The organism is Corallococcus exiguus (assembly GCF_009909105.1).
GTDB classification, from domain to species: domain Bacteria; phylum Myxococcota; class Myxococcia; order Myxococcales; family Myxococcaceae; genus Corallococcus; species Corallococcus exiguus.
In genome coordinates this window covers 512,646-569,810 of record NZ_JAAAPK010000003.1, presented here as the reverse complement: position 1 = coordinate 569,810, position 57,165 = coordinate 512,646, and the positions used below count along the sequence as shown (strand labels likewise).

The window sequence follows — 57,165 nt, the reverse complement described above, 5'->3', positions numbered from 1 at the left end:
TGAGCACGCGGGAACCTCGGGACGAGAGGATGGAAAGTTCGGGCAAGGTATAGCCCTCCCCGTGTCCCAGGTCAGTGACAGAAGCGTGCGGCGTCCTCGCCGAGACAGAGGCCCCGGCGGCCGTCCGGTTCAGCCCTCGCCAGCGGCCTTGGCGGTGGCGCCCCTCGCGCGCTGCAGCACGGCGTGCAGCTGCGCGATGAGGTAGGGCGGCTTCACCGGCTTGACCAGGTACGCGTCAGGCTGGGGCTGCCCGGGCTCCAGGTCCGTACGCGGCGGGTAGCCGCTGACGAACATCACCGGCAGGTGCGCCAGGGAGGGCTCCGCGCGCACGCGGCGGCACAGCTCGTAGCCGTCGATGCCCTCCATGTTCACGTCCGACAGGAGCACGTCCGGCGGCTGCGCCAGCGCGTGCGCGAGCCCCGTCTCTCCATCCGCGGCCACCGTGCAGTCGAACTCACCTGACAAGAGCAGCCTCAGCGTCTCTCGCATGGTCCAGGAGTTCTCCACGATGAGGACCTTGGGCTTCACGGTGCATCGACTCCTGGGGAGGCAACGACGAACGGCAAGGGGGAACGGCGCGCACAGCATCCCCCCGCCGTGCGCACCGGGCAAGAGGTCCCCCTTCACCCGTGAGAATTCCCGAAAGCCTTCACCTCACGGGTTTGCCGCCAACGCCGCTAACCCTCGGGCGGCGGATTCACGAGCCCCCGCCGGGAAACCTCGGAGTCCGGCTCCTCGTCGCCCCGCGCCTCGCGCTCGGGCACCTCTTGGTCCTGCCATTCCGCGCCGCGCTCCACCTCCGCTTCCCAGCGCGTCTCCTCCAGCGGGCCCGGGTTCTCGTCCTCGCGGGTCGCGGCCTGGGAGCGTTCGCGGGCCAGCTCGGCGGCGCCGCGGTCCAGCGCGTCCTCCATCTGTCCCCGGTTGCGCGGTTGGAAGTTCTTGGACCCCTTGTCCGAAGCCATGGTGTCGCCTCCGACGGGAAGGTGGGATGCACCGGGACGACGGGGCAATGACGGCGCGTGTGCACGCCGCCTGCCTGGCCGTCCAGGTGCGGGAAGGGCGATGTGCGCCGTCCCGCCGCGTCAGCGCGGTGCGGAAGTCGGCCGTCGGGCCAGCGGCTGCGTGTCCTCTCGCGACAGGCGTTGGACCTCTGGCGCCACGTCCCCGGTGGGCGCGGCGATGCTGCACCGCGCGCCGCCATGCACCAGGCCCACCACGCGCAGTTGCTCGTCCACCAGCGGCGCGCCGGAGTCCCCCGGCACGCCGTGCATCGTGGTGAAGAGCGCGTTGGGCACGTCCGGCAGCGAAGGGCAGCGGCCCCAGCGCTCCACCATCACCCGCTGCGGTTCACCGGGCCGGTCGTGGCGTCCGGTGAAGACGAGCATCGCGCCAGGGATGGGCGGCCCTTCTGCCACCTCCAGCGGCGCCACCGGTGCCTTCGCCTCCAGCTCCAGCACCGCCATGTCCCGGCCGCGATCCACGAACACGTAGCGGCCATGGAGCTGCCGGCCGTCCTCGAAGTTCGTCCGCTCCTCGCCCGCGTCCGGTGCGACGCAGTGGGCCGCGGTGAGGACATGGCGGCCCTGGCCCACCACCACGCCCGCGCAGTGTCCGTCGCCCAGCGTCACCGTCGCGGCTTCAGCCTTCTCCAACCCTTGCGTTTCGCCCGGGCCGGACTGGCCGCAGGCCATCCAGGCGCTCACGGCCGCGAGTGCCACCGTGGCGCCGCCCCACTTCCATGCACGCATGCCGCTTCCCCCTCCCCCCCCGGGCGACGGGCCCAGGGGTTCGAAGGAACGGTGTGCACGCGTGCGGGCGTGTCGTGGGAGCGGGTGGGGAAGTGGCTCCCCAGCAGGCGTCCGGGCGCGATTCCGTGTCTTCTTCCAGCGAGGCGGTGAAATAGAGAATGGCAGCAGAGCGTGCACCTGCTCGGATGTCCCGGAGGCGGTGTCACTGAAACGTGCTATTCCTCGCTACGTCTGGATTCTGGAATCCAGATCCTGGCCTCGAAACGGCCAGCCCTTTGGCTCGTGAGCGACGACGAGAAGACAACGGTATTGGATGAACGCACCCGCCCTCCGAGCACCTGGGGGGATCGGGCGCGTACGCCCATTACGTTGCCGGGCTCGGGCATCGGAGAGCGGCGCTCGCTGATTCCGGGCGTCGTCGTCACTGGGCGCTACCGCGTGGAGTCGCTGCTGGGCGAAGGCGGCATGGGCCGCATCTGGCTGGCGGACGACCTGCAGGAGCGCCGGCGCGTGGCGCTCAAGGAGATGCATGTCCCCGCGGAGCTGTCCGCGGCGAAGGTGGAGGAGCTGGTGCTGCTGTTCCGGCACGAGTTCTTCGCCATGAAGAAGCTCCAGCACCCGTCCACGCTCAAGGTCTTCGACTGGGGCATGACGGAGGCCGGCAACCGCTTCATCACCATGGAGGTGGTGGGCGGCAAGGACCTGAGCACGCTGGTGCGGGACGCGCCGCTGGACACGCGCACGCTGTATCGCGTGTTGATCCAGATGGCGCAGGTGCTGGCGTTCATCCACTCGCGCCTGTACGTGCACTGCGACATCAAGGCCAGCAACGTGCGCATCACCGAGTCCGGCGCGGTGAAGCTGATGGACTTCGGCGTGATGCACCAGCTGGGCACGCCCAGCCCCGGCAAGCTGAAGGGCACGCTGGAGTACCTGGCGCCGGAGTGGCAGCGCGGCGCGAGCATCGACGGGCGCGCGGACCTGTACTCGCTGGGCGTGATGGCCTGGTACCTGGCCACTCGCAAGCTGCCCTTCAAGCGCAACAGCCCCGCGGTGCTGCTGGCGGATCACCTGACGCGTCCGCCGCCGCGCCCCTCCACGCTCTGCCCGGTGGATCCGCAGCTGGAGGAGATCATCCTCCTCCTGATGGCGAAGGACCCGCGCGAGCGCTTCCAGGACGCGGGCGAGCTGCTGGAGGCGCTCTGCCACGCCAGCGGCGAGCCCGTCCCCGAGGAGCCGCTGTCCGCGCGCGCCAGCTACCTGCACGTGCCGGAGGTGGTGGGGCGCGAGGCGGAGCTGGAAGGGCTGATGAACGGCCTGGCGGAGGCGGACTGGGGCCAGTCGCGCGCGATGCTGGTGGGCGGCCCCGCGGGCGTGGGCAAGACGCGGCTGCTCCAGGAGTTCGAGCTCCAGGCGAAGCTGGCGGAGCTGCCCTTCGGCCGGGGCCAGTGCCGCGCGGAAGGGCTGTCCCCGCTGGCGCCGGTGGCGCAGGCCCTGCGCTGCCTGGTGCCGCAAACGCCCTCGGACTTGATGGAGCGGGTGAAGGCTCCGCTCGCGCGCCTCTTGTCGCCGGAGGTGCTGGAGGGCGACCAGGACGAACAGCTGCCGCGCGACGGCTCCGCGGAGAAGGCCGCCTTCTTCGAGGCGCTGACGGAGTGGACCCACACGCTCGGCGGGCGGCAGTCCTTCGTGCTCTGCTTCGAGGACCTGCAGTGGGCGGACAGCGCGTCGCTGGAGGCGCTCAACGTCCTCATCCGCGCGCTGCACGGCACGCGCGGCGTGGTGGTGGGCACGTTCCGCTCGCAGGAGCTGTCGCGCCTGAGCCTCGCGTTCCAGACGGTGGACGAGAAGCTCACGTCCCGCATGGACCTGGAGCCCCTGTCCGCCGAGCACGTGGCGAAGTTGGTGGGGCTGGTGCTGCCGGGGCTGGACGTGCCGGAGGGCTTCGTGCAGCGGCTGCACGAGACCACCGGCGGCAACGCCTTCTTCGCCACCGAATGCCTGCGCATGCTGGTGGAGGCGGGCGCGCTCAAGCGCGTGGGCGGGCGCTGGGAAGCGGAAGAAGGGCTGGGCACGCGGAGGCTTCCCGCGAGCATCCAGGAGGCGGTGCTGGTGCGCCTGGCCAACGCGCCGCCGGAGCAGGTGTCGCTGTTGCGCAAGCTGGCGCCCGCGGGCCGGATGCTGGACCTGCCGCTGTTGCGCGCGCTGTCCGGCCTGCCGGAGGCGGAGCTGTTCGCCGTGCTGGACGGCATCGTGGAGCGGCAGTTCCTCCAGGACGTGGAGGGCCGCTACGTCTTCACGCACGACACCGTGCACCAGGCCGTCTACGACAGCACGCCGGAGGCGGAGCGCCGGACGTACCACGGCCAGGTGGCGCGGGTGCTCCAGGCGCTGCCCTCGGGGCGCTCGGGCGTGGTGCGCGCGGTGGGCTGGCACTTCGCTCGCTCGGACGCGCCCGCGGAGGCCATCCAGCCGCTGCTGGAGGCGGGACAGGCCGCCATCGAGGCGGAGGCGCTGCTGGAGGCCACGCTGCTGCTGAAGGAAGCGGCGGGGCTCCTGGAGTCCGCGCCGGACTACCCGGGCCGCTCGGAGCAGCTCTTGCGCACGTGGGTGTCGCTGGTGGAGGTGGGCTACTCCAGCGACCCGCCGACGTCTGTGGCGTACGCGGAGCGGCTCTTCGCGCACTGGGCGGCCACGGTGGACGTGGAGGCCGGACGGCGCGAGGCGCTCTCCCGGCTGGAGTCCGCGCGCGTGGCCACGCCCGCGGAGCGCGAGGAGCTGCTCATCCCGCTCTTCCGCGAGGTGTCGGCGGACGGGCGGATGACGCCGGTGGACGTCTTCTGGAAGCGCTCCGAGCTTCAAATCCTCCAGGGCATGGCGCTGGCCATCCTGGGGCGCACGGATGAGTTGGAGGCGCTCATCGCGGGCGTGGCCGCCGAGCACCCGGAGGACTCGCCGTACCGGGCGGGGCTGTCCGTGGCGCGCTCGACGCTGTGCGCGTACACCGGCCACTGGGCGGGCGGGGTGGCCGAGCAGCGCAAGCAGGTGCAGCGGCTGCACGCGTTCCGCGACGCGGTGGGGCGTCCGCCCCGGCGGCTGGCGTGGGCGCTGGGCATGGGTGGTTACCTGCTCAACGTGAACCTGGCCCTGCGCGGCGAGCCGCTGGACGAAGCGCTGCTGAAGGACGGGCTGCACCTGGCGGAAGCGCAGGGCTTCACCGACGTGCGCGCCTACCACCTCTTCGCGCAGGTGGCGCGCGCGGCCTTCACCGGCGACGGCGCCGCGTTCGCGTCCGCGCTCGCGCAGAAGATGGAGCTCGTCCGGCGGCTAGGCAGTCCGCGGTTGATGGAGCGCAACCTGGCCCTCTTCACGCCGCCGTACTACCTGGAGCGAGGCGAGCACGAGCTCGTCGCCGCGGTGGTGTCGCGCGGCGAGGCGCTCTCACTCGTGCTGCCCGAGGACCGCTGGCTGCGCGCGCACGTGCAGGTGTACCAGGCGTGCCGCGACGTGCTCTTCGAGGACGCGGCCGCCGCGCGCGAGTCGCTGCCCCGCGCCCTGGAGGCCGCTCAGAAGGGCGGCCTGCGCATGGAGACGCTGGTGCGCGTGTACCAGTCGCGCTTCGAGAGGGAGCAGGGTCGGCTGCCCGCCGCGCTCGCCGCCGCCGAGGCCGCGTTGGAGCGCGCGCTGGACCCGCGCTTCGCCAACCCCTGGGATGAAATCCTGGCCCGCCGCGCCCTGGCGCCGCTGGTGTCCCAGGAGGAGGGGGACGCGCACCTGCGCCACGCGCGCCTGCTGGCGGAGTCCACCGGCAACGTGCTCCAGATGGGCCTCGTGTACATGCAGCACGCGGAGCGGCACGGCACGCCGGAAGAGGCGATGCGGGAGCTGGAGATCGCCGAGCGGGCCTTCACCACCGCCCGGGCCACGCACCTGCAACAGCTTGCCCAGTCGCTGCGCGGCCCGCTGTCGCGCCAGCACGAGGACGTGAAGCAGAGCGCCTGACGGCCGGGTCGTGCTTAGGATGGGCACATGGCCTCCTCCCCCCTGCGCTTCTGCCTGGACTACCTGTCCCCGTACGCCTACCTCGCCTGGCTGCGCATGCCCGCCATCGCGGAGCGTCACGGCCGGGTGCTGGAGCCCGTGCCGGTGCTGCTCGCGGGGCTGCTCAACGCCGTGGGCTCCGTGGGCCCGGCGGAGATTCCCGCCAAGCGCGTCTACGTCTTCAAGCAGACGTTCCGCATCGCGCATGAGCAGGGCGCGCCCTTCACCCTGCCGCCCTCGCACCCCTTCAACCCGCTGTTGTCCCTGCGCGTGACGGCGGCGGTGGACGACGTGGCGGAGCGCACGCGGCTCACCACCGCGCTCTACTCGGCCGCGTGGGGGCAGGGCCGGGGCATCGAGACGCCAGAGCAGGTGGGCGCGGTGCTGACGGACGCGGGCTTCGACGCGCGGGCGCTGCTCGAGCGAGCCCAGTTGCCGGAGGTGAAGGACCGCCTGCGCAAGAACACGGAGGCCGCGCTCGCCCAGGGCGCCTTCGGCGTGCCGTCCGTGCTGGTGGACGACGAGATGTTCTGGGGCGTGGACTCGCTGGGCCACCTGGAGCGCTTCCTGGAGGGCCGCGACCCGCTCACCCCCGCGGAGCTGGCGAAGTGGCAGCACCTGCCCGCCACCGCGGACCGGCGCCAGGGCGGAAAGCCGCGCCCGTGAACGTGCTCGGGCAGCTGGGAGTGGCTGTCGCCGGCCTGGTGCTGGCGGGCGTACTCCTGTTCCTCAACTTCTGGCGCGCGCTGCTCTACCTCTTCCCCCACTCCGTCCGGGTGGAGCCGGAGGCCCCCGCGGACCAGATGGACCTGCCGGATTCCTTGAGCCCCCTGGCGGGCCAGCTCCAGGCGCTGGGCTTCACGCCGGTGGGCAGCCACGAGGAGAAGCCGCTCCTCCAGAAGGCCACCCGCTCCTACGACTGGGCGCACCCGGGCGAGCGCGTCTTCGCCACCCTCCACGAGGGGGGAGACCTGCTGCCCCGGCTCTACCTGCTCACCCCCCTGGCCTCCGGGGGCTTCGTGGTGACGGCCAGCTACCGCCGCCCCGCGCTGGACGTGCCCGGCTACCGCTCCGGGTCGCTGGAGGACGCCGCACCGGAGCGCCTGTTGCGCGCGCATGTGCGACGGCTCGAGGGGTTGGAAGCGGCGGGTCCGGAGGGCTTCACCTGGGAGGGGCGGGTCCAGGCGGCCAGGGCCTGGTACCAGGGCCTGGGGCGCAAGGAAATCCGCCGCCAGAACCTCCAGGGACTGTTGTGGACGGCCATCGCGCTTGCCATCGTCGCCAGCGCCTTCCTGGGACGGCGCGCGGGCTGACGGCCCCCTGGACGCTATTCCGCGTCACGTCGTGCGTGCACCGCGCGCCCCGGAAGAGTAGGGAGACGAGCACCATGAAGAGCGTGTCCAAGAACGAGGAAATCTACTTCCTGTCCGGCAAGCGCACCCCGTTCGGTACCTACGGCGGCAGCCTCAAGGACCTGAGCGCCACCGACCTGGCCGTGGAGTCCGCGAAGGCGGCCCTGGCCCAGGCGGGCGTCTCCCCGGAGCTCATCGAGCATGTCGTCTACGGCAACGTCGTCCAGACGAGCTCGGACGCCATCTACCTGCCGCGCCACGTGGGCCTGCGCACGGGCGTGCCTGTGCCGGTGCCCGCGCTGGGCGTCAACCGGCTGTGCGGCTCCGGCTTCCAGGCCTTCGTCACGGCCGCGGAGATGATGCTGACGGGCGGCGCGGAGGCCGTCCTCGCGGGCGGCACGGAGTCCATGAGCCAGGCGCCCCACGTCATCCGCGGCGCGCGCTGGGGCATCCCCCTGGGCAAGGGCGGCCTGGAGGACATGCTCTGGACGGCCCTGACGGACAGCTACACCGGCCAGCCCATGGCGCTCACCGCCGAGCAGCTGGCGGTGGACTACGGCCTCACCCAGGACGACGTGGACCAGTACGCCGTCCTCACCCAGAAGCGCTTCGCCGCGGCGCAGGAGGCGGGCCGGCTGGCGGATGAAATCGCGCCGGTGACGATCAAGGGCAAGAAGGGCGACACGGTGGTTTCCAAGGACGAGCACAACCGTCCGGAGACCACGGTGGAGGGGCTGCGCAAGCTGCCCAAGGTGTTCAAGAAGGACGGCGTGGTGCACGCGGGCGCGGCCAGCGGCATCTGCGACGGCGCGGGCTCCATGGTCATGGCCACGCGCGGGTTCGTGGAGAAGCACGGCCTCAAGCCCGTGGCGCGGCTCGTCAACTGGGGCGTGTCCGGCTGCGACCCGAAAATCATGGGCATTGGCCCCGCGCCGGCCATCCGCAACCTGCTCCAGCGCGCGGACGCGAAGCTGACGGACGTGGACCTCTTCGAGGTCAACGAGGCCTTCGCGCCCCAGTACCTGGCGGTGGAGAAGGAGCTGGGCCTGCCACGCGACGCCACCAACGTCAACGGCGGCGCCATCGCCGTGGGCCACCCGCTGGGCGCCTCCGGGGCCCGCATCACCATGACGCTGGCGTACGAGCTGAAGCGCCGGGGCGCCCGCTATGGTATCGGGTCCGCCTGCATCGGTGGCGGCCAGGGCATCGCGGTGCTGGTCGAGGCGCTCTAGGAGCGCACGTGGCGACGGGGTACGGGGCAGACGACATCCGGACGGGACGTGGTGAGATGAGCAACGAGGTGGACGCGAAGACGGCCCGCGAGCGGGCCAAGGCCATCGCCGAGCAGCGCCGTGCCGAGCGCCGCAACCGCAAGCGCCGCTGCGTGGTGTGCGGTGTGGAGGAGAGCGACAAGACGCCCCTGACGGCCCACCCGGAGGGCATCGGTCCCGCCTGCAAGGATGAAGTCACCTGCCAGGCCCGGCGCGCCGCCGCCGGTCGCTGAACCCGCGGGGGCCCTGCGCCCACGCCCCCCGCCGCACTGTCGGCGAGTGGACGATGGGTGGGCCCCACTCCCCGGTGGGCTCCCCAAGGGGTGGGAGGCGGCTCCCAGGCCGGATTGTCGGGCCCGTTTCTTGATGGCGCCCCCGACTCGGGGTAAACATTTGTAATCTCTGGTGACACGAGGGTGGAATGGCCGTTATCAGCTTCACGGGAGTCAAGGTGTTCTCCACCACGCTCGCGCGCGATCGCGAGAACATGGGTGAGAACATCACCAAGTGGCTGAAGGAGAACTCCGCCGTGGAGATCGTGGACAAGATCGTCACGCAGTCCTCGGACAAGGAGTTTCACTGTCTGACCATCACGCTCTTCTACCGCCACAAGGTCTAGCGGCCCGGCAGGTACAGCGAAGGCGTGGGATGCGAGGGCGCTTCTCCCTGGTGACACCAGGGTGGGGCGCCCTTCATCGTTTCTGGATTTGGGGTTGCGGACCGGGCGGGGTTCCACCACCTTTGGGCCTCTATGCGACCCATGCGGGGCTTCAATCGAGGCGGCGGCGGTTTCGGCGACATGTTCCCGAGCCTGGATTCGATGGCCGCCAAGCTGGCGATAGCGTTCGTGGGCATCTCCGCCCTGTTCCTGGCGACCTCACGCGGGCAGGGCGGGCTGCTGCTGCTCAACCCGGCGGACGTGATTCTGCGCTTCCGAGTCTGGGAGCTGGTCACCTACGCCTTCGTGGCCACGGGCCCGCTGGGCATCCTCTTCGGCGGCCTCATCATCTGGTCCATCGGTGGCTTCCTGGAGTCCACCTGGGGCGGCAAGCGGCTCTTGCTGGTCGCGGTGGGCATCCCGTTCGTCGCGGGCCTCATCACCACGGCGCTGGCCCTGGTGATGCCCATGAGCATCTACGCGGGCGGCTCCGTGATGACGGCGGTGCTGTGGGTGGCGTACGGGCTCGTCATCGGCAAGGGGCAGGCGAACTTCTGGGGCATCCCGCTGACGGGCAACTGGTTCGCGGCCATTGGCGCGGGCTTCACGGTGCTGAACATGCTGACCGCGGGCTCCTGGCGCGCGGTGGCGCCGGAGATCTTCGGCCTGGTGCTGGTGTTCGTCTACGTGCGCGGCGCGAGCCCCAAGCGGCTGATGCTCCAGTTGCAGCACTGGCGCCTGCAGCGGCAGCTGCGCGACCGCTCCAAGCACCTGCGCGTGGTGGACCGCAACCGCCCGTCGGACCGCGACCAGTTCCTCAACTGAAGGCCTGAAGGCCGCGCGCCTTCAGTGCGCGGCCTCCGGGTGGCCGTACTGCTTGAGCTTCCGGTAGAGCGTGGCCACGCCGATGTCCAACTGCTCCGCGGTGCGTGAGCGGTTGCCGCCGTTCTGCGCCAGCACCGCGAGGATGTATTCCTTCTCCATGTCCTCCAGCCGGCGCGGGTTGCCGGTGGGGACAAGGCTGGGCGGCGCGGCGCGCACCTCTTCCGGCAAGTCGTCGCGCTCCATTCGCGGGCCTTCGCTCAGCGCCACCGCACGCTCGACGGCGTTGCCCAGCTCGCGCACGTTGCCCGGCCAGGTGTAGCGCAGCAGTTGATCCGCCGCGTCCGGGGCCAGGCCATTCACGCGGCGGCCCAGCCTCTCGCCGGTCTCCGCCAGCAGCAGCCGCGCCAGGGGGAGGATGTCCTCACGGCGTTCGCGCAGGGGCGGGATGCGCAGCTCGATGACGCGCAGACGGTAGAAGAGGTCCTGGCGGAAGCGGCCCAGGCGGACCTCCTCGGCCAGCTCGCGGTTGGTGGCCGCCACCACGCGCACGTCCACCTTGCGGCTGGTATTCTCCCCCACGCGGCGCACCTCGCGCTCCTGGAGGGCGCGCAGGAGCTTGGCCTGCATGGCGGGAGGCACCTCGCCCACTTCGTCCAGGAAGAGGGTGCCGCCGTGCGCCGCCTCGAAGAGGCCGGGCCGGTCGTGCGTGGCGCCGGTGAAGGCGCCCTTCGCGTGGCCGAACAGCTCGCTCTCCAGGAGGCTCTCCGTCACCGCGGCGCAGTTCACGGCGATGAAGGCCTTGTGCGCGCGGCCGGACTCGTCGTGGATGAGCCGGGCGATTCTCTCCTTGCCCACGCCGCTCTCGCCGGTGACGAGCACCGTGGTGTCCACCTTGGCGGACCTGCGCGCCAGGTTGAGCACGCGCTGCATGGACTCCGAGCGCGCCACCATGCCCGTCGGGTCCTCCGTCACGCCGGACACGCGCGCCAGCGACTGACGCTTCGCGCGCAGCTTGCGCTCCGCCTGCCGCAGCGCCTCCGTCACCTGCCCGAGCACGCCCTCCATGCACTGCGTTTCATAGAAGCGCAGGAACTCCGTGCACTCGGTGCTCCACTCCGCCTCCGGGCGGCCCACGATGTGGCAGAACGCGTCGCCCTTGCCCACGCACTTGAGCTCCGCGCAGTAGATGGGCTTGTTGTTGCAGTAGCTCAGGTAGCCGGACGCGAAGCCGGTGAGGCTCCAGCACACGGGCTCCTCCGCCTGGCCCAGGTGGAGCAGGTGCTGCTCGGCCTCATAGGAGTCGCTCCACTGCGCTTCCGCGAAGGGCTCCGGTCCGTCCTTGTCCGTGCGCTCGATGCGCTCCACGCGCACCTGGCCCATCAGCGTGTGCAGCCGGCCACCCGAGCGGCGCCACTCCGCTTCATCCGTCCACGGCACCGCGGTCTTCATCGCCTCCGCCGTGCGCCAGCCGTGCGCGTAGCCCAGCCGCGTGAAGATGCCGCGCGCGGCCGTCATCCCCAGCATCCCGATGAGCTCCTTGCGCAGGAGGCCCAGCGCCACCGGATCCATCAACAGCGCCCGCTGCCCGGCGAAGCGGATGACTCCGCCCTTCGGCTCGAGCGCCAGGAGCTCCTTCAAGTCCAAACCTTCCAGACCCGCCACGACGTCTCTCCCAGGTGTTTCAGTCTGAGGTGCATCTCTATCAATCTGAGAGTCGTTTCACAGCACTGGAATTGGATGTCGAGTAATTATCAGTGGTTGCCGTGTCGGCTGCGTTGGTCCTGGGGTTGCAGTACAAGCCGCCACGATGCCTACCGGGGTGGACAGACGCGAGGTGCTGCAGGGCGTGGCGGCCGCCGGGGTGGCGGGAGTGATGGGGCCTGGTCCCTCGGTCGTCCGGCAGGTGGCGCCGGCGCTGTTCGTCTCGCACGGCTCGCCGATGACGGCGCTGGACGCGGACGAATATCCCCAGGCGCTCAAGCGCTTTGGTGACGGCGCGGGCGCGGTGAAGGCGCTGGTGGTGGTGTCCGCGCACTGGGAGACGGACGCGCGCGTGCACGTCACGGCGATGGCCGCTCCGCCGCTCGTCTACGACTTCTACGGCTTCCCGGAGGAGATGTACCGGCTGCGCTACGCGCCGCCCGGCGCCCCTGCGCTGGCCGAGGACGTGGTGGCGCGACTGGCCGCGGCGGGTGTGCCCGCGGTGGCGGATGGCGAGCGCGGTCTGGATCACGGCGTCTGGGTGCCTCTTCGGCATGCGTTCCCGGAGGCGCGCGTGCCCGTGTTGCAGGTGGCGCTGCCGGCGGACGCGACGCCCGCGCAGGTGGCGCGCATGGGCGAGGCGCTGCGTCCTTTGCGCTCGGAGGGCGTGCTGCTCATGGGCAGCGGCGGGGTGGTTCACAACCTGCGCCGGGTGAATTTCAGATCCAAGCTGGCGTCCGTTGAACCATGGGCCGCCGAGTTCGACGCGTGGGTCGCCGGAAAACTTGCCGCACGTGACTTCCTTGGGCTTCAGTCATGGATGGATGCACCGAATGCGCGGGTCGCGCATCCATCCGCCGAGCATTGGTTGCCCATTTATTTCGTCCTCGGAGCTGCCCTCCCCGAGGACCGCATCACCCCGGTGTTCGAGGGCTTCCATCACGGAACCTTGTCCATGCGCAGCTTCGCGCTGCGCGCCTGAACCTCGCAGTCCGCAACCTCAAGGAGTCCACACCATGAAGATGTCGCTCAAGTCCGTCATCACGCTGGTCGCCGTCGCCGCCCCCTCGTTTGCCTTCGCGTCCGCGTGGGAGATCGACTCGTCGCACTCCAGCGCGCAGTTCGCCGTGAAGCACATGATGGTGTCCAACGTGCGTGGCACGTTCAGCAACGTGAAGGGCAACGTCAACCTGGATGACAAGGACATCACCAAGTCCACCATCGAGGCGACCCTCGACGCGACCACCATCAACACCAATGAGCCCAAGCGCGACGAGCACCTGAAGAGCCCTGACTTCTTCGACACGGCGAAGTTCCCCACCATCACCTTCAAGTCCACGAAGGTGGCGAAGGCCGGCAAGGACAAGCTGAACGTCACGGGCGACCTGACGATGCACGGCGTGACCAAGCCCGTGACGCTGGCCGTGGAAGGCCCGACGGCGGAGACGAAGGACGCCTGGGGCAACGTGCGCCGCGGCGCCGTGGCGACCACGAAGATCAAGCGCAGCGACTTCGGCCTGACCTGGAACAAGGCGCTGGAGGCTGGCGGCGTGGCGGTGGGTGACGAGGTGACCATCACCCTGGACCTGGAGACCACGAAGAAGCCGGACGCGGCGGCGGCCCCGACGGCCACGGACAAGAAGTAGTCTTCGTCCCGGTCTTGAAATGAAGAGAGGGGCCTCGGGTGACCGGGGCCCCTCTTTTTTGTGCGCGGTGGGGGCGGGCGGTGCCGCCCCCGGGGGTGACGCTCAGCCCTCGGCGACGGCCTGCACGCTGGCGCGGTAGATGAAGATGCGCGCGGTGTTGGTGCGGGTGTCGGCGGGGACGACGAAGAAGCCCGGGGTGGGGCCCTTGAAGTCCTGGGAGAAGCCGGCCACCTGGCGGCCGTCGTTGAAGGTGACGCGGATCTTCGAGCCCTCCGCCTGCGGCTGACGCGCGCCCGCGGCGAGCATGAAGAAGATGGCCTTCACGCGCTTGCCGGGGATGCGCTCCGGGGCGAAGCCGCTCTGCTGCTCCAGGGAGATGGTGTCCTCCAGGAGGTCCGCGTCGCGGATGGTGCCGCGCTTCACCTGTCCTTCGACGGTGTGGATGATGACGCGGTGTTCGCCTTCCACGAAGGAGTTGGCGGCGGACGTGAAGCCGGCCACCGGCGCTTCGAAGAGCGAGTCGTCCGCGGGGCGCAGGTGGTTGATGGCCACGGCCGCGGCCATGGCCGGCGCCGAGGGGGCCACGGGCGACGGGCTCCGGAGCGTCGGGCTCGCGGGGGCGGCGGGAGTCAGCCGGGCCACGGGCAGAGAGGGCGCGGGCGGCGGAGGGATGGCCGCGACGGGCAGGGCGGGGACCTCCTCGACGAGCTCGATGTCGGCCACGGGCTCGGACTCCACCTCCTCGACGTCGAGGGCGGGGGTGGCGTCGAGCTCCGCGTCCACGTCCACGGCGGGCTCTTCCCAGCCGGCGGACGGGGTGGGGGCGGTGATGTCGGTGAGGGAGACCTCTTCCTCGGCGACGGGCTCGCTCCACTCGGCGGCGGGGGCCGCGGGGGCCTGCCAGGCGGACGCAGCGGGGGCGGCGTCGGCCATCCACTCGGGCTGGGCCTCCTGGGGCTCGGCCCAGGAGGAGCGCGCGGCGGGGGCCTGGGGGGCACCCCATGCAGGGGCGGCTTCCTCGACCGGGGCGTCCCAGGGCTGCTGGGCGTCGGTGGACGGCTGGGCCCAGGCGGAGTTCGCGGAGGCGTCCTCGGTGGCGGCCCACTCCGACTGCGCGGCGGTGTCCGTGGCGGCCCACGGCTGATCCGCGCCCGGGGTCACGGCCTCCGTGGTCGCCCATTCGGGCTGCGCTTCAATGGGGGCTTCTTCAGCCGCGGCCCATTCAGGCTGCGCGACGACCGGCGTGGCGGCTTCCGTCGTGGCCCACTCCGGCTGCGCTTCGATGGGTGCCTCTTCGGCCGCGGCCCACTCCGGCTGCGCTTCGATGGGTGCCTCTTCAGCGGCCCACTCGGACTGCGCGGCGACAGGTGCGGAGGCTTCCGTCGTGGCCCATTCGGGCTGCGCTTCGATGGGTGCCTCTTCGGCCGCGGCCCACTCCGGCTGTACGGCGACGGGGGCGGCTTCCTCGGTGGCCCATTCGGGCTGCGCTTCGATGGGAGCTTCTTCGGCGGCGGCCCACTCCGGCTGCGCAGCGACAGGCGCAGCTTCTTCGGTGGCCCATTCGGGCTGCGCTTCGATGGGGGCTTCTTCTTCGGCGGCCCATTCGGATTGCGCGGCGACGGGCGCGGAGGTTTCCTCGGTGGCCCATTCGGGCTGCGCTTCGATGGGCGCGGCTTCTTCAGTGGCAGCCCACTCCGGCTGTGCGGAGACAGGAGCAGCGGCTTCCGTGCTCGCCCATTCGGACTGCGCGGCGACGGGCGCGGCTTCTTCCGTGGTCGCCCACTCGGGCTGCGCTTCGATGGGAGCTTCTTCCGCGGCGGCCCATTCGGGCTGCGCAGCGACGGGCGTGGCGGCTTCTTCCGTGGCCCACTCGGGCTGCGCTTCGATGGGCGCCTCTTCGGCGGCGGCCCATTCGGGCTGCGCAGCGACGGGCGTGGCGGCTTCTTCCGTGGCCCACTCGGGCTGCGCTTCGATGGGAGCTTCTTCGGCGGCGGCCCACTCCGGCTGCGCTTCGATGGGTGCCTCTTCGGCGGCGGCCCACTCCGGCTGCGCGGCGACGGGCGCGGCGGCTTCTTCCGTGGCCCATTCAGGCAGCGTCGCTACGGGCGCTGCTTCCTCGGTGGCCCACTCGGGCTGCGCTTCGATGGGGGCTGCCTCTTCGGTCGCGGCCCACTCCGACTGCGGTGCCGTGGGCTCGGCAGCTTCCGCTGCCTCCCACTCCGACTGCGCAGCGACCGGAGCGGCGTCGGCGGTGGCCCACTCCGGCTGGGCCTCGATTGGCGCAGCCTCCGGGGTGTTGTCGGTCGTCGCCCACTCCGGCTGCGCGGCGGCAGGCGTCGCGTCCGTGGTGGCCCACTCGGACTGCGCTGATACAGGCGCGGTCTCTTCCGTGGCCCATTCGGGCTGCGCTTCGATGGGGGCCTCTTCAGCCGTCGCCCACTCGGACTGCGCGGCGACGGGCGCGGTCTCCTCAGCAGCGGCCCACTCGGGCTGGGCCTCGATGGGAGCCTCTTCGGCGGCCCATTCCGGCTGCGCAGCGATGGGCGCGGCCTCCTCGGCTCCCCACTGCGGCTGCGTGGGAACGGTGGAGGTGCCTTCGGTGGGGGTCCATTCCGGCTGCGCGGCGACGGGCGCGGCTTCTTCCGTGGCCCACTCGGGCTGCGCTTCGATGGGCGCCTCTTCGGCGGCGGCCCATTCGGGCTGCGCGGCGACGGGCGCGGCTTCTTCCGTGGCCCACTCCGGCTGCGCTTCGATGGGGGCCTCTTCAGCGGCGGCCCACTCCGGCTGCGCTTCGACGGGCGCGGCTTCTTCCGTGGCCCACTCCGGCTGCGCCTCGATGGGGGCGGCTTCTTCCGTGGCGTTCCAGTCGGACGCCTGTGCCGGCTGCGCGGCGTCGGCCTCCGGCGTGGCCCATTCGGACTGGGCCTCGATCAGCGGAGCCTCTTCGGACGGGGGCGTCCATCCGCCCTGGGCATCCGCGACGGGCGCGGCCGTGGATGCGACCCACGCGGATTCGGCGGCCGGGGCATCCCACGCAGGCGCGGTGGGCTGTTCGGTCGATGCGGTGCCGGACCACGCCTGCGTCGAACCGGCTTCCTCCGCCGTGTCAGCGGAGGCGGCCCATTCAGGCTGGAGCTCGATGGGGGCGGCGGACTCCACGGCATCGGCGGCCCACTCGGGCTGGAGCTCGATGGCGGCGGACGCGTCCTGCAATCCCACGGTATCGGTGGCGTCCGAGGGCGCTCCCTCGGTGGACCACGACTGCGCATCCTGTCCCGAGGTGTCCCACGCCGAAGACTCTCCGGACTGCGCTTCGGCAAGCGACTCGGAGGCGGTGGCCAGCGGTACGGCGTCGTCGGCACTGCCGCTCAGCTCGCCCCACTGTTCCGATGCAGGGGCCACTTCGGCCGAGGGCTCGACATCGTCCGAGCCGAGCTCCAGCGTGTCGGCTTCGATGTCCGGACCGACCGGGATGCTGCGGATCCGCAGCGACGGAATGCCCGGCTCATTCGCGAACGGGGAGGGCGGCGGAGTGAGCTGCTGCTCCTCTTCGGCCCCCAGGTCGGCTACGTCGAAGGTCTGGGCCTCCACACCGGCCGCGACCGCCGAGGCCGCGCCGTCGTAGGACCCATCCGCGGCGCCTTCGTGAGCGACATCGTTGGCGTCGAGCGCGATTTCTTCGGCGGGCGTCTCCGCGCCAGCCTGCCACGTCTCGGCGGCGACACCCGACGGATCATTGGCCTGCCACTCCGTCGCGACGTCATCCGTGCCGAGCGTGATCTCCTCGGCGGAGGTCTGCACCGGCGCCGCGTTGTCGGCCTGCCACTCCGTCGCGACATCACTCGTGGCGCTGCCCGACTGCCAATCCGTGGCGACCTCGCTCGACTCGAGCGCGATCTCCTCGGCGGGCGTCCCGGTGGCGACGGCGCTGTCCGCCGTCCACTCCGTCGCCGCATGACCGGAGGCCAGCGCGCTCTCGTCGGTGGATGCGGCCGTGTCGGCCTGCCAGTCCGTGGCGACGTCGCTCGTGCCGAGCGCGATCTCCTCGGCAGGAGCTTCCGTCGCGTCGGCCTGCCACTCCGTGGCGACGTCATTCGTGCTCAGCGCGTCCGCAGCCGGAGCTTCACCCGCCGCCTGCCAATCCGTGGCGACGTCATTCGTGCCGAGCGAGATCTCCTCCGCCGCGGCCTCGCCGCCGGTCTGCCAGTCCGTGGCGACGACATCGTTCGTGCCGAGCGCGATCGCATCGGCCGCCGGAGTCTCACCCTCCGCCTGCCAGTCCGTGGCGACGTCGCTCGTGCTGAGCGGGATCTCCTCCGCCTCCGCGGTCGCCTGCCACGCAGCCTCGACCTCGGTCGTGCCGGTCGCCGAGGCTGCTCCACCGGACTGCCAGGCCTCCGCGCTGGCCGTCTCCGGCTGCCACTCCGTGGCGACATCGCCCGCATCCAGGGCGATCTCCTCCGCGGGCACTTCCGTGGCGCCGTCGGTCCACGCCTCCGCGATGTCACCCGCGCCGAGCGCGATCTCTCCACCGTGCTCCGGCGCCTCGGCGACAGGGGCCGCGTCCGTCCCCCACGCTTCCGCCGTCTCCGTGGCGACCGCCTGGGCCTCCTCCACGGCGGCTTCCACCGGCGCGGCGGGCTCCGCCGTCGCGACGTCGCTCCAGTCCCAATCCGAAGCCGTACCTTCGGCCGGCGCCGCCGGCTCCACCGCGAGCGGCGCGGTATCGAGCGCGCTGGCCCGGGACTCCTCGGACTCCACCGCCAGCGGCGCCGCGTCCCACGCCGCATCCACGGGCGAGAGGTCTTCGGCCAGCACCGCCTCGGCGACGGGCTCGGCCTCCAGCAGCTCCGCCTCTCCGACCGCGTGCTCCGCGGAGGCCAGCGCCTCCGCCATCGGATCCAGCCCGGACGCCGCCGGGGCCTGGGCCTCCGACTCGACCTCCATCGACAAGTCCGCGAACGAATCCTCCAGCGAGGGCTCCGGCTCGGCGGCGGCCACCGGGGGCGGCGTCTCCGTCGACAGCCCGGAGAAGTCCTCCTCGGCGCTCGTGTCCCACGTCGCCTCCGCCGCGGCAGGCGAGGTCGCCACGGGCGCCTGCGGCATCCACGGCGCGGGTTCACTCAGCGAGGGGATGTCGATGTCGTCCGTGCTGAGGTTCAGGCTGTCCGGTTCGGTGGGCGCCTGAGGGGCATAGGCCTGCGGATCCACCGGAGCCGCGTAGCCCGCCGCCGCGTTCGGGTCATACGCCGCGTTCGGGTCGTAACCCTGCTGCGCCCAGGCCGCCGCCGCGTTCGGATCATAGGCGGCGGCGTTCGGATCATAGGCCGCCGCGTTCGGGTCGTAGCCGGCGGGGTAGGCGTACCACTGGCCATCCTCGCCGTAGTAACCCTGGGCGTTCGGGTCGTAGCCAGCGGGGTAGGCGTACCACTGGCCGTCCTCGCCGTAGTACCCCTGGGCGTTCGGGTCGTAGCCAGCGGGGTAGGCGTACCACTGGCCGTCTTCGCCGTAGTACCCCTGGGGCTGCTGCTGCTCGGGCTGGGCCCACGCCTGGGCCGCCGCCGCGGTGTCCGCCGCGTCCTGGATGCCCAAAAGGCCGCGCAACTCGACCCAGCGAGCTTCCTCGACAGCGGACAGACTTCCCAGCTTCCGCTTCTCATCCAGGAAGCGGAACTCTCTCATCGCGGCGCGCGTATCGGACATCCGTCACCTTGCTGCGCCAGCGTCTTGGGGGGACCGCCGCAGCGAAAATCTTGGAGGGTCGCGAGTGTAGGGGACTCCCGCCAGGGGGTAAACCAATCCGCCACGCCCGACCGGCCGCTACCTCCCCGAGAGGGCGGTACGCACCGCCTGGTCCAGGCCGGCGAAGTCCTTCTCGTAGGTGGCCTTCAGGGCCTCCTGGAAGGAGTCGGCCTGGCCCGCCTTCTGGATGAAGTCCAGCAGTTTGTCCTGGCCCCCCAGCCGCACCAGCTCCCGCACCGCCATGGCGGATGTTCCGTAGGCGACTTCGGGCTGGGACATGGAGATGGGCGCCTGCTGGTCCATGTCCGAAAGCTTCGGCAGCCGCCCCTGCTTCGCCTGGGAGCGCATCACGTCGCGCAGGTAGCGCGGGGGGCCGTCCAGCCCCAGGTAGCGCCACTCGATGTATTCGGCCAGGCCCTCGTTGAACCAGCGGGGCAGGGCGCCGCCGCCGCGCGGGCAGATTTCGTCCACCGCCGCGTGCACGTACTCGTGGACCAGCGTGGCCTTCGTCGCCTGCGTCAGCTCCGCCGCGTCGTTCATGCGGATGGCGTCCTCGGAGTACAGGCCGGCCACCGCGGTCGCGTACCGGGCGCCCATGTGCGTGGCGAACTCGTCGCGCGTGTAGAGCACCACGTTCAGCTGCCGCTCGCGGGCCTTCCCCAGCGTGCGCTGGGTGAACTCATAGGCCTCGTCGAGCGCGGACACGACCTTGCCCTCGTACTCCGCGCGCTGGCCGAAGTCCCGGTCGCTGTTGAAGTAGCGGATGGCGAAGCGGCTGTTCTGGCGCACGCGCATGCCGTCCTTGCCCACGCCGGACTCGTAGCTCAGTCCCGCCGAACGGATCTCTCCGCCCGCGGTCGCCCTCGCCTGGCGCGTGTCCCCCGGGGAGGGCTCGCCGTTCATCCGCTGCTCCAGGCGCTCCGCCTCGCGCCGCGCGGCCCCTTCCTCCGACACCTGCGAGCGCGCCTGCGCCATCAGCTTCTTCGCCTCCGCGGCCTCCTTCGACTTCGCGGGCACCTGCTGCAGCGTGGTCAGCGCCCCCGCCGAGTCCTTGTCCTGCAATTGCAATTTGCCCAGTTCCAGCGCGAACGCGCCGTCCTTGGGGAAGTTCGCCAGGCCCTTCTTCAGCGCCTCCTCCGCGGCGGCCCGCTGATCCGTCTTCAGCGCGGAGCGCGCCAGGCAGCGCAGGCCGCCCGCCGTCTCCTGGAAGGCCACGGCGCGCTCGCCCAGCGAGTACGCCATCACCGCGTCCTCCGGGAGCAGCGCCTCGCAGCCCTTGAGCAGCGGGCCCGCCACGGACGGCCGCTGCGCCTCCGGGTAGGAGGCGGGGTCCGCGGCGGCGAACGCGAGGTACAGCTCCTCCCACTCCTTGTGGGCGGCCAGCTCCTTCGCCTTCTGCGCGGGAGGAGCGGCGGCGAGGAGAAGCAGGGCGATGAGGGGCGTGTTCATGGGTTTCCGGAGTATCGCCGAAGCCCCGAGCGCCCGCGCAAGCCTCCCCGCCCTACGTCCGGGCGACCTGCCAGCCCTGGGCCTCCAGCGCGGCCATCAGCTCCTGGATGTGGGCGTGCCCGGTGGTCTCCAGCATCACCTCCACCGTGGCCTCGCCCAGCCCCGCCTTGGAGAAGGCGCGGTCGTGGTGCAGGTCCACCACGTTGGCGCGCATCTCCGCAATCTGCGTGGTGAGCCGCGCGAGCACGCCGGGCCGGTCCGGCAGCCGCACCTCCAGTTGCACCAGGCGGCCCGCCTTCACGAGGCCCCGCTCGATGATGCGGCTGATGACGTTCATGTCGATGTTGCCGCCGCCCACGATGATGGCGACGCGCTTGCCCTTCGCCTGCGGAATCCGGCCGTTGACGAGCGCCGCCAGCCCCGCCGCGCCCGCGCCCTCCGCCACCGACTTCTCCTGCTCCAGCATCATCAGGATGGCGGCGGCGATCTCCTCCTCGTCCACCGTCACCACCGCGTCCACGTACTTGCGCACGTGCTCGAAGGTGAGGTCCCCCGGCACCTTCACCGCGATGCCGTCCGCGATGGTGGTGCCCGCGTTGGTGAGCTCCGTGCGCTTCCCCGCATCCAGCGACGCCTTCATGCTGGCGATGGTGGAGGCCTGCACGCCCACCACCTGGATGCGCGGATTCGTCTCCTTCAGCGCCACGGCCACGCCGGAGATGAGCCCGCCGCCGCCCACCGGCACCACCACCAGCTCCAGGTCCGGGCACTGCTCCAGCAGCTCCAGCGCGAGCGTGCCTTGGCCCGCGATGACGTGCGGGTCGTTGAACGGGTGCACGAACACCAGGTTCTCCGCGGCCTGGATGCGCAGGGCCTCCGCGTAGGCCTCGTCGTAGTTGGCGCCCTTGAGCACCACGCGCGCGCCGTAGTCATCGCGCGTGCGAGTCACCTTGATGAGCGGCGTGCGCTCCGGCATCACGATGGTGGCGCGGATGCCCAGCCGGCGCGCGTGGTACGCCACGCCCTGCGCGTGGTTGCCGGCGGAAGCCGCGATGACTCCGCGGCGCTTCTCCTCCTCCGTCAGCGTCAGCAGCTTGTTGAGCGCGCCGCGCTCCTTGAAGGCGCCGGTGCGCTGTAGGTTCTCCAGCTTGAAGTACACCACCGCGCAGTCGGTCTTCTCCGTGAAGTAGTCCGACGCGGGGCACGGCGTGGGGCGCAGCGCGGTGCGGATCCGTTCGCGCGCCGCCTGGATGTCCTGCAGGGTGACCATCATGGCCGGGCGTGTAGCGGAAGCGGGCCCCGCACGGAAGCGGTCCGGAGCCCCACGCCTGCCTGCCCACGTGCGCGGCGGGGTGCGTCAGATGCCGCGCAGCACCGTGGCCTTGCCCACCCGGCCAATGGCCAGGATGTAGGCGGCCGTCCGCATGGAGACCTTTCGCGAGCGTGCAATCTGCGCCACCCGGTCGTAGGCCTCCTTCATCGTCTTCTCCAGCTCCGCGTTGACGCGGTCCTCTTCCCAGGAGACGTGCTGGAGGTTCTGCACCCACTCCAGGTAGCTCACCGTGACGCCGCCCGCGCTGGCCAGGATGTCCGGCACCACGAAGATGCCGCGCTTCTCCAGGATGTCGTCCGCCTCCGGCTGGGTGGGGCCGTTGGCGCCCTCCACCACCAGGCGCGCGCGCACGCTGTTGGCGTTGTCGCGGGTGAGCACGTGGCCCAGGGCCGCGGGGATGAGCACTTCGCAGTCCGCCGCGAGCACGTCCTCGTTGCGGCACGGCGTGCCGCCGCTGAAGCCCGTGACGGTGCCGGTGCGCTTCACGTGCTCGAAGAGGGACGGCACGTCCAGGCCCGTGGGGTTGTACATGCCGCCCAGCACGTCGGACGCGGCCACCACCACGCCGCCGTCGCCCCAGATGAGCTGCGCGATGTGGCTGCCCACGTTGCCGAAGCCCTGGATGGCGAAGCGCGTGCCCTTCACCGGCATGCCCAAATCCCTCAGGATTTCACGGCACACGTAGAGCAGGCCGCGCCCGGTGGCGGCCTCGCGGCCCTTGGAGCCATACAGCTCCAGGGGCTTGCCCGTCACCACTGCCGGGGAGTGCCCGTGGTAGCGCGAGTACTGGTCCATCACCCAGGCCATCACCTGGGGGTTGGTGTTGACGTCCGGCGCGGGGATGTCCCGCGTGGGCCCGATGACGTCCTGAATCTGATCCACGAACTTGCGCGTGAGCCGCTCCACTTCCTTGAGGCTCATCTGCGCGGGGTCGCACGCCACGCCGCCCTTGGCGCCGCCGTAGGGCACGTTCACCACGGCCGTCTTCCACGTCATCAGCGACGCGAGCGACACGCACTCGTCCTGGTCCAGGGCGGGGTGGTAGCGCAGGCCGCCCTTCATGGGGCCGCGGCTGTTGTCGTGCTGGATGCGGTAGCCCAGGAACGTGCGGATCTCGCCGGAGTCCATCTCGATGGACACCTGCACCTTCACCTCGCGCAGGGGCGTGGCCAGGAGCGTCTCGATGGGCGTGCCCACGTCCATCACCCGCGCGGCCTTGCGGAAGTAGTAGTTGGTGCCGTCGACGGCGTTCATGGTGGGCTTCACTCCTGAGGACAGACGGAAAACCTTAACAGAAGCGGTGCGCTACGATGGGTGCGTCCATGCGCCCCCACTCCCCGGACGACAGCGACGCCGGCTCGTCCCTGCAGGGACTGGCGCGGCGGATCCGCACGTTGCGCGAGCGCCGGGGCCTCACCCAGGAGGACTTCGCCGCCCGGTGCGACATCTCCGTGAGCTTCGTGTCCCTGCTGGAGCGCGGCGAGCGCAACCCCAGCTACGACACGCTCCTCCAGGTCGCGGCCGCGCTGGAGCTGCCGCTGGGGGAGCTGTTCCGGCTGGAGGACGCGGAGGACGCGGGGGCTCATCGGCTGGTGGAGTGGGTGCGGCTGAAGAAACTGGGCCGGGACGACGTGGACCGTCTGATGGCCGTGGCGGAGGCGATGTTCAGCGGTGGGCCGGGCGCTTCGACTCCCCCGGCGAAGGAGGCCAGCGCGGCCTGCGCTTCACCGGAGTGCGGCCGGCCCGTGCTGGCCCGGGGGTTGTGCGTGGCGCACTACCACCGGGCCCGCAGGAAGAAGACGGCTCCGGAGCCTTGAGGGGGCCGTGAGCCCCCCGAAGGCGCGGAAGCACTACTTGCGCTTGGCGCGCTCCACCTTGAGCGTCTTGCCCTCGCCGTGCGGCTTGCCGTGGGTGGACTCGAAGCCCTCCACGTCCTCCTCCGCCACGAAGACATACGCGTACGTGGGGCGCAGGTCGGTGCGCAGCACCTTGCCCGCCGGAGCGCCCGCGGCCTCCAGCGCGGCGGTGACGCCCGCCTCGTCCAGGCCTTCCTGACGGCCCAGGCCCACCCACAGGCGCGCCTGGCCGGGGAGGTCCTGCAGGGACTCGTGACGGGGGCGGCGCTCTTCACGCTGGCCGCGCGGACGGTGCCGCTCCAGCTTCAGCGGCTTGTCGTTGTGCGCCTTGCCGTTGAGCGACTCGAAGCCCTCGGCGTCACCTTCCGGCACGTAGACGTAGCCGTAGGTGGGGCGGGTGAGGGCCTTGATGACCTTGCCCGCCGGGGCGCCCATGGCCTCCAGCGTGGCGGGCAGCTTCGCCTCGTCCATGCCGTCGTCCATGCCCAGGTTCACCCAGAGCTTCACCTCGCCGGGGCCCGCGTCCGGGGACGGGGGCGGGCGGGTGCTGGTGGTGTCGCGCTCGCTGCGCGGCTTGCTCTTCTCCACGCGCAGCGTCTTGCCGCCGTGCTGCTTGCCGTTGAGCGCCTCGAAGCCCGCGGAGTCCTCCTCCGCCACGAAGACGTACGCGAACGTGGGGCGCAACTCCGCGCGCACCATCTTGCCCAGCGGCGCGCCCGCGTCCTCCATGGCCGTGGCGATGCTGCCCGGCCCCAGGCCGTCCGCGGTGCCCAGGTTCACCCAGAGCTTCGTCTCGCCCGGGCCCGCCTCCAGCGCGGCGGAACCCGCACCCCGGCGCTCGCCCCGGTCCTCGCGGCGCGGCTCGTCGCGGCGCGGACGGCGCTCGCGGTCCGGGTGCTCGTCGCGGCGCGGACGTTCGGTGCGCTCGCCGCGCTCCTCACGGCGGGGACGCTCGCGGTCGCGCTCACGGTCGCGGTCCTTGCCCCGGCGCTCCAGCGGCTTCTTCTCCACCGGCTCGCGCTTCTCCGTCTCCCCGGCGGCCTGCGCCTTCTCCATGCGCAGGTGGCTGAAGTAGTACTTGATGAGGAAGGCGATGAGGTCGTCCGCGTCCGGGCGCTGCTTGAGCTGCGTGGCCAGGGGCAGGAAGCCCTCGAAGATGCTGGAGCCCATGCCCTCGCGCAGCTCACGCACGTGGCGCTCGGTCCACAGGTGCATGGCCTCTTCGGGCGCGGGCATCTCACGCATCTCGAACTTGATGCCGAACTTCTTCTCCAGCACGGTGAACGTCGCCAGCTCGCGCCCGGAGAAGAGGTTGATGGCCGTGCCCTTGTTGCCGATGCGGCCCGTGCGGCCCACGCGGTGCAGGTAGACGGCGGGGTCCTCCGGCAGGGAGTAGTTGATGACGTACTCCAGCCCGGAGATGTCGATGCCGCGCGCCGCGATGTCCGTGGCGACCATGAAGGCCACCTCGCCGCGCTTCACCTTGCCCATCACCCGCTCGCGCTCCTTCTGCGGCAGGTCTCCGTTGAGCAATTCCGCGTCGAAGCCGTTGCGGTTGAGCACCGCGGTCACCAGCGCCGTGTCATCCCGCGTGTTGCAGAAGATGATGGCGTTGGAGGGCTCCTCCTTCTCCAGGATGTAGATGAGGTTGCGCGGCTTGGGGAACTGATCCGACACGTCGTAGCGGATGTGGTGGATGTGCTCCACCGTGAAGACGTCGCCGGACAGCAGCAGCGTCTCCGCGTTCGTCGTGTAGCGCGCGATGAGGTTCTGGATGTCCGTGGGGACGGTGGCGCTGAAGAGCAGCACCTGGCGCGTCTTCGGAAGACGGTCGAGGATGCGGGTGACCTCCTCGTAGAAGCCCTGGTTCAGCATCTCGTCGGCTTCGTCGAGGATGGCGTGGTCGCAGCCGTCCAGCTTGAGGTTGCCGCGGTTGATGTGGTCGAAGACGCGGCCGGGGGTGCCCACGATGATGGGCGTGCCCTCTTCCAGCGCGTCCTCCTGCTGCTTCATGGAGGCGCCGCCGTAGATGGCCGCCACCTTCACGCCCTTGTACTTGGCCAGCGTGGTCAGCTCCTCCGCCACCTGGAGCGCCAGCTCGCGCGTGGGGCAGAGGATGAGGGCGCGCACGCGCTTCTCGTCCGCCGGAATCTTCTCCAGCAGGGGCAGGCCGAAGGCGGCCGTCTTGCCCGTGCCCGTCTTGCTGCGGACGATGAGGTCCTTGCCCGCCATCGCGGGGCCAAAGGCCTTGGCCTGCACGGGGGTGGGGCTGGTGTAGCCGCGCTCCGCCAGCGCGCGGCGGAGGGGCTCGGAGAGGTTCATTTCTTCGAAGCTGATGTCCGCGATGTACTCGCCGGGACGCGTCGTGGCTTCGTCAGGTGCCGGGGCTCCCGGCGTGGGCTCTTGGATGTCGCTCATCGGGCATGGGCATAGCCCCTGCATTACCCTCTGGCAACAATCGCGGCACTTTGGGGTATGGAGCGCGCATGGCGAATGGGAGGAAGAGAACCAATGGTCCGGCCGCCCCCCGGCCCCGCGCGAAGCGCCCCGCGGCCTCCGCCCGCCCGGGGACCGCCCGGCAAGGCACTCCGGAAAACCCGCAAGCTCTGGACGAAGAAGTCGAGGAGACCGCCCAGGACCCGGACGCCCTGGAGCCGGACCTGACGGAATTGAGCGAAGCGGAGGCGGAAATCGAGGAGTCCCCGGCTCCCGCCCGCGCCGCCCGGCCCGCGGCCCTGGTGCGCGCGGAGAGCAGCAGCGCCCTCACCAACCGGGACCCCCTCCAGGCCTACATGGCCGAGGTGACGAAGCACCCCCTGCTCACCCGGGAGGAGGAGCACCAGCTGGCCAAGGAGTACCAGGCCAGCGGGAACGTGCGGGCGGCCTACCGCCTGGTGGCCTCCAACCTGAGACTCGTGGTGAAACTGGCCCACGAGTACCACCGCAACCCCCTGTCCCTGCTGGACCTGGTGCAGGAGGGCAACATCGGGTTGATGCAGGCAGTGAAGAAGTACGACCCGGACCGGGGGGTGAAGCTCAGCTCCTACGCCGCCTGGTGGATCCGCGCGTACATCCTTCGCTACATCATGGACAACTGGAAGATGGTGAAGCTGGGGACCACCGAGGCCCAGCGGAAGCTCTTCTTCAAGCTGCGCCAGGAGCAGGAGAAGCTCATCTCCCAGGGCTTCGAGGCCAGCCCGCGCCTGTTGGCGGAGCGCCTCAACGTCACCGAGCAGGACGTGGTGGAGATGGACCAGCGGCTGGGGCACGACGAGGTGTCCATCGACGCGCCGCTGGGCAACGACGGGGATTCGGGCTCCACCCGGGCGGACCGCTACCTGCCGTCCAGCGCGGTGCCCGCCGACGAGCGCCTGGGCAGCGAGCAGCTCAAGGCCCTCTTCCGGGAGAACCTGGCCGCCTTCGCCCAGACGCTGGAGGGCAAGGAGCGCTACATCTTCGAGCACCGCCTCACCGCGGACGAGCCGCTCACGCTCCAGGACATTGGCGACAAGTACGGCGTCAGCCGCGAGCGCGCCCGGCAGATTGAAGCGGCCCTCATCAACCGGATGCGTGAGTTCATGCGCGAACGCATCCCGGACTTCGACATGGTGGCGGTGCCCAAGGGCTGACGCAGTGGGGAAGGGTGGGGGCACGGGGCGCGAAGGGGCCGCGCTAGGATGGCGGCCTTCACCCCACTGCTTCCCGTCCGGGAGGTCGTCCCCATGCGCCACCTGCTTCGCGCGGTCCTGACCGCGTCCGTCGTCATCGTCACCGGTTGTGCCGGCCACCAGCGCGACAACTACGTCCGCGACCGCGCGGCCACCGTGGCCTACGAGCAGCCGCTCGCGCAGCTGTGGCCGGAGGTGAAGGCCATCATGGACGAGCGCGGCTATTCGTGGCGCGAACTGCCCAACCAGTTCGTGCTGGAGACGGAGTGGCTGGACTCCGGCGGCGGCACGCTGGGGCCCACGTCCTCCACGCGCTACCTCATCGAAGGGGTCACCCTGGCGGATGGCCGGGCCGTGCTGCGCGCGCTGCGCTCCGACCGCGTGCAGCAGTCCGTGGGCGTCAGCTACGCCACCGACAAGGGCACCGGCAACCCGGCCACCGGCGGCCTGGCGGACCCCAACGGCGTGGGCCGAAGCACCAGCGGCCTTGCCCCGGAGCAGAAGGCCAGCTACCGCGACCTGGACCTGGAGCTGGAGTTCTTCCGCAAGCTCAACCCGAAGGGAGCCACGGCCCTGGAGGCCGAAGCGTCCGCGAAGTACCCGTAGGCCCTTCGCGGAACCGCTACGCCCCCCCGGCCTACTTCCAGGGCCGGGAGATGACGCAGGCGTTGATGCCGCCCACGCCCATGGACAGCTTGCCCGAGCACCCCTCGGGCGCCGCCTCTCCCTGATTGAAGACGAAGCGGCCGTGCACCTTGGCGATCTGCTTGTTGAGCTCCGGCGCGGCCAGCGGCGTGGGGTACACCTTGCCGGCCTCCGCGCCCAGGTACTGCGCGGTGAGCTCCCAGCCGCCGCCCGCGGACATGCCGTGGCCGAAGGTGCCCTTGCGCGCGGTAATCAGCACGGACTCCGGCAGCACGTCGCGCAGGGTCTGCACCTCCAGGAAGTCGCCCGGGGTGGCGGTGGCGTGCAGGTCCCAGCTGCCCACGTCCTGCGGCTGACAGCCGGCGGCGCCCAGCGCCTCGCGGATGGCCAGGGTGGGGCCTTCCTTGGACGGGGTGATGATGTGGTCCGCGTCCGCGGTGACGCCCACGGCGACGGGCTCCAGGCCCAGCGCCTTGAAGCCCTTCTGGGTGAAGTGCTCGTAGTCGCCCACCACCCACACCACCGCGCCTCCGGCGATGTGCGTGCCGCGCAGCGCGGTGAGGGGCTTGGACACGGCGGCGTCCGCGGAGATGACGCGCGCGTTGTAGAAGCCGCCCACCACCAGCGGGTTGGGCGCCGCGTCCGTCATGCCCAGCACCACGGCCTTGGCCTCACCCAGGCGGATGGAGTTCATGGCCAGCTTCAGGCCGTAGCCGAAGGACGAGCACGCGGCCACCGGCGCGAACGTCATGCCGGTGATCTGCCCCAGCATGGAGACCTGGGACGCGGGCGTGTTGTGGATGTTCCACAGCACGTTGGAGGACACGGCGTTCCACGGCGGCTCGGGCGCGCTCCACTTCTTCTGCAGGCGCCCGTTGCGCGTGCGCTTCTCCTTGATGACGGCCAGCTTGGCGGACTCCACGTCGCCCTCGTCGGGCACGCCAATGGCTTCAATCTCGCGCAGCTCCTCCAGGTACTCGCGCAGCTCCGGCGAGCGGCCGGCCCAGAAGTGCCACCAGTCGTCCTCCGCCTTGTCGCGCTCCACCTCTTCAATGGTGGAGGGCTCCGGAGGCAGGCCGGGCAGCGGCTCGCGCGTCTCACGCCACTGGCGAACGGCGCCGTTGCGCTCCGGGGCGGCCCAGAAGCGGTCCCACCGGCGCTGGGCGCGGTAGAGGTCCAGGGAGATGTGCTGGATGGTGGGCAGGTCGCCCAGGCCGGTGCCCACGTAGACGTGGGCCTTCGTGCCCAGCTCCTGGAGCTCCTTCTCGATGCCCGGGTTCTGCGACAGCGACTGGATGAAGGCGCCGATGGCGTACTGCGTGGGCTGCCCCATCTTCCGCTCCAGCTGGGAGAAGCGGTTGGCGGGGAAGCGCGCGTCGATCCACGGCTTGTAGTCCGCCAGGTTGAACGTGGGCGTGCCGACGAGGAAGTTGTCCGGACCGAAGCCGTTGAAGGGGGTCAGCCAGGTCTCGGACGACTCGAGGTTCTTCGCGAAGGCCTCGATGTTGGGGGAACGCGGGGCGACCACGCCCCAGCCGAAGATTCCGACTCTGCGCACGGGTGTTTCCTCCGCCGCCCGGGGGAAGGCTAAAGCGGCTGGATCTTGAGGTTGTCGAAGTGGACGCGCGTCTGCCAGCCGGAGAACCCGAAGTACTGGTTGCGGGGGCCGTAGAGCGGGGACGCGTCCTGGAGGGTCAGGAAGGGCTTGCCGTCCACTTCCCACGACAGGAGTCCGTCCCGCCGGGTGATTTTGAAGTGGTAGCGCTGGCCGGGCACCACCGCGGCGCCGTCGCGCACGGCGCGGTCGTTGGTGTGCTCGTGCTGGCGCGCGATGATGGACTGGGTGTTGCGCCAGCCGCCGAAGATGAAGACGTAGCCGGTGGCGGTGTACTGGAGGCGCGGGTCGCCCGCGTAGAAGGAGCGGCCGTCGCCCCACGCCTCGACCTTCATGTCGCCTTCCGGGCTGTCACCCCAGGCGTCGAACTCGATGACGGCGTTCTCCGGGAGGGGCTTCTTCAGCCACACCGGGCGGTTGCCCAGGGCCTGCACCACGAGCGCCCCGTCCTCGATCTTCGTGGCGGAGGGGTTGGTGACGTTCCACGCGTCGCCCAGGGTGTCGCGGTTGAAGTCGTCCTCGGAGGGGCCCGGGGGCAGGGTGGGCTCCTGCTTCGCCACCATGGTGGCGGGCATGGAGTCCGGCGTGCCGATGCGCAGGTTGTCGAAGAACAGCTGCGACTCCCAGCCGGACAGGCCCAGCCGGTCCTGCCCCTTGCCCTTCAGCGGGAACGGGTCGTCCAGCTCGCCTACGAGCTGGCCGTCGATGGCCCACTTGAGCACGTTGCCGCGCCGCTCGATGCGCCAGTGGTACGTGCGGCCGGACTGGATGGGGGCGCCCACGCGGGACTCCACGCGCACGCGGGTGTCCTTCTTGAAGACGCCGGTTGCGACGAGGTCCGCGCCCTGGCCGCCGCCCTTCTCCGCGACGCGCGCGGCCTTGCGCTGGAGCGCGTCCAGCGCGGGGGCGTTGATGTCCTTCCGGGCGATGACGGACAGGCTGTTGTTCCACCCGCCCTGCACCAGCACGTAGCCGGAGGCCGGGTCGCGGCCGTTGCCGAACAGCTCCACGCGGATGTCGCCGTCGGGGTACTCCGGGCGCACGTCGAACTCCACCGCCACGTCGTCCGGCAGCGCGGCCTGGAGCCACAGCGGGTTGTTCTTGGGCGCGGGGCCCAGCAGCTCCCCGTTCGTCACGCGCCAGTAGGCGCCGGTGGAGAAGAAGTCGCGCGCGACGACAGCGGGGTCGTTGAACGACTGCTGGTAGGGCACCGTCGCGGTGACGTCCGCCTGGCCCCGGATGAGCGCGTAGTGGATGAGCGGGAGCTGGATGAAGGCGACCGCGCCGGCGAGGATGGCCCACCCCTTGCGGCTCATGCCGGCGGGCTTGCGCCACCCCTCATGGGGCACGGCGGGCTGGGCGGCGTCCGGGGAAGACGGGACGGAGGCCGCCGGGGGCGACCCTTCCTGCTTCTGCGTGTCCTTGTCCTTGCGGCTGGCCTGGCCCATCGATGCTCGAGGAAGGGGAGGGGGAAAGCCGGCGGAATCTACGCCCCGGCCCCCTCGGCGTAAAGGATTGCCGGGACAGGGGCTACTTGACCCCCCAGCGCTTCTCGAGCGCCTGCTGCTCCGCCAGGCGCTGCTTCTGCTTCTGCTTCTCCGCCTTCTGTTGATCCGACTCCTCGGGCGAGGGGCGCACGGCGATCTGGTAGACGCTGCCCGCCAGGGCGAAGAGGAGCGCGGCGATGATGACGCCCCAGGGGCGGCTGGCCACCGCCTCCACCACGCCGCCGAACTGGTGCAGCGCCGCGAGCGCGCCAATCACCAAGAGCCACGCGCCCACCACCGAAGCGACGATGCCGCTCACCTGCCGGTGGAGGATGGCGCCCACCAGGCCGCCCACGATGAAGCCCGGCCCGAAGCCGAGCAGGAAGTCACTGGGGCCGGCAATCTGGCCCGCCAGGAGCCCCAGCGGCACGCCCACGCCCACGAAGGTGACGGCGGGCGGGAAGAGGAAGCCCAGCGCCATCAGCGCCGCGGCCACCAGGGTGGGCATGCGCGGATCCAGGTCGACCAGGTTCAGCCGCTGGGTGACGGCGCCCGTCCACACCAGGCCCAGCACCGCGCCCACCGGGCCCGCCACGGCGCGGAACAGCTTGCCGCCGCCCGCGAGCAGCAGCACCAGCCCCACGAGCGCGACCACGACGCCCACCCACATGGGCAGGAGCCGGTAGATGCCCACCCAGCCGGAGGGGTTGAAGGTCTGGTACGACTTGAGCGCCTGGAGGAAACCTTCCATGGCGCGACATCCTAGCGACTGTGGCCGTCAGGAATAGCGGGTCAAGGCGAGCCCCAGCAGCACCGCCAGGATGACGGCGCCCAGGAGCGCGTAACCGTAGAGGGCGCGGGGCGTTTCCGTGGCGCGCAGCAGGTCTTCCGCGCGTTCGCGGTCTTCCGGAGAAGGGCTGCCCGCGAGGATGCGCTGTGCGTCCCGCCGGGCGCCGGCCACGTCACCCGCGTCCTTGCGGGCCCAGGCGGCGCGCACGTCTTCAGAGCCTGGGAGGGTGCCGGGAGCCTGGGGGCCGCCTCCGGGCTCCGGGGGCGTCTGTCCGCCTTTCGCCATGGGGCGCGTCTATACCAGGGAATGCAGGCACCCGCCGACGGTATAAGCAGGTCCCCATGCCTGTGCGGCCCCTCTCCCGTCGAAACCTCCTGCTCGCCACGTCCGCGCTCGTCCCGCTGCTGTCCCGGCGTGCGGCCGCCTTCGGTGAGAAGAGCCGCTTCATCCCCGCCGTGGCCCGGCATGGGGGCCGCTGGGACGGCCGGTTGTCGGGGCTGCGCCGCCTTGCGTGGGAGCTGCAGCGGCGCACGTCCGTGGAGGTGGTGCCGGACGCGCGCCCGTTCGCGCTGAACAGCCCGGACCTCTTCGAGTACCCGTTCCTCTACTTCGGAGGGGACGGGGCCTTCCCGCCGCTCACCGACGCGGAGGTGTCCAACCTGCGCCGCTACCTGACGTACGGCGGCTTCGTGTTCGGGGACGCCAACGACGGCAGCGATGGGGACGGCTTCGACGCCAGCTTCCGCCGGGAGATGGCGCGCGTGCTGCCGCAGAGCCCGCTGAAGGAGGCGCCGAGCACGCACGTCGTCTTCAAGTCCTTCTTCCTGTTGGACGCAGCGCCGGGGCGCCTGTTGCACAAGCCGCTGCCGCTGGTGGCGAGCGTGGGCAAGCGCGCGGCGGTCATCTATTCGCAGAACGACGTGGCGGGCGCGTGGAGCCGCAGCGAGTCCGGCGACTACGAGTTCGACGTGTCCCCGGGCGGCGAGCCGCAGCGCGAGCTGGCCATCCGCCTGGGCATCAACCTGTGCATGTACGCGCTCTGTCTGGACTACAAGGACGACGCGGTGCACCTGCCCCTCATCCTCAACAAGCGGCGCTGAAAGAGCGTTTCCTCGCGCGAACCCTCGAATGAACTCCCCGTCCTTCAACGCGTGGAAGCTCGTCAGCCTGTCGCCGCTGCCTGTCTGGGCGCTGGTGCTGCTGGGCGTGGGGTTGGTGCTGGGCATCGCGCTGGCGGCGTGGGGCGTGCGCCGCGAGCCGTCCCGGGGCCGCAAGCTGCTGCTGTGGGGCCTGCGCCTGGGCGCGGGCGTGGCGGCGTTCTTCTTCCTCCTGGAGCCCGGCATCCGGCACCTGCAGGTGGCGCGGATGAAGAACCGGGTTGCGGTGCTGGTGGACCGCTCGGCGTCCATGAACTTCCCGTCGGAGCCGGGCGGGCCCACGCGCAGCGCGCAGGTGGCGGCGTTCCTGGAGAAGGCGGCGCCCACGTTCGCGTCCTGGCAGGACCGCTTCACGGTGGAGGTGTACGGGGTGGACCCGGAGCTGGCGCCGGTGACGGCCGCGCAGCTGGCCCAGGAGCCCGCGCGGGCGGGCACGACGGACCTGCTCGCGGCGCTGCGGTCCGCGGCGTCCGGAGGGCAGGGGTCGCGCAAGCTGTCCGGCGTGCTGCTGTTCAGCGATGGCGCGGACAACACGGAATTGAAGGCCGGGGCGGTGGGCCGGGCGCGTGCGGCGCTCACGGACCTGGGCGTGCCGGTGTCCACGTTCCTGGTGGGCCAGGAGGCGCTGAAGGATTTGTCGGTGGAGGGGCTGAAGGTGGATGACTTCGCCTTCGTGCGCAACTCGCTGACGGTGGAGGTGGAGATCCACGGCCGCGGGTTCTCCGGGCAGGACATCCCCGTCGTCTTGAGCCAGGAGGGCAAGACGGTGGCGAGCAAGCTGGTGAAGATGACCACCGGCGACGACGTGAAGCCGGTGTCCTTCACGTTCACGCCGGACCAGACGGGGCGGTTCGTCTACACGGTGACGGTGCCCACGTTCCCGGATGAAGCGGTGAGCGACAACAACAGCCGCTCGTTCACGCTGAAGGTGATTCGCGACCGCGTGCGCGTGCTGCTGGTGGTGGGGCGGCCGTCGTGGGACGAGCGCTTCCTGCGCGGGCTGCTCAAGCAGGACGCGAACGTGGACCTGGTGTCGTTCTACATCCTGCGCACGCTGTCGGACGACACGGGCGTGTCGAACGAGCGGGAGCTGTCGCTCATCCCGTTCCCCATGGAGGAGATCTTCGACACGAAGCTGCACACGTTCGACGTCGTCATCTTCCAGAACTTCGGTTACTCGGACCCTTCGCTGTCCATCGCGGAGTACGAGCGCAACCTGGAGCGCTACATCCACGAGGGCGGCGCGTTCGTGATGATTGGCGGCGACAGCGTGCTGGGCGAAGGGCGCGCGTCGATGCCCACGCTGATGGAGGCGCTGCCGGTGGAGGCCGCGGGGCCCGCGAACGCGGAGCCGTTCAAGCCGCGCCTTACGCCGGAGGGCCTGCGGCATCCGGTGACGTCCATTGGCACAGGTGCGGCGAGCACGGAGGCCACGTGGGGCGAGCTGTTGCCCATTCCGGGCGCGAACCTGACGCGGGCGCGGCCGGGCGCGACGGTGCTGATGGACCACCCGTTCATGACGGTGGACGGGAAGAACGCGCCGCTCGTGTCGGTGTGGGACTACGGGCGGGGCCGGGCGATGGTGGTGGCGACGGATGCTACGTGGTCGTGGGCGTTCACGGCGCACCGGGATGGTTCGCCGAACCGGGCATATGACCGCTTCTGGGGCAATGCGCTGCGGTGGCTGGTGAGGGATCCGGACCTGACGACGCTGAAGGTGACGGCGGATCCGCCGTCGGTGGAGCCGGGGCGGCCGGTGGGCGTGGTGGTGCAGGCGCGGATGGCGGACTACCAGCCGGCGGACGGCGCGCAGGTGCGGGCGGAGCTGTTCTCCGTGGCGACGCAGAAGCCGGTGGCGGTGCAGACGGGCACGACGGGAGCGGACGGCGTGGTGCGGCTGGAGTTCGCGCCGCCGGCGCCCGGGCCGTACAAGCTGCTCGCGTCCGCGAAGAAGGGCGAGACGGACCTGGGCAAGGGCGAGGACGCGGTGGCGGTGCGCGCGGTGGGTCCGGAGCTGTCGGACGCGTCGGTGCGGCCGACGCTGATGGAGCAGATCGCCAGCGTCACGGAGGGCAAGGCGTACAAGCTGCCGCAGGACGGGATGCCGGACGTGCCGCTGTTGGATCCGCCGGTGGTGGAGGTGGGGCGCGCGAAGGACCAGCCGCTGTGGGACCGCTGGTACTACCTGGTGGCCCTCATCGCGCTCCTGGGCGCGGAGTGGTTCGCGCGGCGGCGGTTCGGGTACGTGTAGCCATGTCGGGCTTCGACTTCACGGTCCGTGACCGGTCCGGGCAGGCGAAGGTCCAGGCCGATGTCAGGGCTCAGCCAGGCACGACCCGCGAATGGGCGGCGGGTTACTGGATCAACCTGGAGGCTGTCGACCTTCGGCCGCGAGGCGAGTTCTTCCTGCTAATCACGCCGGACAAGCTCTATGGCTGGGCGCCAGCCCAGGTGAAGGGGCGGGGCATGCCCACGTGGGTGCTCGATGCCACGAACATGCTGGCGCCCTACTACGAGCGCGTCGGAACCGGTCCCCAGGACATCCAGCCCCTGGCGTTCGTCATGATGGTGTCGTGGTGGCTCCATGAGCTGACCGCTGCGGAAGGCAGCATGGTCATTCCTCCTGCCCTGGTCCGCACGGGGCTGCCTCGAGCCATGGCCCATGGCGAGGTGGTGCGGACCGAGGCCTGATGAACAGGCCTCGGCCGTGATGCGGTGACTACTCCGCCTTCTCCACCACGCCGCAGGCGATGCGGCCGCCGGCGTCGCCGGTGGGGTCGGTGCGGTAGTCGTCCAGCTTGGCGTGCACCATGACGGCGGAGCCGTCCTTGTCGAGCAGCGACTTCACCTTCAGGTCGGCGAGGAACACGTCGAACTGCACCTTGCCGTCCTGGGGAACGTAGAGGTTGGGCAGGTCACCGGCGTGCTGGCCCTTGGGCGACAGCGCGCCGTGCTGCTTCTTCGTCGGGTTGAAGTGGCCGCCCGCCGTCTTGAACTCCGGCGCCTCGCACTTGCCGGTCTCGTGGATGTGGAAGGCGTGCTCGCCCGCGGGCAGGTTCATCAGCGTGCCCCGCACCAGCACGCCCTTGGGCGCCTGCTCCATCGTCACTTCGCCCACGTCCTTGCCCTGGGCGTCCTTCAGCGTCGCCTTCACCGTCTCGCCCTTCTTGAGGGCAGGCTTCGCGCCCGCGTCCGCGGGGGCCGGCGTCCCGGCGTCCTGGGCCAGGGCGGGCGTGGAGAGGAGGGCGGCGGCAACCAGCAGGGAACGGATCATCATGTTTCGAAGACTCCAGGGATTGGGTTACCCAGCGGCGCTGGACACTACCCACCCGCCGCGTCCTTCGCAGGGGAATGTCCACCCCCGCATTCATCAGGTGATGGGGAGTCATCACTCCGGCAGCGGGCCGTCCAATGGCACCGGCACCACTCGGGACGCACCGAACGCGGGCGCCCACACGCGCTGCACCTGCGCCCCGTTCAGGAAGCGCATCACCGCGCGGAACGCCGCCTCCGGGCCACCCAGGCCTTCCGCCCAGGCGCTTCCCCGGGGCGACAGGTTCGGCACCAGCGGGCCCAGGGACTCGCGGGACCTGGCGCCCCGAGTGATGCCCAGGCCGTCGTCCCGCACACGCTGGGGCACGTACAGCGGCGCGAACCGTGCGTGGCGGTGGTCGTGCACGCAGCCGGGCTCCTCCAGCAGCGCCGCGGACAGGGGCAGTTCGCGCACGTTGAACAGGAGCTTCACCGCTTCCTCGTGCGGATCATACGGACCGCGCAGCCGGTGGTCTCCCCGGGGAATCAGCCGCCGGTCCAGGTAGCAGAACGCCTTCGCTTCCGGAGGCAGCGCGCCCCGGTGCCTCGCGCCGCCGTAGCGGAAGAACGGGCGCATGTGGCTTGCGTCCACCTCCAGCTCAGGTCCCTGCTTCAGCGCGCGCAGCTTGGGCAACAGCGCGGGCTCCAGGCCGTGCTCCCGCGCGAAGTCCTCCAGCGTGTCCTGCGTCGCGGCGCAGAAGGCCCGGAGGCGCGCGAGCAGCCGCTCCCGGTCCGCGTCCACCAGCAGCTCGTCGAAGCGAGTCTTCACCCCGGGCAGGCTCACCGGGATGAGCGTGGTGAGCAGCTCGCCCCGCGCCCGCCAGTCCGCGTCCAGCGCGGCGGCCTCCTGCGCGATGGGGGAGAGCCTCCACTCGGGAGCCTCGGGCGTGAAGCACTGGCCCACGCCCTTGTGCTCGTAGTGGGGCGCGGAGGCGTCCGCGTTGGAGCGCGACGTCCACACCGTGATGCACGTGCGCACCTGCGTGCCCGTGAAGATGCCTGGGCCCAGGTCCACCACCTCTCGCAGGTGGAGCGCTTGCAACAGCGCATGGCGCAGCGGCGCGTAGATGAACGACTCCAGCAGGCTCGCGGGTGTGATGAAGGCCAACACTCCCGGCCGGGCCGTCAGCCGCTTCATGGCGACGAGCAGGAAGAACGCGAAGTCGTCCCGGAGGCTCGTGCCCGGCGGCATCTCCAGCGGCACCAGGGCTCGCAGCCGCGCGTAGCAGGCCGCGTCCTTCAGCACCGCGGACGTGCCGTTGTAGGGCGGGTTGCCCACCCATAACTCCGCGTGCCCCTCCGGCGTCTCCGCGAGCAGTGGCTCCAGGCCTCCCCGGAGCGCGTCCCCTACGCGCACGTCCGCACCCGGCACGCGGGCCTGACACAGACGAGCGACGCCAGCATCCAGCTCCAGACCGCACAGCCTCGCGTCCGGACGGTGCCGCGCGGCGGCGGCGAGGAAGGCCCCCGCGCCACAGGCCGGATCCACCACGGTGAGCGGCCCATCCCCCAGGCGTGACAGCGCGAGCGCGAGCGTGCGTTCCACGATGGGCGCGGGCGTGTAGAACGCGCCCACCGCCTTGCGGTTGATGTCGGGGAACTGGTGGACCAGCAGTTCCTCGTCCAGCTCGGGCGTGTCGATGGCGCGGGCCATGCCGGGCCATCCTAGACAGATTCACCCGGTGGTCTGCGAGGGGGCCCAGTCCAATGCCGTGCCGCAGCGTTTGCAAAAGCGCGCATCCACGTCATGACCCTGTGCGCCACAACCCGGACACGCCTGTGTATTCAGGGGCTGACGCGTAGCGGCGGCGAGCTCCACCGACACGATGCCCGTGGGCACCGCGATGATGCCGTAGCCCATCACCATCAGGATGGACGCGAGGAACTGCCCCGTCACCGTCTTGGGCGTGATGTCCCCGAAGCCCACCGTCGTCATCGTCACGATGGCCCAGTACATGGAGCGGGGAATGCTGTCGAAGCCGTTCGCCTCGCCCTCCACCATGTACATGACCGCGCCCATGATGACGTCGATGCTCAAGACCGTGCCCAGGAAGACGATGATCTTCGGGCGGCTCGCGCGCAGCGCCGTGAGCAGCACCTCCGCCTGACCCAGCAGGTGCCCCAGCTTGAGGATGCGGAAGACTCGCAGCAGGCGCAGCACGCGGATGACCAGCAGCGTCTGCGCGCCCGGGAACAGCACGCTCAGGAACGACGGCAACAGCGCCATCAGGTCCACGATGCCGAAGAAGCTTCGCGCGTAGTGCAGCGGCTGGCGCACCGCGATGAGCCTCAGCGCGTACTCCAGTGCGAAGAGGACGGTGAAGATCCACTCGGCCAGGTGCAGCGCGTGGGCATGCTCCGCGCGCACCTGCGAGACGCTCTCCAGCATCACCGCCGCCACGCTGAACACGATGGCCCACAGGAGCGCTACGTCGAACGCCTTCCCCGCGGGGGTGTCCGCTTCGAAGATGACCGTGTGCAGGCGGGCGCGAAAGCCGCTCGGGGGGCTCTGTTCGGAGGGGCGGTCCACAGGCCGCGCAGCTTAGGCGCAATCCCCTTGGGAACGTTCAACAGCATCCCAGTGCCCTGGACCGGCGGCCGCGTTGCCAGGGCCGATTCCCGGCCTGACGTTCCCATCCGCCCTGTCCATGGCGCGGAGCGGCTCCGGCGCATGATGGAAATCCTCGACGTCCTCCCCGTGCGGCTGCTCGCCCTGATGGTGATGGGCCTGCTCTTCCTGAGCCTGGAGGCCGGCTACCGGCTCAGTCACCGGAGGCCGGAGCTCGGCGACGTGTCGGCGCTCCAGGCGTCGGTGCTCGGGCTGGTGGCGCTCCTGCTGGCCTTCTCCTTCTCCATGGCCGCGGACCGGTACTCGCTGCGCCGCGCCCTCGTGGTGAAGGAGGCGAACGCCATCGGCACGCTCTACCTGCGCCTCGGCTTCCTTCCCGAGCCCTCGCGCGGCGAGACGCGCGCCTGGCTGCGCCGCTACACCGACCTTCGCCTGGAGGGGCACGAAGTCGCGAATGAGCCAGCCGTCTTCGCGAAGCTGCTCCAGGAGTCGGAGTCGCTCCAGTCGGAGCTCTGGGCGCGGCTGGAGGCGCTGGCGCCCCAGGTGGAGGCCCCCGTGCTCATCCTCGTCACCCAGGCGATGAATGACGTGTTCGACGTCTCCGACGAGCGCCTGGCGGCTGCCCACAACCTCATCCCGCCCACCATCCTCGCCCTGCTGCTCATCGGGATGTTCGGCTCCGGCGTGCTCCTGGGCTACCGGCCGGAGGCGCGCGTGCGCGGGGTCCTCTCCTGGACCCTGTTCGTGGTCATCCTGACCGCCGTGATGTTCACCCTCCTGGACCTGGACCTCCCCACGCGAGGACGCATCCGCGTGGATCAGGGGCCGATGCGGTCGCTCCAGGAATCGCTGCGCACCCGTCCCTGACCCACGTCCAGGCAATGAGCGCGGGAGGCGTATCCATCGCCTGACCCAGCAGGTGCACCCGCTTGAGGATGAGAAGACGCGCAAGAGCCGCAGCACGCGGATGATCAGCAGCATCTGCGCTCCCGAGAACAGCACGCTCAGGAACGAAGGCAACAGCGCCATTCGGTCCACGATGTCAAAGAAGCTGCGCGCGTAGTGCAGCGGCTGGCGCGCCGCGATGAGCCGCAGCACGTACTCCAGCGCGAAGAGGGCGGTGAAGCCCTACTCCGCGACGTGCAGGGCATGCCCCGCGCGCACCTGCGCGGCACTCCCCCAGCACCACGGCCGCCACACTGAACACGAAGACCCATAGGAAGACCACGTCGAACGCCTTTGCCGACGGAGTATCCGCTTCGAAGATGACCGTGTGCAGGCGCGCGCAGGGCTCTGCTTGGACATGCAATTCACAGGCCCCGCAGCCTACGGAGCCTATTGCTCCGACTTAGCATCCCTGACGAGAGGAGGAATGACATCCGCTTCATCTTCCTCGTCCAAGAGTATTGTGTAACGCCCTCGCCTCACTTGCATCGATATTAGCTAGAGATTGTTATGCTATGGGGGGATCTGTACTCAACGACGGTTCCGCTTAATCCATGATGCAGAAACTCAAGGGTGCTGGGGAATGCTTGGCTTGATGGCCTCGGGGCCGAACGCATTTCCCAGTTCTCTGCGAATCTGTTCAAGATCGTAGGCCCTCCTGCTTGACCAAGCGTTATCCATTAGGCGGTTTATATGCTCAATGAGCTCAAGCATTTTGCTTGAGATCAAGGCGAGAGTGCTCTTTGAAGGGGGCTTGGCTGTATATTGAATAGATTCGTCTGCGGCGTTCCTTGCAGTCCAGCGTACTGCGTCCACGATATTTGGCACGCTGATTTCACCGCTTGGCTTGATTGTAAATGGGCAGACAATCCTCAGGGGTAGCCGGAATAGAATCTGATTCACATATGGAGGACTGCGCTCGATCCTGAGTAACTCAAACCCTCGGGGGCAAGGGAGTGTGTTTCGAGAACCCATGCCCCGGTCTGGATGCACAATAAGCTGGAGGGCCGAACGTAAAGCGGCGTCGTCTGGCAGCGGGGCCAGGAGTTGCCCTGATACGCGGTGGAATCGATAGTGCGCAGCGTGGTTTGCGTGCGCCGCAATCAGCGTGGGCTGGTGTTTGAGGCTCAGTAGTTGCCAGAGCCAATCGCTAACTGTTGGTGATGTGGTGATTTTGCAGGTCGATATGTTTTCGTCGTGAGACATTTCTAGGCGATGTTTGGAGGAATAATCTCCCGTTTCTCTGAGTTCGATAATGTCGAACTTGACCAAATCTCCCAGCGAAATTCCGTCGATCCAGTCCAGGCTCTGCCACTCTTGGTGGGAGATCAGATGAGGCTTGAAGTGTTTTCCATTGACTTCAGCGAAAAGTGAAGCAGCTCCAAGCTCGTCTGCGTTGACTGAGTCGTTTTTCTCGGCTTGGGCTCGAAGATTTTCGTAGTATCGAGGAAATACGTTGAGGAGAGCCTTGTTGATTCTGCGGTTGAGCCAAGCCTTCTTGTCGGGGCGGACGTTATCCCTGCTTAAGCCAAGGAACTTGTCGGCGCCGCCAAAATGAAGATCGACATCAAACGACAGGATGTCTGATATGGACTGAAACTCTCTGGCGAGAGGTGCACCTCGGTAGAAAAGTGAAACAAAAATTCCCCTGTTCGGGTTGGCGAAAATTATCTCTATATTTGTCTTTTTGTCAAAGTACCTTGAGTCTTCAATTGATGATTGTTCTTGGGGGGTTGTGCCGGTGAGAGACGGAGTGGAGGTCAGTGTTATTCCGTTGAGGCTTAGTTGACAGAGGCTTTCGTTCGCGAATTTTCGCACCTCATCCTTGGCTAGGGCGAATTTGTATAAGAGCGTTGAGTCTTTTACCGGATCGAAGTCGGAAAATGCTGCTTGGATTTCCGGCGAATCGAAGGGGTGCTTCATTGCCTTGGGGACGGAAGGCATGTTGATTTCACAGACTATGGTGGTTCCAATCTCCAGTCTCGCCTGAGGCTGATCCAATTCTTCGACCAAGATCTGGCCTACGCTGCCTCGGTAACCTTTTCGAAGCGTAATTCGCAGGATTTCTGGTGAATCGTCCGGCCGCGTAGTGATTACTACACGTTGCGCGAAGAGGAAGACGCTTTGGAGTCCGATGCCAAAGACGCCTGAGGGCTGCATCCATTCCGGCATGTCAATGCGCCGGAACTGCTTGCGCTGGTTCTTGCTCGACCCGCCAATCTGCTGAAGGTAATGGATGTCCTGGCGTGAAATGCCCCATCCCTTGTCTTCAATCACGACCTTGAAGCGATAGTCGTCACGTCCTTTGGGGGCGGAAATGGTTGATCTTTTCTTAGGGTTGGTGACTTTGACTTGGATGGGATAGTTCTTGAGTATGCCTCGTAGGTTGTCGAGTGCTTTATCCTGATTTTTGAGATCCTTCTCCCATTCCAGTATTTCGCTGTGATGGTCGTTCCAACAGCGTAGCAGCGTAGCATCTACTGCATTCTGGAGTAGTTCGCGGATAAAGCTGGTTGGCCTCTCGTAGATGTTTGCGCCTTGGACTAGCTTGATAATGGAGTCGCGCTCGACTTCGAAGCGAGGCAGACGGCCCTCTCCGATAGTGATGTGGCCCTCAATCTTGGCGGTGATTCTGCCTACGCTGGGAAGGGTGCCGAAGTCTTCAGTGGGCGCGATTTCAGCCCAACGTGCCGCCTGGTTCTTCAGTTCGTCACGTAGCCATGAAAGCCAGCGTTCCGTTTCTTCATATGCGGCGACATCTTTCCTCTCGCAAACCGCTTCGACTTCAATGATTTTCGGGCTCACGAGGAGGTGTCGAATAGATGCGTGTTTGCGTTCATGGGCCCTTGAGGAGGGAGGCAGTCGGCCCATGGTTCCTATCAGTGTCGGACAGAAGCGCCCATCGTCTAGGTCGAGGAGATCTCCGAGCCTGAGCATGCAGCCGACGAATCGTGGGTGGGCCTCGTCGGTGCCATATCCCGACTCGCGGCCGGGAAGTTCCAGCGTCTTCTCGAAAGAGCTGCCATGGTGTCTGCAAATTAATGCGAGAAGTTGAAATAGACGCCTGGGAATTAGGATGCGGGGTGAGTCGAGCGAGATGCGTGCTGGGGTCTCGACGATTTCTTCAGCCATTGCTGGGTGCTGTTTGCGCGCATAGTCAGCCATAGCCAGAAGCAGAGCCCGCTGGACCTCAAACGGCCATTCGTCCCCAAGGCTTTCGAACGTGCGCGTTGATAGCGTCCTTGCTGCTCTTCGTAGGTCCGGATCGTGAGATTCGGCTAGTTGGAGTAGGTGGATTTTGAAGGGCTGATTGCTCCACCACGCCCGCTTGCGTGCGTCAGGCACGACCATTCCGATGTCGTGGTGATAGGCTGCCTCAAGCAGTAGCCAAATATCTGTTGGGGAGAGGCGAGCGATTCGGCTAGGGCCGAGAACGCGCGCAAGCTGTCTCAGGATGGTATTCGAATGAGACTCGTCGTGTAGGCTGTAGTGTGGAAACAGAACTCCAACAGCTTGGAGCGCGCGGGACACCAGTCGCTTGTCATATGTCCACTGAGCCCAGAGCACTTCGTACTGCGGGTCCCTGTTAGACCACTCCCGAAGCGCATTCTCGAAGTCGATCATTGCTTGCACTATAGCAGACTCTAGACGGTGTCAGAGCAAGCGCTGTGTTGCGTCATGGCGTTGCGACTTGAGGTGAAGAGAGCGAAGCATGCATCCGCTCTGAATCTTTCGTGGAAGTGAAGTCGACGCGGCAGCTTCTTGACTGCGGTGCAGCCTCGGACACTTTTCGGAGGGCGCTACCAGCCAGTGTCATGCAATCGGCACTCAAGTCGTCCGTTCAAGGGGCATGCGGACCCTGAAAGACACCTCGAAGCACGTCTCCCTCTCCCTGCTCGGCCTGTCACTGGCGGCCCTCCCGGCCGCCGCGGACGAAGCGCCCACGCCCCAGGCCGTGATGCGCGAGGCCCGCCGCAGCGTGCTCACGGACGGCATCGAGAAGGCGGAGGCCGTGCGCATCGGCGGCATCGACCAGTGGATTTCGGTGCGCGGGCGCCACAAGGACAACCCGCTGCTGCTCTTCCTCCACGGCGGGCCGGGCTTCACCGCGCTGCCTACCGCGTACTTCTACCAGGGCGAATGGGAGGAATACTTCACCGTCGCGCACTGGGATCAGCGCGGCGCGGGGAAGACGTATGCCCTCGCTCCTCCGGACAAGGTGAAGCCCACCATGACCGTGGACCGCATGGTCGCGGACGCGGAGGAAGTGGCCGCGTACCTGCGCAAGACGTACGGCAAGAAGCGCATCGTGCTCGTGGGCCACAGCTGGGGCACGGTGTTGGGCGTGAAGCTGGCGCGGATGCACCCGGACTGGTTCGACGCGTACGTGGGCATCGGCCAGGTGGTGGACCTGCCGAAGAACGAGACCCTGGGCTACGAGGCCACGCTCGCCGCGGCGAAGGCGGACGGCAACAAGAAGGCCATCGCGGACCTGGAGTCCATTGCCCCGTTCCCGGACCCCAAGGACCCCGCGCGCACGCTGGCCAACCTGGGCAAGGAGCGCCGCTGGCTCATGCACTACGAAGTGCGCGGCTGGCGCGCGCCGGACTGGCACGGCGCGGAGGTCTGGCGCTACAGCCCGGACGTCACCGACAAGGACATGCAGGCGCGTGACGAGGGCCTGGACCTGAGCCTCGCGGCCTTCTGGGGACCCATCACCCAGCTGAGCCTCACGAAGGAGAACCGCTTCGCCGTGCCCGTCATCCTCTTCCACGGCCGGCACGACCGCACCGCGTCCGCGCAGCTCGCGGACTCCTGGTTCGCCACCGTCCAGGCGCCGTCGAAGAAGCTCGTCTGGTTCGAGGACTCCGCGCACATGGTGCACGAGGAGGAGCCCGGGAAGGTGCTCGTTCAACTCGTGCAGGACGTGCTCCCGCTCACGCGCGGGAAGTAGTCACGAAAAAGAAAGGCGGAACCCGAGCCCCTTTGGAAACTCCCGGGTTCCGCCCTGTCCTTCACTCCGAGGAAGAAGCCGTGAAGGACCGCCGAGCAGCTTCAAATCTTTTGGGGTGCCTCCGGGATGCCGGGGGGCACCGTGCCCGTCACGCCCGTGGGGACCGTCACCGGAGGCGTGACCGCGGCGCCCACGTGCATGCGGTGCTCCACCTCCGCGAACCGCGCGGACGCCTCCGCCTCTGGCGCCAGCACCGACACCACCCAGCCGACGATGAAGGACAGCGGGATGGTGACGATGCCCGGGTTCTTCAGCGGGAAGAGGGCGGACGCGTTGCCCAGCAGCTCCACCTGCACCGTGGGCGACAGGAAGATGAGCAGCACCGCGCTGATGGAACCGGTGAGCATGCTGGCCACCGCGCCCTTGGTGGTGAAGCCCCTCCACAGCATGGACAGGAGCAGCGCGGGGAAGTTCGCGCTCGCCGCGATGGCGAACGCAAGGCCCACCATGAAGGCCACGTTCTGGTTCTTGAAGACGACGCCCAGGATGATGGCCAGGATGCCCAGCGCGAGGCTGGCGATGCGAGCCACCTTGAGCTGCTCCGCCTCCGGCGCGTGTCCCTTGCGCACCACGCTGGACCACAGGTCGTGGGACAGCGCCGCCGCGCCCGACAGCGTCAGGCCCGCCACCACCGCGAGGATGGTGGCGAAGGACACCGCGGAGATGAAGCCCAGGAAGCCCGTGCCGCCCACCACCTCCGCCAGCATGGGCGCCGCCATGTTGCCGCCCTTGTCCACGCTCACGATGGCCTGCCGGCCCACCAGCACGGACGCGCCGAAGCCCAGGATGAACGTCACCAGGTAGAAGAAGCCGATGAGGCCCGTGGCGTAGAACACGCTGGTGCGCGCCGCCTTCGCGTTGGGCACCGTGTAGAAGCGCATCAGGATGTGCGGCAGGCCCGCCGTGCCGAACATCAGCGCCAGGCCCAGGGAGATGGTCTCCAGCGGGTTGGATACCAGCTTGCCCGGCGCCAGCGCCTCCGGCCCGTAGCGGTTCACCGCCTCGCTGAAGAGCGCCGCGGGGCTGAAGCCGAACTTGTACAGCACCGAGATGGCCAGCGCCGTCGCGCCGCCCAGCAGCAGCACCGCCTTGACGATCTGCACCCAGGTGGTGGCGATCATCCCGCCGAACAGCACGTAGAGGATCATCACCGCGCCCACGATGACGACGGCCGTCTCATAGGAGAGGCCGAACAGCAGGCGGATGAGGTTGCCCGCGCCCACCATCTGGGCAATCAGATAGAAGACGACGACGGTGAGCGTGCCCACCGCGGCGGACAGGCGCACCGGGGTCTGCTTCAGGCGGTAGGCCACCACGTCCGCGAAGGTGTACTTGCCCAGGTTGCGCAGGGGCTCCGCGATGAGGAAGGTCACCACGGGCCAGCCCACCAGCCAGCCCACGGAGTAGATGAGCCCGTCGAAGCCGGACGTGGCCACGAGCCCCGCGATGCCCAGGAAGCTGGCGGCGCTCATGAAGTCGCCCGCCAGCGCGAAGCCGTTCTGCCCGGCGCTGATGCCGCCACCGGCGGCGAAGAACTCCGACGTCGTCTTCGTCTTGCGCGCCGCCCAGTACGTGATGGCCAGCGTGATGCTGACGAAGAGGAGGAAGAAGACAATGGCCGTGGTGTTGGGCTGGCCAATCTGCGTGCCCGCGGTCGTGGGATTCATGGGTGGCCTTTCAGCGGCGCAGTTCGTCGAGGGCGCTGTCGTATTTGCGGTTGGCCCAGCTCATGTAGACGCCCGTCAGCACCCAGGCGCAGAGGATGGTGAGCGCTCCCAGCACGATGCCGACGGACAGCCCCGGCATGAACTGGTGCCCCATCAGCGGCCGGTTGAAGGCCACCAGCAGGATGAAGCCCAGATAGACGACCAGCATCGCCACCGTCAGCGCGCCGGCCACGCGCCAGCGCCGCGCGGCGAGTGCCTTCAACGCCTCGTCCTTGGAATTGCCGTACATCGGTGTTCCTCCTTGCGAAGCGTGAAAGGGACCGCGAGGGGACTTCAGTGGCGCGGGGCCGGAGGCAGGCCCTTGGTGAGCAGTTCTTCCAGCACGGCGGGGTCCGCGAGCGTGCTCGCGTCACCCAGGTTCTCCGTCTCGCCGCCAGCAATCTTGCGGAGCATGCGGCGCAGAATCTTCCCGGAGCGCGTCTTGGGCAGGCCCGACACCAGCACCACCCGGTCCGGCGTGGCGATGGGCCCAATCACGTGCCGCACCTGCTCGCGCAAGCTGCCCACCATCTTCTCGTCTGGCGTGCGCAGGAAGTCCGGCTTCACCGTGACGAAGGCGCACACGCCCGTGCCCTTCAACTCGTGCGGGAAGCCCACCACGGCGGCCTCGGCGACGGCCTCGTGGGCGACGAGCGCGCTCTCCACCTCCGCGGTGCCCAGGCGGTGGCCGGATACGTTGAGCACGTCGTCCACGCGGCCGGTGATCCAGTAGTAGCCGTCCTCGTCGCGGCGGCAGCCGTCGCCGGTGAAGTACAGCGGCAGGAAGCGCGCGTAGTACGTCTCCACGAAGCGCGAGTGGTGGCCGTACAGCGTGCGCGCCTGGCCGGGCCACGAGCGCGCGAGGCACAGGTTGCCGTTGACGCCGTTGCCCTCCAGCTTCTTGCCCTCTTCATCCACCAGCACCGGCTCCACGCCGAAGAAGGGGAGGGTGGCGCTGCCGGGCTTGCAGGGCGTCGCGCCCGGCAGCGGCGCGATGAGGATGCCGCCCGTCTCCGTCTGCCACCAGGTGTCCACCACGGGGCAGCGGCCCTCGCCCACCACGTCGTGGAACCAGCGCCAGACCTCCGGATTGATGGGCTCTCCCACGCTGCCCAACAGGCGCAGCGACTTGCGGGACGACTTCGTGACGAAGCTGTCGCCCTCCTTGATGAGCGAGCGCAGCGCGGTGGGCGCGGTGTAGAGCGTGGTGGCCTTCAGGTCGTCCACCACTTGCCAGAGGCGGCTCGCGTCCGGCCACGTCGGGGTGGACTCGAAGAGGACCGTGGTGGTGCCAGTGGAGAGCGGGCCGTACACGAGATACGAGTGGCCCGTCACCCAGCCCACGTCCGCGGTGCAGAAGTGCACGTCGTCCGGCTGCGTGTCGAAGATGTAGCGGAACGTCGTGTTCGCGTAGACGAGATATCCGCCCGTCGTGTGCAGCACGCCCTTGGGCTTCCCGGTGGAGCCGGACGTGTAGAGGATGAAGAGCGGATCCTCCGCGTCCATCCACTCCGCAGGGCAGACGCCGCGGTGCTTCCGCACCTCCACGTCCAGCCAGTGGTCACGCCCCTCGCGCATGGGCACTTCCTTGGGCGTGCGGCGCGCGACGAGCACGGACGTCACCTGGGGCAGGCCGTCCAGGGCCTCGTCGGTGATGGCCTTGGTGGCCACGCTCTTGGGGCCGCGCGGGCCTTCATTGGCGGTGATGACGACCTTCGCGCCGGAGTCCAGCACGCGCTCGCGCAGCGAGTCCGCGGAGAAGCCCGCGAACACCACCGAGTGCACCGCGCCGATGCGCGCGCACGCCAGCAGCGAGTACACCAGCTCCGGAATCATGGGCAGGTAGACGATGACGCGGTCGCCCTTCCGCACGCCGTGCGCCTTGAGCACGTTGGCCAGACGGTTCACGTGGTGGGCGAGGTCGCGGAAGGTAATGGTCTCGTACTCGCCGGGCGTGTTCTTGGCCCAGAGGATGGCGGCCTTGTCCGGGCGCGCCTTCGCGTGGCGGTCCACACAGTTGACCGTCACGTTGAGCTTGCCGCCCACGAACCAGGCGAAGTCGGCGGCCTGTTCGTTCACCTCGCGGATGGACTCCGGCGGGTGGAACCAGGTGAGCTGCCGGGCCTGTTCGCCCCAGAAGGCGTCCGGAGCGTCCAGGCTCTGACGGTAGAGGCGCTGGTACTCCTCCAGGCTCTGCACGTGCGCGGTACGGCGGAAGGCTTCCTTGGGCTGGAAGAGCGAATCCGTGTCGGTGGCCATGGATGGAGTCCTCAGTAGAAGAGCTGGAGCTGGGCGGTGCCGGTGATGCCCGTGGTCGTGTGGGCGATGTCTCCCACGCGTGACACGGCCACCTCCGTCTTCAGGTTGAAGGTGTGCTTCTGGAACCAGAGGTTGAGGCCGGGCTTGAACGTGAGCAGGTCCGTCGACGGCACGCGCCCGTTGAAGTACTCGCTGCTGAAGACGGGCTCGACGATGCCGATGCGGTATCCCAGCTCCACGAAGAAGCCGGTGCCGCTGCGCACGTTGTCGAAGCCCTGCTGCCAGGAGAAGACGTTGCTCTGGAAGACGAACTCCTGGTTGTCGCCGATGGGGATGTCCAGGAACACGTCCGCCGCCATGGCCACCGCGGAGTGGATGCCGGAGGCGGTGGCGATGGCGTTGTACTGGTAGTCCCCGCCCACGCCGAACGACAGCATGGGCTGGTCCGTGAAGTAGATGCCGCGCAGGAACTGGTCGTACTCTTGGCCCCAGACGTTGTAGCGCGCGGTGCCCACGACGCGCGGCAGGTCGTCCGCGTTGACCGTCTGGCCATTCTCCAGCTTCGCGCCCTCCACGCCGTTGAGGATGGCGGCGCGGTACGTCCAGGGGCCCGCGAAGCCGCGCACCTGCACGCCCATGTCGCGCCACACCTTGCCCACGCCTGGCGGGTAGCGGATGAGGTCGGAGTGGTAGTCCACCGTCTGGAGCGCGATGGCGCCCTGCAACGCGTGGTGCGACAGCGGCGCGAGGATGAAGCCCGCCTCCACCCACGTCTTGTCGGCGAACTCGTACGCGACCGTGGCGTCCTGGATGTAGAAGGCGGGGCTGTAGTCGCCGTTCTTGCCGAAGTTCGGCTGGTCCGTGTCGATGAAGAACGACAGCTTCTTCGTGATGGATCCGAAGACGAGCAGCCGCACGCGGCGCAGGAAGAAGTCCGTCCCCACGCCACCCGTAGGCGCGCCGTCCTTGACGAGCTGCATCTGCGGATGCAGCAGCACGTCCACGTTCAGGACCGCGTCCTCGGTGATTTGAATCTTGCCCGCCGCCGCCGGCAGCGCGGTCAGCAGGGCCGTGAGCACCAGAAACCGCGACAGGGGGTGGGGGACGGGGCGCATGGGTCCCCATCCCCTGAGCAACACGCGTTCCACACGCGTGTGCTCCGGGTTTCAGGACCTTGGAGGTTGGCTCGCCGCGTCAGGATGTGGCGGAAGGTGACAGGGCGTTACCCCCCGTAACGATTCGTGCAGCGCGTCGTAACACCCGGGTAACGCCTCAGGCGCGGGTGCGCGGGATGCCCAGCCGCTGACGCTTCTCCCAGAGCGTCTTGCGGCTGATGCCCAGCCTGCGAGCGAGCTCCGTTTCGCCCATGCGCTCCTGGTGCTCCAGCACGAAGCGGCGGAAGTACTCCTCCATGGAGTCCGGCGAGCGCGGATCCTCGCTGACCGGAACGAGCGGGAAGTCCGTCTCCTCCAGCGCGGGCGGGCTGCTGTCCGCTCCCGGCCCGCCCGGTGGCTCCAGCGCCAGCAGGTCGGCGGTGAGGAGCGGCCCGTCCGCGAGGATGACCGCGCGTTCGATGGCGTTCTCCAATTCGCGCACGTTGCCCGGCCAGGGATGCTGCGCGATGGCCGAAAGCGCGTCCGGGGACAGCGACGCGGGCGGGCGGCCCATCCGGCGGCTGGCCCGCTCCAGCAGGTGTTTCGCCAGCGCGGGCACGTCCTCGCCGCGCTCGCGCAGGGGCGGCAGGCGGATTTCGACGACGCGCAGGCGGAAGTAGAGGTCCTGGCGGAACAGCCCCTCCTGCACGCGGCGGGGCAGGTCGCGGTGCGTGGCCGCGAGGATGCGCACGTCCACCTTGCGCGAACGCGTGGCGCCCACCCGCCGCACCTCGCCGTCCTGGAGCATGCGCAACAGGCGCGCCTGCGCGGGCGCGGGCAGCTCTCCAATCTCATCCAGGAAGAGCGTGCCGCCGTGCGCGGCCTCCACCAGTCCCGCGTGCGCGGCCTGCGCACCGGTGAAGGCGCCCTTCTCGTGTCCGAACAGCTCGCTCTCCAGCAGCCCTTCGGGAATGGCGGCGCAGTTGACCGCGATGAGCGGCCCCTCCGCGCGTGGGCTCTGCGCGTGGACGGCGCGGGCCACCAACTCCTTGCCGGTGCCGGACTCGCCCAGCACCAGCACGGTGGCGGCGGAGGGGGCCACCTTGCGCACGCGCTCGAACACGTCGCGCATGGCGGGGGAGTTGCCCACCATGCCTCCGGGGGACCAGGTCTGCTCCACCTCGCGCTTGAGGGCGGCGTTCTGGCGGGTGAGGCGGCCCTCGCGCAGCACGCGCTCCACCTGGAGCAGCAGCTCGTCGTGGTCGAAGGGCTTCGCGATGTAGTCCACCGCGCCCAGCTTCATCGCATCCACGGCGGACTTCACCGTGGCGAAGCTGGTCATGATGAGCACCGGCACGCCCGGACACAGCGCGATGATGTCCGTGCCCGGAGGCCCGGGCAGGCGCAAGTCGGAGATGACCAGGTCGAAGGCGTCCAGCGTGTGCTCGGCGGCGGCCTCCGGTACGGCGCCGGCTTCCGCCACGTCGTGACCCGCGCGGGTGAGCAGCCTTCGCAGCTCCGTGCGGATGATGGGTTCGTCCTCGATGACCAGGATGCGGCTCAAGCGGAGGCCTCCTGCTTCAGCACGTCAGCGCGGGGCAGGCTCAGCGTCACGCGGGTGCCGCCGTCCTGGCGGGCCTCGATGCGCAGCGTGCCGCCGTGCTCGCGCACGATGCCCTCCACCAGCGTGAGGCCCAGGCCGGTGCCTTCGCCGGGCTGCTTGGTGGTGAAGAACGGCTCGAAGATGCGTTGCGACAGCTCCGGGGCGACGCCGTGCCCCCGGTCCTCCACCTGGATGCGCACCTGGTCTCCCGAAGCTTCCGCCAACAGGTCCACGCGCGAGCCCGCGGGCGACGCGTCGATGGCGTTGGTCAAGAGGTTCACCAGCACCTGCTCCAACCGCTGCGCGTCGCCGCGCACGTCCAGGCCGTCCGGACTCTGGTGCGTGCACGCCACGTCGCGCGCCTTGCGCGACAGCCGGGCCAGCTGCGCGGCCTCCGCGAGCAGTGGGCCCACCGCCACGCGCGTGAAGGGCCGGGACTCGCCGCCGACCGTGCCCGAGTGGCCGAAGCCCACCAGCGCCCGGACGATGGTGTCGATGCGGCGGCACTGCTGGAGGATGAGCCCCACGCGCTCGCGCACGGCCTCCGGATCCTCCAATTCATATTTGAGGTTCTGGCTGATGCTGGCGATGGCGGTGAGCGGGTTGCCAATCTCATGCGCCACGCCCGCGGCCACCCGGCCCAGCGACGCGAGCCGGTCCTGGTGCGCGAGCCGCTCGTCCACCGCCTTGCGCTCCGTCCAGTCCTCCACCAGGAACGTGATGCCGGTCTCCCCACCGCTGGTGTCGTCCGATGGTGCCAGCCGCGAGCGGTGCAGGCGCAGCGAGCGCTGCTTGCCTTTCACCATCACGCGCACCTCGTCGTCGCCGCAGGGCGCCCGCGCGAGCTCCGCGAACAGGGGGCCCCAGGGCTCCGGCAGGCGCGCGAGCGGCTGGCCGCGCGCGGAGTCCATGGGCACGCCCGACAGCGCCTCCAGCGCGGCGTTCCAGATGACGACCTCGCCGTCAGGGCCCATGGCGCATACGCCCAGGGGCAGGTCCTCCAGGATGCGGTAGAGGTAGCGGCGCACGACCTCCAGCTCGCGCAACGGGCCGCGCATGTCGCGTGCGTCGCGCAGCCGCTCCTCCACGAAGCGCAGTTGATCCGCCAGGGCCGTGCGTGCGCCGGGGTCCAGCCGCAGCGCTTCGCCCACCGCGAGCCGTGCCAGCACCGGACCGATGAGGCCGGAGAGGTTGCGCTCCACGCCGTCGCGCAGGCGGCGCAGCTCCGCGGGCCGGCGCTCGTCGGGGGACAGCTGCAGCGCCTCGCGCGCGCGGTCCACCTCCGCCGCGGCCACCTGCGCGCCCAGCACGGGCTCCAGCTGCCGGCGGAACTCGTCCGGGGAGCTGGCCACCACGCTGCCCTCCGCGAGCCCCGGCGCCTCGCGCGCGCACACCCGCGCGGCCTCCTTCTCCTCCACCGACTGGCGCGTGACGAGCGACACCGCCACGAAGCACAGGGAGTTGAGGGCCAGCGAGGTGAAGGTGGCGAAGCCCCAGGGTTCGTCCGCGCTGAAGCCCAGGGTCACGGAGATCTGGTTGGTCCATGCCACCAGTGACGGCGGCTCCCACAGCGGGGCCAGGAGCGTGAGGGCCCACGTCGTCCCACCCGCCAGGAGCCCCGCGAGCAGCCCCGCGCGCGTGGCCTTGGGCCACATCAGGAGCCCCAGCACGCCCGGCGCGAACTGCGCGGTGGCCACGAAGGACACGAGCCCCAGGTCCACCAGCCCCGTCGCCCGCGCGTTCAGCAGCCGGTAGAAGCCGTACCCCGCCAGGATGACGGCGGCGATGAGCACGCGCCGGGCCCACAACAACCACCCGTAGAGGTCGTCACGTCCGCGCGTGGTGCTCAGCGGCAGCACCAGGTGCGTCAGGCACATGGGGGCGAGCGCGAGCGTGGTGACGATGACCATGGCGCTCGCCGCGGACACGCCGCCCAGGAAGGCGATGAGCGCCAGCAGCGGGGCGCCCTTCGTGATGGGCACGGAGAGGACGTGGAAGTCCGCGGGCCAGGGCAGGCCCAGCGCCTCCCCGGACCACAGCAGCACGGGCACCGCCACGTTGATGAGCAGCATCAAGAGCGGGTAGGCCCACGCGACGGTGGCCAGGCCGTCGCGCTCGGGCGCTTCCGTGAAGGCCACGTGGTACTGCCGGGGCGTGAGGAACGCGGCGATGGTGGAGAGCACCAGCAGCGGCGCCCAGGACGCGTCGCGCGCGGGCCGCTGGAGGGCTTCCACCGCCTCCGGATGGCGGGTGAGCCAGTCGTTGAGCCCGCCCACTCCGCCGAAGACGGACACCACGCACCAGCCCGCGACGATGAGCAGCGCCAGCAGCTTCACGCCCGACTCGAAGGCGATGGCCAGCATCAGGCCTTCATGCCGCTCGCGCGGGGCGGGGTGGCGGGCGCCGAAGAGGAGCGCGAAGACGATGAGCACGCCGCAGAAGCCGGGGCCCACCAGCGCGGGGGAAGCGGCGGGGCTCAAGAGGCGCGCGGACTCCACGACGGCGCGAATCTGGAGCGCCAGGTAGGGCATGCTGCCGGCCAGCGCGAACAACGTCACCGCCGTGCCCGTCACCTGGCCGGGGTAGCGGAAGGCGAGCAGGTCCGCGAGCGAGGTGAGCTGCAACTCGCGCGTCAGCCGCAGCAGCGGACGCCACAACACGGGGGCGAGCAGGCACGCGAGCGTGAGGCCCAGGTAGATGCCCAGGTAGCGGAAGCCATGGCGGGCGGCGTAGCCCACGCTGCCGAAGTAGGACCAGGACGTGGCGTACACGCCCAGGGCCAGCGCGTACGTCAGCGGGTGCTGGGTGATGCGCTGGGAGATGCGGCCCTTCTCCGCCGCGTAGGCCACCAGGAACAGCACGCCCAGGTAGGCCACGGAGGCGATGACGAGCGGGCCCAGCCCCAGCGTCATGGGCGCAGGCTCCGGTGCGCCACCCACCCGCCCAGGGCGATGACGCCCAGCCACACGACGAAGGGAAGCGAAGCGGGAGCCCCTTCGGCCAGCCACAGCCGGCGCAGCGGCGAGCCGAACAGCAGCACCGCCACGGCGAACACCAACAGCGACGGCATGGCGGGAGGGTCCGCGGGGGGCCGCGACATGCCGGGGAGGATAGCAGCCCCGGAAGGCCGCGAGGGGGGCCGTGATAAGCCGGCAGGCCATGGCTCCCCCGGACGTGCCCCCGTTCTCCGAACTGCCCCAGTTCACGCTGGACCGTGCCTCGCTGCGCCTGCTCCCCGAGTCCTTCTGCCGCCGCCTGGGCGTCGCGGTGATGGGCAAGGTGGACGCGGCCCACGACACGGAAGCCGTGACGGTGGCGATGCTGGACCCGGAGGATGAGTCCGTGCGCTGCCGCATCGCGGACTTCCTGCGCCGGCCGGTGCGCCCGGTGCGGCTCAACCGCTACGAAATCGATTCCGCATTGGAGGCGGGCTTCGGCGCGGGCGAACACGCGTCGGTGGACGTGGTGCTGAAGGCCGGCACGGAGCTGTCCCAGCGGCCCACGGCAGTGGAGTTGGTGAACCACGTGCTCGCGGTGGCGGTGACGCAGAACGCGTCCGACATCCACCTGGAGAGCTACACGGACGACGTGGACCTGCGCTATCGCGTCGACGGCATCCTCCACCAGACGTACACGGACATCTCCCCGGACTCGCTGCCGGAGGTGGTGAGCCGCATCAAGGTGATGGCGGGGCTGGACATCGCGGAGAAGCGGCGGCCCCAGGATGGCCGCCTGCGGGCGCTCTACGAAGGCGCGGCGGGGCGGAAGTTCGTGGACTTCCGCGTGAGCGTGGTGCCCTCACCCGCGGGCGAGGACGTGGTCATCCGCCTGCTCGACGCCACGGTGGGCCTGGTGCCGGTGGAGAAGTTGGGGATGACGCCGGAGCTGCAGGCCACGGTGCTGCGGCTGCTCGGCAACCCGGAGGGGCTGGTGCTGGTGACGGGCCCCACGGGCAGCGGGAAGACGACGACGTTGTACGCGGCGCTGGCGCGGCTCAACGACGGACGCAAGAAGATCATCACCGCGGAGGACCCGATTGAATACGTGGTCCCCAAGGTGAACCAGAAGCAGGTGTCGCCGCAGATGCCGCACCTGACGCTCTTGCGCGCGCTCCTGCGGCAGGACCCCAACGTGATGCTGGTGGGCGAGATTCGAGACCTGGAGACGGGCAGCACCGCGTTGATGGCGGCGTCCACGGGGCACGTGGTGCTGGGCACGCTGCACACGGCGGATGCCATTGGCGCGGTGAGCCGGCTGCGCGGGTTGAAGCTGGAGGACGGCGACATCGCGGAGGCGCTGCTCGCGGTGCTGGCGCAACGGCTGGTGCGGCGCATCTGTCCGGAGTGCTCCGCACCCACCACGCCGACGGCGGATCAGCTGACGCTGCTGGGGCCGCTCCTGGATGGCGTGCAGCCCCGGGCGGGGCAGGGTTGCGAGGCGTGCCGCCACACCGGCTTCAAGGGGCGCGTGGGCCTCTTCGAGCTGCTGGTGGTGGACCCGGAGCTGCAACTGCTCATCGCCACCGGTGCGCCGGGCGTCCAGCTGCGCCGGCACGCCCGGGCGCGGGGCTTCCGCACGCTGGTGGAGGACGCGGTGGCGAAGGTGGCGTCCGGGGTCACCACGCTGCATGAGCTGACGCGCGTGGTGCCCTACCGCTACATCCTCACGGCCCGGGAGGAGCGTCAGGCTACGGGATGACGTCCGGGCCCGGGGGCAGCATCACGGTGAAGGTCGAGCCCTCGCCAAGGGAGCTGCGCACCTGGACGACGCCGCTGTGGGCTTCGATGATCTGCTGCGTGATGAAGAGGCCCAGCCCCAGGCCGCCGTAGTTGCGCTCGGAGACGGCGCGCACGAAGCGCTCGAAGACGCGCGGCTGGTCCTCGAGCGGGATGCCGATGCCTTCGTCCTTCACGCTCAGCACGGCCATCCCGGCGTCCATGCGGACCCAGACGTGGACGGGCTTGCCCGCGCCGTACTTGAGCGCGTTGGTGAGCAGGTTGGTGATGACCTGATCCATCCGGGCCCGGTCCCAGTTCCCCTCGATGGGCGCGGCGGCCTCCAGCGTGACGGCGCAGCCGACCTGCGCGGACTGGGGCGCGTAGCGGGTCACCACCTCCCGCGCGAGCGAGGTCAGGTCCATGGGGGCCCGGTCCAACCGCAGCTGGCCCATGCTGATGCGAGACACGTCCAGCAGGTCCTCGATGAGGTCCGACAGCTTGCGCACCTGGCGGCGGGCCACCTCCAGGTCGCGGGCGATGCGCTCCACGGGCAGGGTGGCGGAAGGGTGGTTCTCCACGGTGCGCAGCAGGGCCGTGAGCTTGAGCTGGAGCGGGGTGAGCGGCGTCTTCAGCTCGTGCGAGGCGACGGAGAGGAACTCATCGCGGGCGCGCACGGCGTCGCGCAAGAGCTCCAGCTCGCGCCGCTCCTGGGTCTGCTTACGCTGGGTGATGTCGCGCGTCACCTTGGCGAAGCCCTGGAGCTTGCCTGACGGGTCGCGCAGCGCGGTGATGACGACGCTGGCCCAGAAGAGGCTGCCGTCCTTGCGGACGCGCCACGCCTCCTCCTCGAAGTGCCCTTCGTTGGCGGCCACCTGGAGGGCGTACCAGGGCTTGCCCCGGGCCACGTCCTCCGGGGGAAAGAAGCGGCTGAAGTGCTGGCCGATGATCTCCTCGGCCTTGT

General features: G+C 69.6%; 44 protein-coding genes and 1 pseudogene (2 of these 45 running past the window's edge). 18 read left to right on the top strand and 27 right to left on the bottom strand.

What is annotated here, in order from left to right:
- The 4 genes from pruA to GTZ93_RS13750 form a co-directional block, all read right to left on the bottom strand.
- A protein-coding gene (gene pruA, locus GTZ93_RS13765; protein WP_121760596.1) for an L-glutamate gamma-semialdehyde dehydrogenase crosses the window boundary here: on the bottom strand, window positions 1–7 show its 5' portion. Its footprint begins 1,649 nt before the window's first position; the window shows 7 of its 1,656 coding nt (coding positions 1–7); its start codon is at window positions 5–7; its stop codon lies beyond the left edge, outside the window.
- Between the two features lie 122 nt (window positions 8–129).
- Window positions 130–528: a response regulator transcription factor gene (locus GTZ93_RS13760; protein ID WP_120596018.1), complete on the bottom strand. Its 399-nt coding sequence runs from the start codon at window positions 526–528 to the stop codon at window positions 130–132.
- A gap of 149 nt (window positions 529–677) precedes the next feature.
- Window positions 678–962: a hypothetical protein gene (locus GTZ93_RS13755; protein WP_120578670.1), complete on the bottom strand. Its 285-nt coding sequence runs from the start codon at window positions 960–962 to the stop codon at window positions 678–680.
- Window positions 963–1,082: 120 nt separating this feature from the next.
- Window positions 1,083–1,748: a S1 family peptidase gene (locus GTZ93_RS13750; RefSeq protein ID WP_139919528.1), complete on the bottom strand. Its 666-nt coding sequence runs from the start codon at window positions 1,746–1,748 to the stop codon at window positions 1,083–1,085.
- A gap of 402 nt (window positions 1,749–2,150) precedes the next feature.
- On the opposite strand from GTZ93_RS13750, the gene GTZ93_RS13745 reads away from it, so the two are divergent.
- From GTZ93_RS13745 to GTZ93_RS13715, 7 genes are all read left to right on the top strand, one after another.
- On the top strand, window positions 2,151–5,750 hold the full coding sequence (locus tag GTZ93_RS13745; RefSeq protein ID WP_139919534.1) for a serine/threonine-protein kinase: 3,600 nt from the start codon (window positions 2,151–2,153) through the stop codon (window positions 5,748–5,750).
- A gap of 27 nt (window positions 5,751–5,777) precedes the next feature.
- Window positions 5,778–6,455, top strand: a complete 678-nt coding sequence (locus GTZ93_RS13740; protein ID WP_120578672.1) for a 2-hydroxychromene-2-carboxylate isomerase — start codon at window positions 5,778–5,780, stop codon at window positions 6,453–6,455.
- Window positions 6,452–7,102 (top strand): hypothetical protein, encoded by a 651-nt coding sequence (locus GTZ93_RS13735; protein WP_120596014.1) that lies wholly within the window; start codon window positions 6,452–6,454, stop codon window positions 7,100–7,102. The genes GTZ93_RS13740 and GTZ93_RS13735 overlap by 4 nt, the downstream gene beginning before the upstream one ends.
- 74 nt (window positions 7,103–7,176) lie before the next feature.
- Window positions 7,177–8,373, top strand: coding sequence for an acetyl-CoA C-acetyltransferase (locus GTZ93_RS13730; protein WP_139919529.1), 1,197 nt, complete (start codon window positions 7,177–7,179; stop codon window positions 8,371–8,373).
- 56 nt (window positions 8,374–8,429) lie between these two features.
- A complete protein-coding gene (locus GTZ93_RS13725) occupies window positions 8,430–8,645 on the top strand; it encodes a hypothetical protein (protein WP_014399195.1) in 216 nt (71 codons plus the stop codon).
- Between the two features lie 188 nt (window positions 8,646–8,833).
- Entirely contained in the window at window positions 8,834–9,031 is a 198-nt protein-coding gene (locus GTZ93_RS13720; protein WP_120581322.1) for a hypothetical protein, read from the top strand.
- Window positions 9,032–9,163: 132 nt separating this feature from the next.
- Window positions 9,164–9,895: a rhomboid family intramembrane serine protease gene (locus tag GTZ93_RS13715; protein ID WP_139919530.1), complete on the top strand. Its 732-nt coding sequence runs from the start codon at window positions 9,164–9,166 to the stop codon at window positions 9,893–9,895.
- A 21-nt stretch (window positions 9,896–9,916) separates the two neighbouring features.
- Here the strand turns inward: GTZ93_RS13715 and GTZ93_RS13710 are convergent, their stop codons facing one another.
- Complete coding sequence (locus GTZ93_RS13710) at window positions 9,917–11,557, bottom strand: sigma-54-dependent Fis family transcriptional regulator (protein WP_139919531.1); 1,641 nt, start codon at window positions 11,555–11,557, stop codon at window positions 9,917–9,919.
- Between the two features lie 145 nt (window positions 11,558–11,702).
- Between GTZ93_RS13710 and GTZ93_RS13705 the strand changes: the two genes are divergently transcribed.
- Window positions 11,703–12,578: a dioxygenase family protein gene (locus GTZ93_RS13705; protein WP_139919532.1), complete on the top strand. Its 876-nt coding sequence runs from the start codon at window positions 11,703–11,705 to the stop codon at window positions 12,576–12,578.
- A 34-nt stretch (window positions 12,579–12,612) separates the two neighbouring features.
- The gene (locus tag GTZ93_RS13700; RefSeq protein WP_120581326.1) at window positions 12,613–13,242 is read left to right on the top strand and encodes a YceI family protein; all 630 of its coding nucleotides are present in this window, start codon (window positions 12,613–12,615) and stop codon (window positions 13,240–13,242) included.
- Between the two features lie 102 nt (window positions 13,243–13,344).
- On the opposite strand, the gene GTZ93_RS13695 is transcribed toward GTZ93_RS13700, so the two are convergent.
- The 4 genes from GTZ93_RS13695 to GTZ93_RS13680 all read right to left on the bottom strand — a co-directional run bounded on the left by GTZ93_RS13695 (window position 13,345) and on the right by GTZ93_RS13680 (window position 23,020).
- Window positions 13,345–18,945, bottom strand: a complete 5,601-nt coding sequence (locus GTZ93_RS13695; RefSeq protein ID WP_161662807.1) for a DUF6982 domain-containing protein — start codon at window positions 18,943–18,945, stop codon at window positions 13,345–13,347.
- A 117-nt stretch (window positions 18,946–19,062) separates the two neighbouring features.
- A complete protein-coding gene (locus tag GTZ93_RS13690; RefSeq protein WP_139922285.1) occupies window positions 19,063–20,433 on the bottom strand; it encodes a peptidase MA family metallohydrolase in 1,371 nt (456 codons plus the stop codon).
- 52 nt (window positions 20,434–20,485) lie between these two features.
- Window positions 20,486–21,703: a threonine ammonia-lyase gene (locus GTZ93_RS13685; RefSeq protein ID WP_120599429.1), complete on the bottom strand. Its 1,218-nt coding sequence runs from the start codon at window positions 21,701–21,703 to the stop codon at window positions 20,486–20,488.
- Window positions 21,704–21,790: 87 nt separating this feature from the next.
- Window positions 21,791–23,020, bottom strand: coding sequence for a Glu/Leu/Phe/Val family dehydrogenase (locus tag GTZ93_RS13680; protein WP_014399186.1), 1,230 nt, complete (start codon window positions 23,018–23,020; stop codon window positions 21,791–21,793).
- Window positions 23,021–23,088: 68 nt separating this feature from the next.
- Between GTZ93_RS13680 and GTZ93_RS13675 the strand changes: the two genes are divergently transcribed.
- Window positions 23,089–23,583 (top strand): helix-turn-helix domain-containing protein, encoded by a 495-nt coding sequence (locus GTZ93_RS13675; protein ID WP_120581008.1) that lies wholly within the window; start codon window positions 23,089–23,091, stop codon window positions 23,581–23,583.
- A 33-nt stretch (window positions 23,584–23,616) separates the two neighbouring features.
- Here GTZ93_RS13675 and GTZ93_RS13670 read toward each other — a convergent pair whose 3' ends face one another.
- On the bottom strand, window positions 23,617–26,040 hold the full coding sequence (locus tag GTZ93_RS13670; protein WP_126936111.1) for a DEAD/DEAH box helicase: 2,424 nt from the start codon (window positions 26,038–26,040) through the stop codon (window positions 23,617–23,619).
- A 68-nt stretch (window positions 26,041–26,108) separates the two neighbouring features.
- On the opposite strand from GTZ93_RS13670, the gene GTZ93_RS13665 reads away from it, so the two are divergent.
- Both GTZ93_RS13665 and GTZ93_RS13660 read left to right on the top strand, forming a co-directional pair.
- Window positions 26,109–27,251, top strand: coding sequence for a sigma-70 family RNA polymerase sigma factor (locus GTZ93_RS13665; RefSeq protein ID WP_139923955.1), 1,143 nt, complete (start codon window positions 26,109–26,111; stop codon window positions 27,249–27,251).
- Between the two features lie 93 nt (window positions 27,252–27,344).
- On the top strand, window positions 27,345–27,896 hold the full coding sequence (locus GTZ93_RS13660) for a hypothetical protein (RefSeq protein ID WP_121781133.1): 552 nt from the start codon (window positions 27,345–27,347) through the stop codon (window positions 27,894–27,896).
- Window positions 27,897–27,927: 31 nt separating this feature from the next.
- On the opposite strand, the gene GTZ93_RS13655 is transcribed toward GTZ93_RS13660, so the two are convergent.
- From GTZ93_RS13655 to GTZ93_RS13640, 4 genes are all read right to left on the bottom strand, one after another.
- A complete protein-coding gene (locus GTZ93_RS13655; RefSeq protein WP_120577538.1) occupies window positions 27,928–29,493 on the bottom strand; it encodes a beta-ketoacyl synthase N-terminal-like domain-containing protein in 1,566 nt (521 codons plus the stop codon).
- Between the two features lie 29 nt (window positions 29,494–29,522).
- The gene (locus GTZ93_RS13650; RefSeq protein WP_161662806.1) at window positions 29,523–30,998 is read right to left on the bottom strand and encodes a DUF6250 domain-containing protein; all 1,476 of its coding nucleotides are present in this window, start codon (window positions 30,996–30,998) and stop codon (window positions 29,523–29,525) included.
- Between the two features lie 82 nt (window positions 30,999–31,080).
- Complete coding sequence (locus GTZ93_RS13645; RefSeq protein WP_139916884.1) at window positions 31,081–31,788, bottom strand: hypothetical protein; 708 nt, start codon at window positions 31,786–31,788, stop codon at window positions 31,081–31,083.
- Between the two features lie 27 nt (window positions 31,789–31,815).
- Window positions 31,816–32,112: a molecular chaperone DnaJ gene (locus GTZ93_RS13640; protein ID WP_120596237.1), complete on the bottom strand. Its 297-nt coding sequence runs from the start codon at window positions 32,110–32,112 to the stop codon at window positions 31,816–31,818.
- Between the two features lie 56 nt (window positions 32,113–32,168).
- On the opposite strand from GTZ93_RS13640, the gene GTZ93_RS13635 reads away from it, so the two are divergent.
- The 3 genes from GTZ93_RS13635 to GTZ93_RS13625 are packed head-to-tail and all read left to right on the top strand — an operon-like array spanning window position 32,169 to window position 35,675.
- Window positions 32,169–32,927 carry a DUF4159 domain-containing protein gene (locus GTZ93_RS13635; RefSeq protein WP_121754641.1) on the top strand — a complete coding sequence of 253 codons (759 nt, stop codon included), beginning with the start codon at window positions 32,169–32,171 and terminating at the stop codon, window positions 32,925–32,927.
- A gap of 28 nt (window positions 32,928–32,955) precedes the next feature.
- Entirely contained in the window at window positions 32,956–35,235 is a 2,280-nt protein-coding gene (locus GTZ93_RS13630) for a glutamine amidotransferase (protein ID WP_120577533.1), read from the top strand.
- A gap of 2 nt (window positions 35,236–35,237) precedes the next feature.
- Window positions 35,238–35,675: a hypothetical protein gene (locus GTZ93_RS13625; RefSeq protein WP_139916886.1), complete on the top strand. Its 438-nt coding sequence runs from the start codon at window positions 35,238–35,240 to the stop codon at window positions 35,673–35,675.
- A 28-nt stretch (window positions 35,676–35,703) separates the two neighbouring features.
- Here GTZ93_RS13625 and GTZ93_RS13620 read toward each other — a convergent pair whose 3' ends face one another.
- The 3 genes from GTZ93_RS13620 to GTZ93_RS13610 form a co-directional block, all read right to left on the bottom strand.
- Window positions 35,704–36,261, bottom strand: a complete 558-nt coding sequence (locus GTZ93_RS13620; RefSeq protein ID WP_161662805.1) for a superoxide dismutase family protein — start codon at window positions 36,259–36,261, stop codon at window positions 35,704–35,706.
- A 111-nt stretch (window positions 36,262–36,372) separates the two neighbouring features.
- Window positions 36,373–37,950, bottom strand: a complete 1,578-nt coding sequence (locus GTZ93_RS13615; protein ID WP_139916890.1) for an N-6 DNA methylase — start codon at window positions 37,948–37,950, stop codon at window positions 36,373–36,375.
- Window positions 37,951–37,971: 21 nt separating this feature from the next.
- Window positions 37,972–38,826 carry an ion transporter gene (locus GTZ93_RS13610; protein WP_126934715.1) on the bottom strand — a complete coding sequence of 285 codons (855 nt, stop codon included), beginning with the start codon at window positions 38,824–38,826 and terminating at the stop codon, window positions 37,972–37,974.
- Window positions 38,827–38,967: 141 nt separating this feature from the next.
- Here GTZ93_RS13610 and GTZ93_RS13605 point away from each other — a divergent pair, with 141 nt between their 5' ends.
- Window positions 38,968–39,732: a bestrophin-like domain gene (locus GTZ93_RS13605; RefSeq protein WP_139916892.1), complete on the top strand. Its 765-nt coding sequence runs from the start codon at window positions 38,968–38,970 to the stop codon at window positions 39,730–39,732.
- Window positions 39,733–39,819: 87 nt separating this feature from the next.
- On the opposite strand, the pseudogene GTZ93_RS43250 reads toward GTZ93_RS13605, so the two are convergent.
- Together GTZ93_RS43250 and GTZ93_RS13595 are read right to left on the bottom strand one after the other, a co-directional pair.
- Window positions 39,820–39,963 (bottom strand): annotated as a pseudogene (locus GTZ93_RS43250) (ion transporter); the annotation flags it as partial.
- 414 nt (window positions 39,964–40,377) lie between these two features.
- Entirely contained in the window at window positions 40,378–43,434 is a 3,057-nt protein-coding gene (locus GTZ93_RS13595) for an HD domain-containing protein (RefSeq protein WP_139916894.1), read from the bottom strand.
- Between the two features lie 226 nt (window positions 43,435–43,660).
- Here GTZ93_RS13595 and GTZ93_RS13590 point away from each other — a divergent pair, with 226 nt between their 5' ends.
- Window positions 43,661–44,764 (top strand): alpha/beta fold hydrolase, encoded by a 1,104-nt coding sequence (locus GTZ93_RS13590; protein WP_139916896.1) that lies wholly within the window; start codon window positions 43,661–43,663, stop codon window positions 44,762–44,764.
- A 101-nt stretch (window positions 44,765–44,865) separates the two neighbouring features.
- Here GTZ93_RS13590 and GTZ93_RS13585 read toward each other — a convergent pair whose 3' ends face one another.
- The 7 genes from GTZ93_RS13585 to GTZ93_RS13555 all read right to left on the bottom strand — a co-directional run bounded on the left by GTZ93_RS13585 (window position 44,866) and on the right by GTZ93_RS13555 (window position 54,556).
- On the bottom strand, window positions 44,866–46,491 hold the full coding sequence (locus tag GTZ93_RS13585; RefSeq protein WP_139916898.1) for a sodium:solute symporter family transporter: 1,626 nt from the start codon (window positions 46,489–46,491) through the stop codon (window positions 44,866–44,868).
- Window positions 46,492–46,501: 10 nt separating this feature from the next.
- A complete protein-coding gene (locus tag GTZ93_RS13580) occupies window positions 46,502–46,780 on the bottom strand; it encodes a DUF485 domain-containing protein (RefSeq protein ID WP_120577525.1) in 279 nt (92 codons plus the stop codon).
- 44 nt (window positions 46,781–46,824) lie between these two features.
- Window positions 46,825–48,789 carry an acetate--CoA ligase gene (acs, locus tag GTZ93_RS13575; protein WP_139916899.1) on the bottom strand — a complete coding sequence of 655 codons (1,965 nt, stop codon included), beginning with the start codon at window positions 48,787–48,789 and terminating at the stop codon, window positions 46,825–46,827.
- A gap of 11 nt (window positions 48,790–48,800) precedes the next feature.
- Complete coding sequence (locus GTZ93_RS13570) at window positions 48,801–49,904, bottom strand: porin family protein (RefSeq protein WP_139916901.1); 1,104 nt, start codon at window positions 49,902–49,904, stop codon at window positions 48,801–48,803.
- A gap of 157 nt (window positions 49,905–50,061) precedes the next feature.
- Entirely contained in the window at window positions 50,062–51,447 is a 1,386-nt protein-coding gene (locus GTZ93_RS13565; protein WP_139916903.1) for a sigma-54-dependent transcriptional regulator, read from the bottom strand.
- Window positions 51,444–54,398: an ATP-binding protein gene (locus tag GTZ93_RS13560; RefSeq protein ID WP_139916905.1), complete on the bottom strand. Its 2,955-nt coding sequence runs from the start codon at window positions 54,396–54,398 to the stop codon at window positions 51,444–51,446. Before GTZ93_RS13560 ends, GTZ93_RS13565 begins: the two co-directional genes overlap by 4 nt.
- Entirely contained in the window at window positions 54,395–54,556 is a 162-nt protein-coding gene (locus GTZ93_RS13555; protein ID WP_014399164.1) for a hypothetical protein, read from the bottom strand. Before GTZ93_RS13555 ends, GTZ93_RS13560 begins: the two co-directional genes overlap by 4 nt.
- A gap of 89 nt (window positions 54,557–54,645) precedes the next feature.
- Here GTZ93_RS13555 and GTZ93_RS13550 point away from each other — a divergent pair, with 89 nt between their 5' ends.
- Window positions 54,646–56,184 carry a GspE/PulE family protein gene (locus GTZ93_RS13550; protein ID WP_139916907.1) on the top strand — a complete coding sequence of 513 codons (1,539 nt, stop codon included), beginning with the start codon at window positions 54,646–54,648 and terminating at the stop codon, window positions 56,182–56,184.
- Here the strand turns inward: GTZ93_RS13550 and GTZ93_RS13545 are convergent.
- Window positions 56,174–57,165, bottom strand: partial view of a sensor histidine kinase gene (locus GTZ93_RS13545; protein ID WP_139916909.1) — the 3' portion only. 586 nt of this gene lie beyond the right edge of the window; only the last 992 of its 1,578 coding nucleotides appear in the window; its start codon lies beyond the right edge, outside the window; it ends in the stop codon at window positions 56,174–56,176. The genes GTZ93_RS13550 and GTZ93_RS13545 overlap by 11 nt on opposite strands.

Excerpts from the sequence above, each read along its gene's own strand:
- GTZ93_RS13620 (WP_161662805.1), bottom strand. The coding sequence starts at position 36,261 with ATGATGATCCGTTCCCTGCTGGTTGCCGCCGCCCTCCTCTCCACGCCC.
- GTZ93_RS13705 (WP_139919532.1), top strand. The coding sequence starts at position 11,703 with ATGCCTACCGGGGTGGACAGACGCGAGGTGCTGCAGGGCGTGGCGGCC.
- GTZ93_RS13740 (WP_120578672.1), top strand. The coding sequence starts at position 5,778 with ATGGCCTCCTCCCCCCTGCGCTTCTGCCTGGACTACCTGTCCCCGTAC.
- GTZ93_RS13660 (WP_121781133.1), top strand. The coding sequence starts at position 27,345 with ATGCGCCACCTGCTTCGCGCGGTCCTGACCGCGTCCGTCGTCATCGTC.
- GTZ93_RS13695 (WP_161662807.1), bottom strand. The coding sequence starts at position 18,945 with ATGTCCGATACGCGCGCCGCGATGAGAGAGTTCCGCTTCCTGGATGAG.
- GTZ93_RS13630 (WP_120577533.1), top strand. The coding sequence starts at position 32,956 with ATGAACTCCCCGTCCTTCAACGCGTGGAAGCTCGTCAGCCTGTCGCCG.
- GTZ93_RS13640 (WP_120596237.1), bottom strand. The coding sequence starts at position 32,112 with ATGGCGAAAGGCGGACAGACGCCCCCGGAGCCCGGAGGCGGCCCCCAG.
- GTZ93_RS13635 (WP_121754641.1), top strand. The coding sequence starts at position 32,169 with ATGCCTGTGCGGCCCCTCTCCCGTCGAAACCTCCTGCTCGCCACGTCC.
- GTZ93_RS13615 (WP_139916890.1), bottom strand. The coding sequence starts at position 37,950 with ATGGCCCGCGCCATCGACACGCCCGAGCTGGACGAGGAACTGCTGGTC.
- GTZ93_RS13700 (WP_120581326.1), top strand. The coding sequence starts at position 12,613 with ATGAAGATGTCGCTCAAGTCCGTCATCACGCTGGTCGCCGTCGCCGCC.
- GTZ93_RS13750 (WP_139919528.1), bottom strand. The coding sequence starts at position 1,748 with ATGCGTGCATGGAAGTGGGGCGGCGCCACGGTGGCACTCGCGGCCGTG.
- GTZ93_RS13560 (WP_139916905.1), bottom strand. The coding sequence starts at position 54,398 with ATGACGCTGGGGCTGGGCCCGCTCGTCATCGCCTCCGTGGCCTACCTG.
- GTZ93_RS13585 (WP_139916898.1), bottom strand. The coding sequence starts at position 46,491 with ATGAATCCCACGACCGCGGGCACGCAGATTGGCCAGCCCAACACCACG.
- GTZ93_RS13645 (WP_139916884.1), bottom strand. The coding sequence starts at position 31,788 with ATGGAAGGTTTCCTCCAGGCGCTCAAGTCGTACCAGACCTTCAACCCC.
- acs (WP_139916899.1), bottom strand. The coding sequence starts at position 48,789 with ATGGCCACCGACACGGATTCGCTCTTCCAGCCCAAGGAAGCCTTCCGC.
- GTZ93_RS13685 (WP_120599429.1), bottom strand. The coding sequence starts at position 21,703 with ATGGTCACCCTGCAGGACATCCAGGCGGCGCGCGAACGGATCCGCACC.
- GTZ93_RS13555 (WP_014399164.1), bottom strand. The coding sequence starts at position 54,556 with ATGCCGTCGCTGTTGGTGTTCGCCGTGGCGGTGCTGCTGTTCGGCTCG.
- GTZ93_RS13755 (WP_120578670.1), bottom strand. The coding sequence starts at position 962 with ATGGCTTCGGACAAGGGGTCCAAGAACTTCCAACCGCGCAACCGGGGA.
- GTZ93_RS13670 (WP_126936111.1), bottom strand. The coding sequence starts at position 26,040 with ATGAGCGACATCCAAGAGCCCACGCCGGGAGCCCCGGCACCTGACGAA.
- GTZ93_RS13550 (WP_139916907.1), top strand. The coding sequence starts at position 54,646 with ATGGCTCCCCCGGACGTGCCCCCGTTCTCCGAACTGCCCCAGTTCACG.
- GTZ93_RS13725 (WP_014399195.1), top strand. The coding sequence starts at position 8,430 with ATGAGCAACGAGGTGGACGCGAAGACGGCCCGCGAGCGGGCCAAGGCC.
- GTZ93_RS13690 (WP_139922285.1), bottom strand. The coding sequence starts at position 20,433 with ATGAACACGCCCCTCATCGCCCTGCTTCTCCTCGCCGCCGCTCCTCCC.
- GTZ93_RS13650 (WP_161662806.1), bottom strand. The coding sequence starts at position 30,998 with ATGGGCCAGGCCAGCCGCAAGGACAAGGACACGCAGAAGCAGGAAGGG.
- GTZ93_RS13730 (WP_139919529.1), top strand. The coding sequence starts at position 7,177 with ATGAAGAGCGTGTCCAAGAACGAGGAAATCTACTTCCTGTCCGGCAAG.
- GTZ93_RS13605 (WP_139916892.1), top strand. The coding sequence starts at position 38,968 with ATGATGGAAATCCTCGACGTCCTCCCCGTGCGGCTGCTCGCCCTGATG.
- GTZ93_RS13680 (WP_014399186.1), bottom strand. The coding sequence starts at position 23,020 with ATGAACGCCGTCGACGGCACCAACTACTACTTCCGCAAGGCCGCGCGG.
- GTZ93_RS13595 (WP_139916894.1), bottom strand. The coding sequence starts at position 43,434 with ATGATCGACTTCGAGAATGCGCTTCGGGAGTGGTCTAACAGGGACCCG.
- GTZ93_RS13715 (WP_139919530.1), top strand. The coding sequence starts at position 9,164 with ATGCGACCCATGCGGGGCTTCAATCGAGGCGGCGGCGGTTTCGGCGAC.
- GTZ93_RS13580 (WP_120577525.1), bottom strand. The coding sequence starts at position 46,780 with ATGTACGGCAATTCCAAGGACGAGGCGTTGAAGGCACTCGCCGCGCGG.
- GTZ93_RS13570 (WP_139916901.1), bottom strand. The coding sequence starts at position 49,904 with ATGCGCCCCGTCCCCCACCCCCTGTCGCGGTTTCTGGTGCTCACGGCC.
- GTZ93_RS13720 (WP_120581322.1), top strand. The coding sequence starts at position 8,834 with ATGGCCGTTATCAGCTTCACGGGAGTCAAGGTGTTCTCCACCACGCTC.
- GTZ93_RS13675 (WP_120581008.1), top strand. The coding sequence starts at position 23,089 with ATGCGCCCCCACTCCCCGGACGACAGCGACGCCGGCTCGTCCCTGCAG.
- GTZ93_RS13590 (WP_139916896.1), top strand. The coding sequence starts at position 43,661 with ATGCGGACCCTGAAAGACACCTCGAAGCACGTCTCCCTCTCCCTGCTC.
- GTZ93_RS13665 (WP_139923955.1), top strand. The coding sequence starts at position 26,109 with ATGGCGAATGGGAGGAAGAGAACCAATGGTCCGGCCGCCCCCCGGCCC.
- GTZ93_RS13625 (WP_139916886.1), top strand. The coding sequence starts at position 35,238 with ATGTCGGGCTTCGACTTCACGGTCCGTGACCGGTCCGGGCAGGCGAAG.